This window comes from Myroides sp. N17-2, assembly GCF_002286775.1.
Taxonomy (GTDB): domain Bacteria; phylum Bacteroidota; class Bacteroidia; order Flavobacteriales; family Flavobacteriaceae; genus Flavobacterium.
This window is the reverse complement of sequence record NZ_NSGJ01000031.1, coordinates 1-56,965: the sequence shown is the minus strand read 5'-3', so window position 1 is coordinate 56,965 and position 56,965 is coordinate 1. Positions and strand designations below refer to the sequence as shown.

The window sequence follows — 56,965 nt, the reverse complement described above, 5'->3', positions numbered from 1 at the left end:
CAAAATGGCAAAATAGCATAGATACTAAATGACTCCAACTATCAAAGCCTTTATTGTATTTATCAGTCTGCTTATCTTTTACAAGTTTCTTGAATTTTGAGCGATCAAGTTTTGCTATTATTTGAGAAAACAATGTTATATTTGACATCAAGAGAGTCTTTTTTAGGTGTGCAACTCAAAGATAATTTGAGATCCTTAATTTACTCTCTTTTTTTGTGCCTTTTTTTAAACGTTTAGGACGCTATTGCTTTGAAATAAACTATATAGACGAAAAAAAAACTCCTACCCCAAAAGTAACAGCTTTTCCCTTATACTAAGGTAATCAAACAGTTATTTGCTTTTATCTTTTCATCCTCTATAATTCTCTTTATCTTGACAAAAGCGATGCCGCCTCACTATCCAAGATATATTCCACATGCCTCAACTTCTGCAAGAATGTCGCCGGAATATCCGTAGTAATCTCCCCCTCTAGCGCAAGCTTAATAATCTCCGCTTTACGCTGACTAAGCGCCATAAGGATAACCTCTTTTGCCTGAGTGATCGTCTGCACCCCCATAGTGATTGCCTGGGTAGGAACCTTTTCTTTACCACCAAAATCATCCTTTGCATCCTCACGAGTGATATCATTTAGGGTCACTAGACGCGTCTTAGACTCCAAAATAGCACCAGGCTCATTAAACCCGATATGCCCAGTACGACCAATCCCTAATAACTGAATATCTAGCCCACCGAAGTCTACTATCTTCTGCTCGTATAAATCACAGTACGCTTGTATACCCTCTAGAGACAAAGTCCCATCGGGAATATGCACATGGCAATGATCAATATCAATATGATTAAACAGATTACTCTTCATAAACGACATATAACTCTGGTCATCCACAGGAAGGATTGGATAATACTCATCCAAGTTAAACGTTACCACATTCTTAAAGCTCAGACCTTCATCCTTATGCATACGCACTAGCTCGCGATACACCCCCTTCGGAGTAGATCCAGTTGCTAGCCCTATGATAGCACGCTCCCCTATCTGTTGTTTATGCTTGATGATCTTCGCTATACGTTCAGCCACATAAGCTGAAGCCACATCCTTGTCAGAATACACCTTTATCGCATCCTCTCTTTTATATGTAATATCTTGTGTCTTAAATAAATCTTTCATCTGTTTTCTTTTTCTCAATATTTTACTCTTGCGAAAGGTTTTCTAGAAGATGAAGACAGAAGATAGTATCCGCTCCAAAATCCATTTTCTCATTAACCAAAAAACCCCTCTCTCTAAAGGGGTATTATGTTTTATATAAGATTCAGTTGTAAATGTAACAAAATTTAAAGCATGATACCTGCTACAATTGGCGAATATCTGTTTTTTTTGAGTAAAACGTATAATACTAACTAAAACACATTAGTAATATCCACGCATAAAACTTAAAAACAAGATTATTAAGTATCTTCAATACAACAACACCTCTAGAATATCTCTAAATACTACAATAAAAATTTAAGGGAAATCTTTAGTAGAATCCCTAATAAAATTCATTATCGTTAGGTTTATACTCCTCCTATTACCCTCTTATTAAAATTAAAGAAAGTAATAAATTTTAAACGAAAGACCCCAAGAAAGTTTAAGGTTTTCTTAGGGTTTGCATTAAGTACCTTTACTGTTTAATCTTATTTTCTTGATGTACTTTTGCCTAATCAATTGCCCAATACACTAAGTTTAATAAAACAAACACCTATATACTAAAAGTCTAAAATATGTTAAAACAAAACTAAAATATGATTCAATACAAGGTATCCTTATCTCTTACAACTACTTTAAGTAGCCTCTAGTTTTTTAAAATTACATAAAAAATTAGCTATAAAACCAATAATCTCTTATAGCAAATATTCTGAACTTCACAGTATATTAATCCCTAAGGGTTTCATAGATTTACACTATTCAGATATATTATGTTGTATTGTTGAGTGCTAACTAACTTACCTTTTTTCACAGTTATAAAATTTCTATATATAGGTTGGTTAGATTCAGCTTTGTACTTAATTATCTAAATAAGCATTTTTAAAAGCTGAAAACTAAATGCACTACAACACATAGTTTAAACGACAAATAAGACATACAATAGAAATAAGTAGTTTCTTTATTTCATTTAAATTATAAATAGAATGTGTGCCTTTTAGTATTATTGCATGAATTACTTTTTTTAAAGTAAGAAAACTAAATTTTTATAAAAAATGGACTTGATTTTAATGTATAAGTTCTTGAATGATTTTCTGATTTTCTATTTGTTGAGTTAGGACCTGATAAGTCACTAAATTTTGTAATTGCTTGCCCTATGTAAATACTATTTGTTGGTATTAAGAAAGGACCGTGAGTTATAGTTTCAGAATTATTGATGTGAGTAGTTACTTTTTCACCTCTTATAGATTCTTTTTTCTCGCTTTTATCTATAAAAAATTCAATATAATTTGAGGGGGTTGTCTTGATCGATTTCTCTCGATCCTCATAGAAGTCCAACCATATATTAGCACTATAATCATAATTATAGCCAGAAGAACTGTTTCTGATTTCTTCTACTCTTATATGCACAAATAAAGGTCTAATTTTAGTTGTTACTTCAAAATTAAATATTTTTGATTCTAAAGTGTTTACCTTATTGTATGTTGCTTTTATTGGTACGCCATAAGAGTATTCAGTGAATGTATCATTTGCCATCCATTGATAAAAAGCATCTAAGCCTGAAAAAGTATGAACTAAATCTCGTCCATCACCACCTATAACTAAAATTTTAAAGACAGACTCACTAAATATTTTTTCTTCATCTATTTCAAGCTTCTCTCTCTTTTTCTGAAGTATATTTTTCATAACTTTTTCTAGTACAGTATTTACTTTACTAGAAGAATAGTCCGTTTCTAGAGTTAGAATCCCCTTTCTACCATAACTAATAGAACTAATCATTAAAGGTTCGTTAGTTGTATTGCCTTTTATTGTAGTACTACTTACCTTGGCTAAATCCATAGAGACTGTAAAGGCAATATGGGTAAAATCAATAACGAAACCATTTTTTTTAGCAATACTCTTTGATCTTTCACTTATGTGTTCTGTATAAGATGAGAATAGCTTTTGGGTATTAATATTTGAGCCAAAGTTTCTTTTTAATTCATCATAAAAATTGAATTGCTTTATAGAATATTTAAAACTTTCACTTTGATCAAAAACAGCACCTCTTGTAACTTCGTTAATATATTGATCAAAAGCGCTTCTACTTGGATTATTAAGTGTTTTTGAAGATGTTTTAGGTTCATTATACAATATATTACTAGTAATTGTAATAGGCAATTTATTATTGACTGTTATAACTTGAAAATCTAGATCTTGAACTAAATCTCCTCCTTCAAAAACAATACCTGGATAAACAATAGTACTTAATGAATTTGGAATTGTTGGATTATCTGTTGAAATTATATATTTATTATCAAAAAAATCTAGATCACTTTGATTAAGAGCCAACGTGTTATAAGAGCTACTAGTTAAACTAGTAGCTCTATAGGTATTAAGTAATTGTTGAAATTCTTTATTACTAGGGTTTAAATATTCAGTGATTTTAATCACATTAGAATTACTCTCTGTCTGGATATCCTCTATTTTAGACTTTATTAAATTATTGTCATCAGTTTTACTGCACCCTAATAAAAGAATAGGTAATAAAAAAGCGAAGAGTCTCATATATCTATAATTTTAATTTTGATACATAACTTCTATTATCTTTAGCATAGGCAGCAGTAAATGAAATAGGAACTCCAAATTTAGTTTTAGTGAATTCACCACCTTCTACTAGAAAATCATTTAAAGCAGATAGATTTGCTGCTACTTTAGGAGCGTCTTTATGCCCTCCTATAATACATATAGTAATTTTGCTTTCTGATAAGATCTTTTTACTGTTTACATCTAATGATACAGACCCATCTACAACTTTAGCTGTAAAAGCAGCTCTAAAAGCAGCAGAAACTTCTTGATAAGAATAATTAGACTGCGCCATAATAACTCCTCTTCTCCCATAATCTACAGAGTTAATATAGATAGGATTTTTTGATGCATATTTATCTCGAACAGTATTGTCAATGAAAATATTTCCTGGATAATCCATAACAGCATTAAAATATACTTGATTAAAATCAACATACATCACAGTATTATAATTTAGATTAGTAGAATTAATATCAATATCTACAGAGAATAGTGTACCTACATTAACATTTGCTCCAAAAGCTAATTGTAATTCTTTATACTTACTAATTTGTTTAAAAGAATAAGTAAACGAGACGGATTGCTCTCCTGAGAAACCTTCATCTCTTAATGATTTTACAATTCCCGTCCATTGCCCACTATAGGTAGTATTAATTTCTACAGGCAGGACAGGCACAGATAAAGACATTGTAGTTTTCTGTAATCTTTCAAATACCTCTCCAACAGGGTTATATATCCCATTTTCAAAATCATTCCCATCATAGATTGCCCCAAGATAAGTATTAACAGTAGCCAATGGGGTTATGCTATAGAAATCATAAGTAGCCCCAGTACTGCGTATACCTTTCTCAAATGGGAGTTTTATTTTAGTTGATTCATATTGCTCTTTAGTAATATCATATTCAATCCCATCAACTATCTTATAAACCTTATCATACGCTACATTATTCCCCTTAATTAACTCATGATTTTGTTGTACTTTAATAGGTTCTTGGGATTCATTATCACTATTACAACTAGTAACAATAAACAAACTAAGCAAACTTGCTTTTAAAAGAACTGTTTTTTTCATAATTTAAATTTTAACTGTTTTTATCGTAGTTTAAAGAAATAATCATTATCCTTTAATCTGTAACTTTTCATGTGAATATCTTCTTTTGAGCCTCCTCCACCATTAGGAGAGGGTCTACCTAATTGTTGTATAGAGTATATTTCTTGACCAATATATTTACCATTAATTTCGAACTGATCATTTGTTAGTCTAATTGTTCCTGATTCGTTTAGGATTCTTTTTGTAACACCTAATCGTACTTGATCTTTTATTTCTGACCAATCTATTTCACACATAACATCTTTATGTGGCCTAATTCTCTTTGTTTTTTCCCTATCTAAATAAAAATCAATAGAATAATTATTTGTACGACGGAAGCTCTCAGATGAATGAGAATATTCTTGTATGTTATCTACTCTTTCCACAGCATATAGAGGTGTAACAAAATATGATATATCAAATTCAACTTCAACAAGTTTCATTGTATTAGCGGTGACAAATGTGCAAGAAATTGGTACTCCGAAGGACTTACTATCGAATTTTGAATTTTGGACCAGTTCATAAAACTCTTTTAAACCATTAATAGTTTTTGCAGAATCATATCCATTTACTCCTACCAAGTAAATCTTAATATCAGCAGTCTCCATTAGATTTAATTCTTCTGTACTAAGAACTACTTGTTTATTATATGCAACAGAATTCATGATTTTTTCAACTGTTTTTTTTGAGAATTCCATATCATAATCTGTTTCAAAAGTGAATATTCCCATTCTACCATATTGAACAGAATTGACAACAATTGGTTCAAATTGAGTGTTACCAACTATTGGGGAATCACTAACAGGTTGAATATCGCGATAAACTGAAAAAGCAACTTGGGAAAACTTAACAGCTAATGCCGTTTGTTTGTCAACTTTTTCAAAGTCTGAATCTTCACTTTCTCTTTTTCTAGAAAATAACTGAGTAGTATTTATATTGGAACCAAATAGACGTTTTATTTCACTGTAATTAGAGTAAAATATTTGTGAAAATCTGAAAGATTCAAACTCTTGAAACTCTCCTTTTTTAGTTATATCTACAATGTATTCTCTTGTTTGTGAATAGGAAGGCTTGCTTACAGTTTTAGAAATACTAGAATTACTATTATGTTTGATATTTGAAGAAAGAACTATTGGCTTGTATGCAGGGACATCTAAAAGCATAAAGTCTTGTCTTTTAATTGCATCTCCCTCTAATACAGCTCCAGGAAAAATCGAACCTTTTTGTGCGGGAGTTATAATAGGGTTTGTACTTTTTTCTATCATTTTTCTAGAAAAAAAAGGATCATCAGTAATGTTTCTTACACTAAGATTCATTCCTGTTTCATTTATTTTTTTAAGAGTGTTTTTATTGACAAGTTTCATCAAAGGAACAAACTCACTATTGTTTGCATTAACAATAGTATTAATCTCGATTGTATTTTTAAATATTTCGAGATTGTAGTTATTTTGCTCGTTACTTTTCTCCTTGTCATCAACTGAACAAGAGTATAGTAGAATACAGTTTGTTAAGACAAATAATCGTATTGTTTTTCTCATATTAAGTATTTATTTAGCTTAAAATTAAGTTAAATAAATACATTAAGAGATAGATCAAGTTCCTTATTAACAAACTATGCTATTGGTAAGCAATAAATCATAAAATATTGTTAATTAAACATTGCTAGACTTGGTACAATACTGAATGTATTTCCATTTAACTACATCCTACTATAATTACAGTCTAAATTCACCTCCACATATCAATCAGACATTGTGATAGTTAAAGGTTATTTTACTACTTGAACACTCCGTTATTTATTATAATTTAAGAGAATAAAAATCTGTAATGTCAAAAAAAATTACTCGCAATTACCACAAATTATACGACAATACCTTTAAACCCAGATTACGCATTAGGTAATTTTAAAGGTAGGTCTAAAGGATAATCCCATAAACCTACGAACCATTTTCGTCTCTTCTTGACCAGTGCTATTTTCAGTTTGATCGTGTCATTTGTTTTCTCGAAATAAGCTCCAATAGCAAAGGTTCTATATCTTAATGTAGAAAGTGATTTTTGTGTTTTTTCTTGTAAAACAAAGATTCTAAATAGCGCCATTAGATTATAAGCAATCATCACAAAGATTAGAGCAGCTTCGGTAGCATAGAAGTCTTTTAGATTAAATGACTCTAAAATCACATCCACATCATGTACCCTATTAGAATTTTGACAAGGAAGACTTTCACAGGAATTAATCTGAGATTTAAAGTCTATTTTATCTAACATTTGCTTTAAAAAGACCATTCCGCCCCATGGTGTAATCTCTTTGTTGGTAAAGGGTAGATCAAAATTCATAGGCTTAAATTTTCTAACGCTACGCGTTAGGAATTACACATAATAAATGTACATCTTTTTCTAATGCGGATTCTGGGTTAAAAATATTTAAAGCTGCTAGGATGGAAAGCTATTGGAAGGATTAATTATTATCAATGACAATTTTAAAATAATCCGAAAAATCGATAACATCATCTTATAAAGCAAAGCTTAACAGATTATTGAAACTTACTGTTTAAAATGAATATTGGATAATCCTATACAATAATTAAAGCAGATTATGTTTTCGAGCTATTACAATTAATTCTTGATAATCTTTTACCTCAAACTCATTTAGCATTTTACTAATTCTTTTTTGAATAGTACTTGTACTTAGCATTACGAAATTCTCTAACTGATTTAATTTAAAACCTTGAGATAAGTACATTATTATTTCTCGATTTTTTGAATCTAAAAGTGAGTTATGACTAATAATTTTTTTAATCGATTTTTCAGCGATAGGACTTAAATAAGGGAAATTATATTTATTAGATTTTAGAATATCAATAAATATTTTAGAGTCAAAATCAAACTTTACTATTAGTGCTTCAGGCCTAACTTTTCTATATATGTTATACAAGACTATAGCTTCTTCGTGAGCTGTAATTAAGACAACTACACATTTAGGGTGTAGTTTTTTAATATATGCACAACAGTCTGCCCCTGTATTAAGATTTTGATCTCTATAAGAAGGCATATTATAATCAATAATTGCAACATGGATTTTTTCTGAGGTGCTATTTAAACAATTATAAAATGCTTCACAAGATGATACAGTAATGCAATTGCTAACTATATCTGTTAGTATTAATTTGTATCCGTCTTGAACCATTTGATGGTCATCTGCAATTATAATATTCATTTTTTTTTACTAAGATAGCTAAACCAGTCTTTTAGAATTCAGTAAACAAGATTAATTTCAGTTTGTAATTATATCCTTTAACATATATGGTAGTTTAACTATACAAATTATTTAATATTTATTAATAATTATGCCTAGGGATAACTAATATTAATTTGAAACTATTTTAAAATCATCGCTCTTCTTACTTGATTTGATTATATCCATCAAAAAGAGGAAGTAATTACAATAAAATAGTTGATAATTAAAATCATTTTAATATGGTATTCTTATAAAGTATTTAGTTAAAATAGGGGCTTAAATTATTCTAAAATTTAGTAACATGAGAAATAGTATTTTAGTTAGTAGTATGGTAATTCTTTTTACAATGTTTGCATCGTGTAGTAATGATGACAATTTCAAAGAAGAAATTGAACATAAGAAGAAAGAAAAAGACGAGGATTTTCAAAAAAGTCTTCGTCATGGTGATGATGATCCAGATAAAGACAAGAGAACTGGAAAATAAGTGTGTAGATAAAAAGCAATTCTCATTTGAATTGCTTTTTTTTAATTATTTTTGATTAAATTCCTTAAAATAAATGATAAGATATTATTGTCTTTTTTTTTTATTAGCACTTTTAAGTTGTTCAAAGTCTAAAGTAATTCAAAATCAAAGTCTTTATGATTTTGCTAATTATGACCAAGTAATTGATAAAAGACGATTACTGGATAGTTTATCGACTGATTTAGAGTATTTACAAAATGATTCTTTAAAAAGAGAGATTTTATTTAAAATAGCAATCCGTTATGAATGGCTAAGTGAAGATAAACTATTTTTAAAAAGGCTAAATCAAGTTTATAATTTAGCTACTATACATAAAGATACATCTGACCAGGCTAAAGTTTTACTTTATAAAGGTGACCACTATGATAGTAAACAAGTTATTGATAGTGCCTTTTACTATTACTTAAAGTCCGAGAAATTATATTTTTCTATTAAAGACAGTGCTAACTTGGCTAAAGTTCTTCTATATAAAGCAGAAATTCTTTACAATAAAGGTATTTATACAGAGTGTGAAATTGCAACTATTCGTGCTTTTCAAAACCTTTCAAAACAAGATAATACAAGATTACTATATGAGGCAAACGTTCAAATGGCCTTAGTTCTAAAAGAATTAAAAGAGTATGATGCTGCATTACAGTATTTTTTAGAAATACCTGGATTACTTAAGAAGCTAAAACAAGAGGGATATAATGAGGAGCTTTTAGAAAAATCATGGATATCTTATTATAATAATTTAGGGGGGTATTACAATGAAACACATAATTTACAACAAGGAAAGTTTAATCTTGAAAAGGGACTAGAAAAAGCTGAGACAAGTAAGCATTTAAAATTAAAAGCAATGCTACTAAATAATTATGCATACAATCAAAGTCTTTTAAATGGAACAAAATCAGAAGTAGAATCTTTATACAATGCATCTTTAAAGATAAGAGAAAGTATTTACCACAAACAAGGTATTGCAAGAAGTAAACTTCAATTATCTAAGTTTAAATTAAAACAAAAAGACACTTTGTCTGCAATAGAAATTGCCAAAGAAACTTATAACCTTTCATTAGACAATGGATATGGAAATGAGTTTAAAGAGAGTTTGAAATTTTTATCAATTAATGATCTTAAAAATAAAGATAAATATATTTCTTTATATCTTAAAACTCAAGATAGTCTAAACCAAATTGATAAAAACACACGAAATAAGTTTGCTCGTATTGAGTTTGAAACCAGCAAAATAGAAAAAGCTAATGCTTTATTATCTAGAAACAATACAAACTTATTAGCAGTCATTGTGTTGCTTATAGTGTCTTTTCTCGCTGTATTATTAACTTACAAATTAAAGCTACAGAACAAACGCTTACTCTATGAAAAAAAGGAACAACAATCTATACAAGAAATTCAAAAACTTTTAAAGGAGCAAGAAACTATAACAAATGATGTAAGAGATTTAGAACGAAAAAAAATAGCTAATGATTTACATGACTATATAGTTAATAAAATCTTTGTTACTCGGATTACCTTGAAAGAATTAGTTTGCCTTGAAATTGATAAAAAAGAGAAAATTATAAAAGAATTACAATCAATAGAAAAAGATGTTAGGAGTATCTCTCATGATATTCACAATAATTTATTTGATCATAAACAGCTTTATCATGATATTTTAATTAATTTGATTAACTCTCAAAAGAATGATTTTAATACGCAGTTTACTTATACAATTGATAAGTACATTGACTGGAATCTTTTTAGTATTGAACAAAAAACGCATTTATATCTTATTTTACAAGAGTTATTACAAAATGTAAACAAGCATTCCGAGGCTACAAATTGTTATATTTTTATCATTAGATATAATCAACAAATACAATTACGTGTTATTGATAATGGCGTGGGATTTGAATTAGATAAAGTAAAAAAAGGTGTGGGATATAAAAGTATTTATACGCGTTTAAATTGTTTTAATGCTTCTTTAAATGTTGAAATAATAAACGATTTGAGTACAGTTACTATCTTTTTTAATTTATAAAATTAGTAGTGGATGGATATTAGATTCTATTAGTTCCAGTGATTTTGCAGTACTTGTGCCACCTATTTTGGTTAAATTTTGTTTTAATTTTTATCGTGTACTTAGATAAATTCTATTTTTACGATGTTATATAACTGCTAAAATTATTATATATTTGCTTAATATTAATTTAATCTTATTTAAAATAATGAAAAAATCATTAATAATATTAGCCAGTTTACTTTCATGTATATCTTGTTCTTCAGATGAAATAAATCAAGATAAAGAACAAAACATTCAAACAAATAAAGAAAAACTAGATGTTAAAATAAATAAAGTTAAAGACTTACTCAAAAAATATAGTTGGGAAGAGTCTTATCCGTTAGAGAAACAAGATATTGAAGAAATCAAGAATTTAGATATTTCAGAATTAGAAAATTTTTTAAAAAGTGTAAAAAAAGGTAACCTTTTAGACGAATCTAATTTATTAAATGAAGAAATTAAAACTAATGATTTTACAGATAATGACTTAAAAAAACAAGTCAAAGCTTTTATTGTTTATGGAAAACACTCTACTCCTTTTAGTAAAACAATTTCCAAAATCTATTATAGTGGCACTACAGATGACTCTGAAGTCACAGATTCTCAAGCTAATATACAATCTTCAGTAGTAACAGTTAAATATCAACATAAATATGGAAGCAAACATCCTCTTATAGAAAACGGTAATACTAAAATACTTGAAGCATCAGGTTATTTAAGAGTTTTAGGAAGCAATAGACCTATGTTGATGTCTGGATCAGTAAATAGAGTTGGTCATGGACAAATAGACAGCTTTGAAGAAGTTGCTAAGTTAAATACATTCGGTAGATAAAAGCCAATCTTTATTGGGGGTATTGAATAAGTAAGGTTTTTTGAATTCAAATACCTATAAGACAAGCAAAAGACACTTAAAAAAGTTAGTTATAACTAGTCTTTTTTAAAGCGTCTTTTGTTTACGATTATTTTTAAAGTAATACCTAGTCCTTAATAGTTCTTTTTTCTATTTCTGAGAGTACACAATCCTACTTTACTATTCTTACTACATTAATCCCAGATTAGATTAGGTATATTTAAAGAGTAATCCCATAAACCTATGAATCGTTTTCGTCATTTCTTGACTAGTGCTAATTTAAGCTTGATTGTGTCATTTGATTTCTCAAAATAAGCTCCATTAGCAAAGGCTCATAACTTAATGTAGAAAGTGGTTTTTGTGTTTTCTCTTGTAAAAAAACATTCTACAAAGTGCCATTAGATTGTAGGTAATCATAACAAAAATTCGGGCAGCTTCGGTAGCATAGAAGTTTTTTAGATTAAATGATTCTATTCCAAAATCTTGTTTTAGACTTTATGTATTAAACACCAATTGATAGTCCTTTGACTATGTTACCGTTTAATTTTAGTTTTTTATTAATTACTCTACTTTGTGTTGGGTGATCTCCTTTAAATCAAAAAACTTTAGCGTTTTCATTTTTTGTACAAGCATCTCCACTCCCATGCTGTCTATGATATATAATAGGTCTATTTAACTCATCATAAAAACTCACAAGTGTATTATTCCTTAGATCAATAGATGATATTTTTGATAATTGTGTGAAAATCTCTTTTAAAGGTCTCCTGATGATTTTTGTCAATAATAATTAATTGAGTTTGAGTGCTACTTTTTAGCGATTCCAAATTTTGTAGAGCTAAAATTGGAGATGATAAATTACTATGGGGCATCTGAAAATGTTTCCCAAAAGCTTGTCTTATCTTCGTTCTTTCAATATTAGTTTCAGCATTGCTATAAATAGAAACTCGATTCAAAAGGATACTATAATCTGTTGGTGAGATAGAGTTCTTTCGCAAATTCATTGATATATTCATTATTATACCAATCCGTTGTAAGTAAGCTTCCACTGATGTTTTTATGAACCCAACCATTTCCTATTGCTGTAGCTAAGGCTTCATCAAAAAAGTTATATGCATACTGTTTATATAAATAGGTATTCTCTTCAAACCACTGATCGATTTGCTGTTGAAATTCTGGAGTTTGCTCATTAAATAATACATGACACATTTCGTAAAAAACACCCCCATCCGTTCAACACCTCGTGTATCATTAGTCAAAACACCAATACAAAGACTATTGGCATATGGCGTAACTGTTGAAACTCCCTTTTATCCAGGAATCGGATAAATACTGACAAGAAAAGGAATATCAGCAGTCCAAGTGGAACGATAAAAATGTCGAATCTTATCAAATATTTTTGATACTTGGGGGATGTAAGTTTCTAATTTTTTTCGTTGTTCATTTATTATTACCTCGTAATCATTCCAGATTAAAACATCGTAATACTTTTCTGCTTGTTCAAGAAGAGTCACTAATTTGTGCTGTTCACTATGAGGTAAAATTCCTATCGACCTCTGTTTAAATTCTTCTATCGTACTTGCGTTTACTAAAGTGATAATAACCAAATCCTGCGTTGAACGCTAAGATTTTCTATTTGCTGGATACCCGTCTAATTGATAGTAATAATTCAGTTTTAAATTTTGAAAATCACTACAAATCACTCGAAAAGCGCTATCCTTTCTGGCCTTTGGTACAATATATTCTCTCAAGGTAGAGGAAACTCCTTGCTGAGAAGTCATTGTTTCCATAAAATTAAAAATACAATAGGTTTTACTTACTTTAAACTGCATGATTTCTTGTGCAATTGAAAGTTGTGCAAAAGTCAATAGGCAAAGTAAGAATAATAGTTTTCTCATATATTCTTTATTTTAGAGACATTTATGGATGTAAATCGGAAAGTTTCAGTGTTTCAACTATAGAAGAAAATCCAAAGCATGGATTAAATATAGGAAAAAGTAATAGAAAGTACAAGTAACTACATCTTCTAAGGGTTAAACATTATGCTATAACACCTGTGATTAGTTTCCTTTGCTTATAAGCATATCAATCTACATTATTTTGAGCACTGATATCTTCCTTCCTCCTACAACATATTTAGCAACTAAAAAGCCACTCAAGGCAAGAAAACAGCAAACTAACCAGATGATTCCAGTCCAAACTAAATAAACTAAGCAATACTGATAAATAGCTCTTTCTCTAAGGAGATTTTTATGTGCATTTCTTATTTATCTAAAATTCTTGCTTATAATGTTTAATAATTATTCGTAGCTAAAAGCAGTATTTTAAGACCAATGCCAACACTAATGTTGTTAGCGTGAGCTTCATTTAGTTGAGCTTTATGAAATGTCCCATTTGCCTTGTATAATGTATCTGTGCCTTTCCCAACTGTTAGTTGTGTATAGTTGATTGATATAAAAGGCTCAATTTGCTTTCCAAATTGATATCCAATACACAATCCTGTATTCCATTGCACTGCTTTAGATTTGTGTTCAAAGCTAATAGGCTGTCTAAGTTCTTCTCGAAGATTCCAATTTGCTTTAGCAGAATAGTGAGGTAAATAAGCACCATTAATATCAAGACTAACATCCCATCTTTTATTTCTATAATTTGTCTCAACACCAAAAATCACCCCATGCCATTGAGGCTTATATGTACTCTTTAGTTCCTTATTTGCAATAAGTGGAATATCGCCATCGAGCATGTACAGCGTCTGATAACTACCATAGTATCCTAAATGAGGGCTAAAAGAGAACCCTTGGCTAGACCAAAGAAGATAAGATAATTCTAGGCGAGTTTGGATTGTATAACCATTATTGGCTTGCAAATTAAGTTCAGAAGTTTTAACAAATCTATTATCACCTGCATAATCTGTATCACTTACTTTCCCTGCTGTTATGCTTTTATAACTGAGGTCTAATTTTAACTGAAATTTTGATAGAATTGATATAACAGATTTTATTCCCATTTTAGGTCCGCGAAGATCCTTCCATTGTAACTCTGATAATATATTTGGATATTGTCCATTTTCATTACCAGCTATATTCCAATCAAATTTTTCTTGACTCCAATCTAAATATGGAATAATGTAAGATTGTTGTTCTCTTTCTTGTGCATTTATTAACAAGGAAAAAAAGCTAAAAAATAGAAGGTGAAACCATTTATTCATAATCATATATAAGTAAAATCTACCTTGAATTATACAAGGTAGATTTTTATTTAACTAGATGTACTTTTATAATCTTGGATAAACCGTTGCAATAAATTGTTTATCTGTTGCAGATAAAACAGTATTATTACCTACACTAAATCCGTTTGTTGTAAGATTACTACTAATGCTATAATGCATAATTGATTGTGTATCGTAGGCACTATATTGCGTTTGAGTCGTTGAATATTTTGCAAATAGATTATTATCTACATCTTTCTTACTCCAATAATTTGGATAACCTGCATAATAAGTATATACCTTATTTTTATCCCAAGGGATAGTAGTTAAAGGGTGTTGGTGTTCATGAATCATACCTAAAGCATGTCCAAATTCATGAATAACTGTTCTACTGAATTCAGCATCACTTGTAGAATCATCAAACCAACCAAAATTCATTGTTTCTTCATTAGAAGGAATACTAAGAGCTTGTGTTCCTAAATATGAATAAGATCCCGCTCCTTGTGTAAAAGTAACTCGAATCTGTGGAGTTCCTGTATTAACGAAGTTAAAAGTAATATTAGCATGATTAGACCACTCCTGGGCATACTGCATTACTTTATTGCGAACTTTCGTTGTACCTCCGTATAAACCTACAGTGATAACACTACCATTAGGCCATTTTGTACTGGTAACAACAGCTCCTCTTGGATCAGTTCCAGAAGGATAAACATCTTTACAAACTTGCACACCTTCAAAACCTGAAGGAATATCTGCTTTTGGAACAACTCTCAATTCTTTAAGCCCTTGAGAATTATTCTCCCCCACTGCTTCATTATCGCTAGTATTACATGATACTAATGCAACCGAAATAAATGATCCTAGTAGAATCTTTTGGTGTAATTTCATAATATTGATATTTAATTTGGTTTATATTAATATAAACTTAACAACAATATTTTAGTATAAAAAAACACAACCTAACTATTAACTATAAAGGGAGTTAAGACACACAATGTGTTAAAAAACACTGCTTTTAAAATTCAACACAGCGATAAAATACGTTCTTCAGATAGAGATTTTAAGAAATACAACTACGTCAAAAAGTAACTATAGTAATTTGACTTATTTTTCAATTACATTATATTGGAAGAAAGTGTTTTTTTATAATATATATATTGACAATCCTTTTTTTATAACAAGCATGAAAACTCCGCGATCTTTTTAGTTATATTTCAAAAAGGTTCTATTAAGTAGATTATAATAATTGGTTTCTTTTTATTACTTGTATTAAATCTTGATAAGCAGCTACATTAAATTCATATAGCATTTTACTAATTCTCTTTTGTATTGCACTAATACTTAAAAAACTAAAACTTTCATTTGACATACAAGTACATATCATCGTAGAAGAATATAAAGACAAAGACTTTACATCAAAAAATTACTGTATGGATAATATTACAGTTCGATTAGTGTCTGTGATTTCGGAGTACTAGTTTAAAGAATACCCAAATCACATCTTCATGACATCACTACATAATTTAAGTCATCGTCCTAAGGTTAACACCTTAATCAATTAAATCAAATGTCTTTTGATCTTTTGTCAATGCCATACCATGTATTAACATAGAGAGCAGAAATATAAATATAACATACCACCATCCTCCTACTTCTATTTCTAATACTTTAAAAGGAAATAGATAACCAATCCCTAGTGATAATCCCACTACATAAATCCATCGAACTGAATAGGATTGTAACAATGAGAAGACACCTACACACAATATAAATATCCCCCACCATGCCCAGTTTGTACTAGAAGTATAATATAAAATTAACGCCAAGCTCTCTAACTTTATTAATTGAAGTATTACTCTTCTGTAAGTATCTTCTTCTTCCTTAGTTAAAAACATTGTCAACACACGATCTCTCTCTGAGCTACTTAATTTATTACTCACCACTGCGACAATTTCCCCACAGTTATTACACTTAATACTTATTCTATTCATATCGTTTTATTTACTTTTAAATGATACTAAAAACCTCCCTTGTATAAATTCTAAAACTATTTAGTAAAATAAAAAAAGCCATTGTCCTAAGACAACAGCTTTTCCTTATATCAATATATCTATTCTTCTGCACGCTCACGCAGGACAGAGCGTTAAGAAAACATCTTGTAGATGTTTTTAGTGAATGGGACAGGTGGCGCGTCGAACAATCCGTGTGAAGCATCACAAAAAAACAGAATCACCTATTTAAGCAAAAAACGCTCTTACAGCAACAGCAATACGCTCTCTTTCTTCATCCGTCATATTACTACCAGAAGGTAAGCACAATCCACAGTCAAATAACTGTTCTGCTACTTTACCACCATAGTAAGGCGCATTCTCAAATACAGGCTGCATATGCATAGGCTTCCATAATGGACGAGTCTCGATATTATCTTCTAACAACGCTAAGCGCAATTGCTCTCTATTCTTACCACATACAGACGCATCCACAGTGATACAACTTAACCAATGGTTAGAGAAGAACTCTTCTGTAGGCTCTACAAATACAGTTACTCCAGCGATATCTTTAAACAACTCTTGGTAGAAAGCATTATTAGCACGACGAGCAGCGATACGATCATTTAAGACCTCCATCTGACCACGTCCTATACCCGCTACTATATTACTCATACGGTAGTTATATCCGATGTGAGAGTGTTGATAGTGAGGAGCATCATCACGAGCCTGAGTAGATAAGAATACTGTTTTATCTTTACTTTCTTTCGTTTGACATACTAGCGCACCACCACCTGAAGTAGTGATAATCTTATTTCCATTAAAACTCAACGCAGACATCTCTCCGAATGTACCACACTGACGACCTTTATACGTACTACCAAGTCCTTCAGCTGCATCCTCTAATACAGGAATCTCATATTTATTAGCCACAGCCATAATCTCATCCATCTTCGCAGGCATACCATACAAGTGTACAGGTAGAATAGCCTTAGGTTTTTTACCAGTAGCTATCGCTCTACTTTTAATAGCCTCTTCTAATGCCACAGGACACATATTCCACGTATCTGTTTCACTATCTACGAATACCGGTTTAGCCCCTAAGTAAGCGATTGGGTTAGCAGATGCCGAGAACGTCATCGTCTGACAAATCACTTCATCTCCAGCCTCTACACCTAAGTTAATTAACCCCATGTGTAGAGCCGCTGTACCTGCACTAAGTGCCGCTACTTGTACTCCTTCTCCTAAGAAAGTCTCTAAGTCTTCTTCGAATCCGTTCACATTAGGTCCTAGTGGAGCCACCCAATTCGTATCAAAAGCTTCGTGTATATACTTTAGCTCTTGTCCCCCCATATGAGGAGATGATAACCAAATTTTTGATTTCATTATATAGTATATTTTATTTCTTTTATCAGTTGTTAAAGATAATAATTTATAAAATACAATATCTATTTAATGGGTGAGATTAATTGTATTTTGAGGGAAATAATAGAATACAAAAAAACCACTCTTTATGGAGTGGCTTATTCTCTATTGTATTTTATAATCTTGCCTGGATTACCCACTACTACAGCATAATCAGGTATATCTTTTATAACCACAGTGCCTGCACCAATGGTACACCATTCGCCTATTTTCACACCTTGTATAACAGCTGCTCCAATACCTATATGGGTACCCTCTCCTACTTCTACATTCCCTGCTAACCCTACATTTGGGGATATATGCACATAGTCTTTTATCACACAGTCGTGATCTACAGAAGCATTTGTGTTAATAATACAGTGTTTTCCAATCTTCACTTCACTATTAACCGTTGCTCCCATCATCACTACAGTCCCTTCGTCAATCAAAACACGACAACTTATATTGGCTTTTGGAGAAAATAGTGTTATATAATTTAAGTGATTATCACGATTAGCAATTAACTTTCTAATCTTATTATTACCAATACTAATAACAGCCTTCCCTTCTAATCCTAATGCATCACTAGCAATAACTTTATAATCAAGGACGCTAGTAATAGCTGAATTTCCATCAATAAATCCATCAATAGATATATTGAGTTGTTCTGCTATCTCTGCGATTACTTTGCCGTGTCCACTTGCTCCATATAGATACATATTAATCCTACTTATTAATTGTTTCCATTAAATGCTTCTGCTGTAGCTTGTCCTTCTTGTGAAATTCCTTCTCTAACAAAGACTTTCTTAATCGTTAAAAAGAATATCTTCACATCTAGAGAAAAACTTAGATGATCTACATAATACACATCTAATTCAAACTTCTTTTTCCAAGATATAGCATTACGCCCATTGACTTGAGCCCATCCAGTAATACCTGGTTTCACCTCATGTCTTCTCTTCTGTTCATTATTATATAATGGCAAATACTGCGGTAATAACGGTCTAGGTCCAATCAAACTCATATCTCCCTTCAGTACATTGATTAACTGTGGTATCTCATCTAATGATGTCTTACGCACAAAAGCACCAATAGATGTCAAGCGTTCAGCATCAGATAGTAAATTCCCATTACTATCTTTCTTATCGTTCATCGTTTTAAACTTCACTATCTTAAAGATATTTCCATCTTTCCCTGGACGTGCCTGAAAAAAGAAAGGTTTACCTTCATTGGCAAAATACAAACCTATAACTACAACAATAAATATTGGGCTTAAAAGCAGTAATCCTAATATAGCAGCTATAAAATCAAATAACCTTTTTAAAAATTGTCTATACATTACTTCTTACCATTATATTTTACTATTAGCCTATTATACTCTTCTAACAATGCATTCCAAACCACACTCTGTTCATAGCGTTCATTGATCATTCTTCTACTATTCTCTTTTAATAAACAATAGTATTTCTCATTATCTACTAACTTCAATATACTCTCCTTAATAGCTTCAGTATTCTTAACTGGAATAATCATTCCGTTTACGCCATCTACTATAATTTCATTGCATCCATTAATATCTGACACAATACAAGGTAATTCCATAGCACCTGCTTGCATCACCACATTAGGGAATCCCTCTCTATAACTAGGAAAAACTAACGCGTTTGATATGGCATAGTATGGCCGTACATCTTTTTGAAATCCAACAGGAATAATACTTTTATTCTTCTTAATAATCTCAAGTGTTGAATTATGTAAAGGATCTAATTTTTCCTCTAAAGGCCCCACTAATAACAGCTTTATCGACTTATTTTCACTTATCTCTTCAAAAGCATGCACTAATTCATTTATTCCTTTATCACCAACTAAACGTCCAACAAATACAAACACAAAATCTGATTCTTTTACTCCCAAATCTAGTTTTAAATCTATCAAAGATTGTTTGTCCAACGCAACAGGATTAAAGTATGCTAAATCCATCCCGTTAACGTTTCCATTAGCCAAAACTTCTAAAGGCTTCTTTGTAATATTAAACTTTAACAAATCTTGTTTTACCCCTTGTCCTTCTGGATAAATATTAGTGGCAGACCAACAAAGTAATTGATCCATCTTAATTAACAATTTTTGCATAATACCTGTACGTGTTGGAAATATCAATCCAGTAAATGTATGCATACGAATAGGTACTCCAGCCAACTTTCCTGCAAGCATAGTCAACAATCCTGCTTTAGGAGTAATTGAATGTACTATTGAAGGTTTTTCCTCCTTTAGTACACAATACAATTTTATTAAAGAAACAAAGTCCTTAATTGGAGAAATTCCTCTTTCCATCTCTATAGCGATCGTCTTGATTCCTTCTCTATCACTTACTTCATTTAAATCGTCTCCTTTAGAAGATACACCTACTATTTCAAATTTCTTATTTAAATAAGCTAACTGACCTTTAAGAAGAATATTTAAAGATAGAGGTATAGTGGAAGTACGTATTATTTTATACTGCTTCATAGATTTCTATCAATTTATCAACCATCACATTTAAATCATACTGTTTTGACTTCTCTAGACAACTATCACTTACTTGATTATATACTTCTCCAACTTCCAATATTTGTATTTTCTCCTTTAAATCTTTCACGTCGCCTTTTTCAAATAACAAACCTCCACCTTCAACTACTTGTGCTAATCCTTCTACATTAGAAGCAATTAGCGGAATACCGCTAGCCATTGCCTCCACTGCTACCAAACCAAATCCTTCCCAATGTGAACTTAATATCACTATATCACACATCTTCATTAAACTATACACATCACTACGAATGCCCAAGAACGAAACTCTTTCAGTTAAGCTTAAATCGTTAACTAATGATGTTAATACGTTTCTTCTCTCTCCATCACCTACCAATAACAATTTATACTCACTAGGCAAATGCTTTAATGTTCTTATAATAGTATCCTGATCCTTTTGTTGTCTAAATCCTGCTACCATAATGAGCAATCTATCCTCATCGCTAAAACCTAAATCTTTACGAATAGTAGGTATGCTACTTTCAATACTTACCAAATTAACACCATTTTCAACAACCAAAAGCTTCTTATCTGGCAAATTTAATTTGTTACTCAAAGTAGACATAACTTCTTTGGTAATACAAATAACTTTCCCATAACAAGCATATATCATACGTTCTATCAAACGATATTTTCTGTTTTCTAAACGCGTGTTAGAGGTATTGTGTTCTGTAAATAACAATTTCACTTTCATAAAACAAAATAACCTAGCAATAGCCGCAAAATATTGAGCAGGAAATAAATGAACATGAACTACATCATATTTATAAAAATAAGGAATTATCTTAAAAATATAAATTGGATTATAATACGATTTTCCTAAACTATAAATATTACAACACTGTAAATCGTACAATTTTTCGTATAAGTGTGTTTTCTCACCATTTAACAGAACTACATCAACAACATATCCTCTGCTTACTAGCAATGGAACAACGTCAACAATTAATTTCTCAGCCCCACCTACACCTAAACTATCAATAATATGAACAATCTTCATAATATACCCTTTTACAAAATTTCTAAGACACTATTCAATACTTTTTGATTATCACAATCATTATAAAACCGTGTAGCATTACTTTTATAGTCCTGATAATTTACTTCTATTTTACATACAGCATCTTGAATAGATAATTCATTTGTAATATCAACAATTACACCCATCTTATAAGTATTAATAGGATAACTTAATCCAGGGATATCATTCCCTATAAGAGGTATTCCAAAATACGAATATTCATATAACTTATTAGGAGCACAATATACTGTATTAATATTATCAGGTTCATAAGTCACTATTCCAATATCACCATATTTCGTTACTATAAAATAATCTGGATATGGTAGATAGTCAAAATGAATTAAAGTAGGTATAATTTGCTTATACTCATCTAAAACACCATAATCTTTACCTATTAACACTATATTGTAAGTAGAATTATCTGCGAATGCTCTTAAAAAAGGTTTTAGATCTCTTTCTTTACAAAGAAGACCTTGATATATAATATTCTTCTTTTCCTTAAGGAGTTTTACTTTCTCACTGTGCTTTCTTTCTAAATCTGAAAACTCATCACCCGAAGGCATCAAATAGGCCTTATTAGGCATAATTAACGGTAATTTATCTAATTCAAACTTAATTTTATACAACCAAGCTCTGTTATATTCAGGCATATAAATCAATTTCGCATTTTGTAGTATACGCTTAAGATTTACAAATGGTAATTTATGTCTTTCAAAGTCGTTTTCTTGTATTTGCAAAACGTACTCAAACTTTGTAAAAATATCAAATAAAGAAGTAATTGTATAATTACCCTCAACCCAAAGCATAACTTCATTTCTATTATACGACTTTAAAACTTTCTGAATATCTTTACGATAATTAAAGGTGTTCCTTATTAATTCAAAAGGTGATTTATGCATCACATAATCCACACAAATTACTTCGCCTCCTTTAGACACAACTTTGTTCTGTAGCTCTTCAGTAATACCAGTAGTAACAAGAACTACTTCACATCCAATATCTAATAAATTAAGCACGCAGCTAATTACAGGAGGGCGCTTCTCAAAATTCGCCCTATGTATATATACTATTTTTCTCATTTCTTATCCTCATTCTTGTCCGCAGGACTATATTTATAATTATAATTAAGCCTGTATTCATAACTAGGCTTATCCTCATACATATATTCCAAATAGTTTGAATATGGTAAATACACATATTTATTCATAATCATTGTATGCGTATTAATAATTATCATTAGTACAAAAACAATGTAATAATTCAAACGCGTTGAAGGCTTAAATAAACTTGAATGCTTAACTAAGATAACACTACCAAATACACAAAAGTAAAATGTAAATCTATCAAAAATAGGCACAAAAAGTGTAACAATAAAAAGCAAACAGTACATCAAAAAGAGTTTATATAAAAAACTTTGATCTTGCTTTTTTGAGTACTTCTGATTTAAAATAATTAAAGCAAATAACCCAACGAACAGAATAGATTTCATATTTAAAGTACTTCTAAATATAAATTCATTATCTTCTTCTAAATAAGCATCGTTAAATTTATTGAAAAAAGGAATAGAGTCAACTATGCTAGAAAAAATAGTAGCAAATAAACCACTAGCACCTAATGCAATAAAAATCAAACTAATACCTAAGAATACCCTATATAATTTTTTAAATGGTAAATTCAACAAGGGCATTATCAGAAATATCAACAAAGCACTTTTATGAAATGAAACTGATACTATACCTAGTAAAATATAATATTTGTATTTTTTTTCTTCAAAATATTTGACAGCAATAAGAAACACAACGATAGCTAATAGATTTCTCAGAGGATTATCAATAAATAAAAATAGTCCGAACATTGAAATAAAAAAACTAAATGCAAGTAAAAAATATTCTCTACCATATCTTCTAAGCATTCTTACAATAATAAAATAGCAACATAGTTTAGTTATAATCAGAAATGTAAAAAAATTAAAGTCTAATAAATAACCGATATTCATTATTAACACAAAAGCCGGCTCATAAAATGCATGCCATGAAGGGTTTTCATAAACAAGTTCATAGGTTGACCAATCGGAACCTGTCATATAACCAAAACATAAAAAAACACCAATTAAAAAGACAAGAAGAGAACTTATTTTTTTTTCTATTAATGGATTTACATTTAAAAAATACAACAATGCAGGTGACAAAGCTACAATATGATACAAATAGTAATCAAACATAATATATTAATCTATATAATTATTCTGAAACGACTTCTTTCAGTAAATACTCTATTTTTTTATGAATTCGCTCTCTACCAAATACACGATATGCGTTATGATAGTTTTCTAATAATTTGATTGAATCAAATACTTCCAATTCCTCCATATTTTCTCCAAACTCTTTAATATAAAATCCCTCAGAGAATAAAAAATTGAAAACTGTTGTCTCTTTTCGCAAATATAATGTTTTACCTGTTAATAACCCCATAATAATATTACCTACTGCTTGTTGACGACAATGATTCATTACAATAATTGAAGTAGAATCCATTACTGCAATGTACTCCTTAAAGTCTAAAAAATCACTTAATACACGGACTTTTTCTCCTAATCTACTTTTAGCATAATTACTAACTCGACTAGCATAACTTTTATCTCCATAATTCAACGGTATTATGATTTCCCTAGTAGAATTACAAGCTTTTAATACATCAATAGCTTCTATATGATTATTGGTATAGCTAGCAGAATTACCTAATAGTATACTTCTGCCATTACTAAATCTAGGCATTTCCTCTTCTTCATTATCAAAGAAAAAAGGTGTCAAATAATTAACATGAATTAATCTATTTTCAAAACCATAATCACTCTTTAACATTTCAAAATCAAGTGGCATAACAGGAACCACAACATCTATCTTTTTTATAGCAGAAGACATAATATGTATTGTCTTACTTTTATCAATGATAAATGGAAATAGCGTTTTAGTAAAACACTTAATACCTGAAAAGACAGAAGTAGTGAACTCATTAAGTATCCTAATCCTTTTCGTTTTAGAAAGTAAAAATTTATTATAGTATTCTCCAAAACAGAAACCATCTGCTCCCCAAAAAAACCAAATATATTTAATATTTAATGTGCATTTTGATATAAAATATGCGTCTTCTAATGACAAATAATGAAACACAACAATATGTATGCTATTATCAATAATGTATACATCTGATACTTTGTTCTTATTCAAATAGTAATTATCTATTCCATCAACAGCAAAAGTAGCCTTACAGCTATTTATAAACTTCTCATCATCAATTACATGTAATACATTCATACTTAATATTGTTTTATTATTCTTGCAGGAATCCCTACTGCAACACAGTTATCTGGCAAATCTCTAGAAACTACAGCTCCAGCCCCTACTACAACATTCTTTCCAATTTTTAAACCAGGCAAAATAGTCGCATTTGCTCCTATTTGAGTAAAATCACCAATTTCTACATTTCCCAATAAGGTAGCACCAGGTGACAATTCCACATAATCACCTACCAAGCAATCATGTGTAATCACTGCTTTATAATACATTAATAAACCCTTTCCTATTTGTGCACTATTAGAAATGGTCGCATTTGCTAAAATTGTAGCCCCGATTCCTAATATTATATGATCGCCTACATATGCTTTAGAACTAATAACCGAAACCATATTACCCCCTAACGAAAGGAATTTATCAGCTAATTTCATTCGAGTTTTCCCATTACCAATACCTAAAACAAAATCTTTAATATTGTTAGAAAATACCTCCTTACATTCTTCAAAATTTTTTAAAACTTTATACTTTGAAAAAACTTCTAAAACATCAGCATTGATATTATCAAATAAAACTATAGTATTATCGATTTTATCTTCTTCAAGAACCTGCAAAAGTTCCTTAGCAAAACCACCTGCACCAATTATCAACATAATTAAACACTTCTTAAAATGTCACAAATACGCTTAACATCACTAACTTCCAAGTCATAATAAAAAGGCAAACATATAGCACGTTTTGCAACATCTTCTGTAATTTCTAATAACTGCTTAGGTAGATAGGGTAATGAAGATGCTAATGAAGGATAAAAATAACGACGTAAATGTATATCTTCTTTAGCTAAAGCTTCTCTAACCTTAAATAACAGCTCTTCACTTTCTAACACTAATGGGAAATAAGGATAATTCATCGTAGCCTCAGCTCTCCATACAGGTTGTACAGCTGCGAATCCCTTTAAACCTTCAGTATATACTTCATACAATTCTTCGCGCTTAGAATGAATAGCATCGATATATTTTAGATTCACAACTCCCATAGCCGCATGCAACTCGGAATTTTTTCCATTTAATCCTAAATCAGAAAAAGTATCAAATCCTGAAATCCCAAAATTTCGAATACGTTGAAGCTTAATATCTAAATCTGCATCTTTAGTTACTATAAAACCACCTTCTGTAGTATGATATAATTTAGTAGCATGTAGCGAACAAGTAGAAATATCCCCGTATTCAAAAATTGACTTCCCTTTATACTCTACCCCAAAAGCGTGTGCTCCATCGTAAATTACTTTTAGATTATGCTTCTTCGCTATTAATTCTATAGCCTCCACATCACATGGATTACCATATACGTGCGTTGCCATAATCGCCACTGTATCTTTCGTTATAGCAGCTTCTATCTTAGATGCATCGATAGTTAAAGTATCTTTATCTATATCAACAAATATAGGAGTACAGCCTTCCCATACAACTATACTAGTAGTCGCTACAAATGAAAAAGGAGTGGTAATAATCTCTCCCTTAAGATCCAGAGCTTTAATAGCCATCTGTAAGGCTACAGTACCATTAGTAACGAATAGTAAATTACTAACCTTCAAATGTTTTTGCAATTCACTTTCTAATTTTGTTGCCAACGGTCCCATATTGGTTAACCACTGACGTTCCCATATCCCTTCTAACAACACTTGATATTCTTCTATTGGAGGAAGAAAAGGTTTTACAACTGGAATCATATCTACTTTATTTTTTCTTTTATTAAACTAATACTATACATTAATGGCTCGCTTTTAATCAGATAGTTTAACACCAAATATGTTACTCCACCTAAGATACTACCTAAAATAACTTGAACGATATTTAAATTGAACTGAACATATTCATTAAAAAGAAATACTCCCCCTGAACTTATTAATGCAAAAACAAGAATAGGTAACATATCATTAAACTGCTGCTTCTGTGAATAATTAATCATATCTGCACTGTAGTGTGTGTTGATAATTAATGATATATATGAGGTCACAACGCTCCCCCATAATAATCCATATATCCCAAAATAAAAACCAATTACTATCGATCCTATAATAACAATTTTCTTTATAACTTCTAATTTTAAGAATAAATCACTCCTACCATAGACCATGAAAACATTCAAATTAAATGCATGAATTGGAAAGAACATTGTGCTTAAACATATTATCTGAAAAAAAGGTACTGCCGGTAGCCATGCATCGCCTAGCATTAGTTGAAATAAAGGTTCTGCTATAGCTGCTGCTATTGTCATTAATGGAGCTACTATAAAAAATGTTAATCGTAAAATCTTTCTATAAACTATACCTAACTGTAATTTATCGTCCTGAATACTTGACAGTAAAGGATAAGTAACTTTAGACATTACTGAAGTGATCATAGATATTGGAAAATTATTAAATGAATGAGATCTCTCGTAATAGCCTAGAACCTTTACAGAATAAACCCTCCCTATAATAATATCATAAATATTCTGAAATACAATACCTATCACATTAGACAACATCAGCTTATACCCAAACTTGTAATGATACTCAGCTCTATCTTTTGAAAAAGAAAAAACAGGCCTCCAATTACTCATCATCCACAGCATAAAAGACTGTATAATTTGGATACTTAAATACATATAGACAACTGCATATGCCCCATAGTTATAATAACCCAATACTAATCCTATTGATGTACCTATAATTGTGCCTGGTACATTTAATTTAGCTATTTTCTTAAACTCAAGGTTCGCTGTGAGCTTGGCTAACTGAACTGCAGAAAAAGCAGAAATTATAAAACCAAGTGTATATATTCTAATCAATCCAACTAAAACTTCCTGCTTAAAAAAAAGAGCTATATATGGCGCACTAAAAAATAAAACTATATAAATGAATAGACTCATCCCCAAGTTTAACCAAAAAACGGTTGTATAATCACGTTGATCTCGCTCTTTCGTACGTATTAAGGAAGCTGTTAGTCCACTATCTGTTAAAGTTGTTCCTAAGGCGATAAAGACTGTCATCATCCCTACTAAACCAAACTCACTAGGACCTAACCATCGTGCTAATATAATACTAGCAATAAAAGTCATTCCTCTTAAAACAAAAGCATCTGCAACTGTCCAAAATACTCCTCCAATGGCTTGTCCTCTTAATGACATCTATAGTGAAAATCTCTTTTTAATATAATCGTAATAATCTCCTTTTAATCCCTTAACCCTGTCTTTCATTTCTTCTTTAGATATCCATTGATACGTTAAAGCGATTTCTTCTAAACAAGCAATCTTAAGAGAAGTACGTTTCTCTACAGCCTTCACAAACTCCGTTGCCTCTGTTAATGATTCATGTGTACCTGTATCTAACCAAGCAAAGCCACGACTCATTGTCTGTAATTTCAATTGATCATCCGCTAAATAAGCCTGATTGACAGACGTAATCTCTAACTCTCCTCGATGTGATGGTTTTACATCCTTAGCTATTTGTACTACAGAATTAGGATAGAAATACAATCCAACTACTGCATAATTAGATTTAGGTTCAGCAGGTTTCTCCTCTAAACTTAATACATTTCCAGCTTCATCAAACTCTGCTACTCCATAGCGTTCAGGATCTTCTACATAATAGCCAAATACAACTGCTTTCTTTTCTTCCTCTACTGTTTGAATAGATGCTTTTAGTAGTTTTTGCATTCCAGCACCATAGAAGATATTATCTCCTAATACTAAACACACATCATCATTTCCTATAAACTCTTCTCCTATAATAAAAGCTTGTGCTAATCCATCAGGACTTGGTTGTTCCGCATAACTTAATTGAATCCCAAACTGACTCCCATCCCCAAATAACTTCTTGAAGTTAGGCAAATCATGAGGAGTTGATATAATCAATATCTCTCTAATACCCGCCAACATCAATACTGATAAGGGGTAGTAAATCATTGGTTTATCGTATATCGGTAACAATTGCTTTGATACCGCTAAAGTTAAGGGGTGTAAACGTGTACCTGACCCACCTGCTAATATTATTCCTTTCATTTTTTTTTGTGTGATATAGTTATAAAGTGATGGGGTTATAAAGACTTGTAAAAGTAAATTTACTTAAGTTCCTAACTCCATCATTTCTAATCTAATTGTTAAAATGGTTATAAAGTTACACAGTTATAAAGTGATGTAGACTTGTAAAAGAGCATTTACTTCACATCATCACTCCCTAACCTCTTCACCTTCTAACCTATTTTTGGTACGTATTTTTAAAGTGATGCGGTTACGTAGACTTGTAAAAGTGAATTAAACTTTACATCATAACTTCCTAACCTCTTCACCTTCTAACCCATTTCTCTATTCTTTTTCTTTTAAACTAATAATTAACTTAGAGAGCATATTTCTAATAAACTTAATTTGCTCAAATAATGTATTGTCCTTATTCATAAACTGCAAACGTATTCCAAGCTCTAGTTGTGTCTCCAACTCACTTAACGAGCCTAAAGCAATATACAAAAAACGAATCCATTCCACATTACTCTTCCTCCCTGCACCTTCAGCTATATTAGAAGGTACAGAAACAGCTGAACGCTTAATTTGACTAGTTAATCCATACAATTCTTCTTTAGGAAATTCTCTTACAATAATGTAGACTCTTTCCACTAAGTTCATACTTTCTTGCCAAACTCTTAAGTCTCTGTGTGATTCTATTTTCATAGTTTTTGTTATATGGTTATAAAGTTAGATGGTTATGTAGACTTGCAAAAGTAAATTTAACTTACCTTCATCACTTTCTAACTACTTTTGTTAAACGGTTATAAAGTTACAAGGTTATACAGACTTATAAAAGCAGATTTCCTTTCACATCATCACTCCATCACTTTTTAACCCCCTAACCTAATTTGTTAGGTGGTTATGTAACCTTGCAAAAGCAAATTTAACTTATCATCATCACTTCCTAACCTCTTCACCTTCTAACCTAATTACTTATACTGCTCCACATAATAATCAGCATACGCTCCACTCGTCACATTATCTAGCCACTCTTGATTCTCCATAAACCATTCAATAGTCTTAGCTAATCCTTCAGGGAAAGTCACTGATGGTGCCCATCCTAATTCTTTATTTATTTTAGTAGCATCGATAGCGTAACGCAAATCATGTCCTGGTCTATCTTTCACGAAAGTGATTAATTGCTCACTTGTACCCTCTTCACGACCTAAGACTCCGTCCATCTGTTTGCACAGCTCTTTAACCAAGTCGATATTCTGCCATTCATTGAATCCACCGATGTTATACGTCTCGGCATTTACTCCCTTATGGAATACATCATCTATAGCTCTTGCGTGGTCAATAACGAATAACCAATCACGTGTATATTTTCCATTTCCATAAATAGGTAATGGCTTATTATTTATAATATTGTGAATACACAACGGTATTAACTTCTCTGGAAAGTGATTAGGTCCATAATTATTAGAACAGTTACTTACTACATAAGGCATTCCATACGTCTCTCCATACGCACGTACGAAGTGATCTGAACTAGCTTTAGACGCTGAGTAAGGCGAATTAGGATCATACGAAGTTGTCTCTGTAAATAACCCTACTTCTCCTAATGTTCCATATACTTCATCTGTACTTACGTGATAAAAACGCTTTCCTTCCCAATTCCCTTGCCACAATCCTTTAAAGGCTTGTAATAAATTTACTGTTCCAATAACATTTGTTTTCACGAATGCCAATGGATCTGTAATTGAACGATCCACATGCGACTCAGCTGCTAAATGAATCACTGCATCAAATTGTTCTTTTTGGAACAACTCATTGATAAACGTTTCATCTGTAATATCTCCTTTAACAAAAGTATAGTTAGAAGCACTTTCTAAATCTCTTAGATTCTCTAGATTACCTGCATACGTTAATGCATCTAGATTATAGATGTAGTACGCTGGATACTTATTTACAAACTGTCTAACAACGTGAGAACCGATAAATCCCGCTCCCCCTGTGATTACTATTTTTTTCATAAACTAAAAATACTGTTTTAATGTAGTTAATAAAGTTATCACTTGCATTTTGTCTCCAACATTACCATTTTTAAACAAAATCTCCACATCACTCTTTAAAATATCATCTGTAACTAGATTAATATTCTCATCATAATAGTTGTCAATTTTGCTTCTAAGAGAACTATTTTCAAGATACCATCGATCCATCGGATTCATCCCTGTTAAAGCAAGACCTTTACTGCTATTAAAAAAAGTATTTTTAGCAGTACGTATTATTTTTTCTGGTAACTCACCTAATGTACTACTCTTTCCCATGAAAGTAATCTCTTTCCCACCAATCTTTCTACCATTATGCGAATACTTTGTAGATTCAGGATATTTATTAATCATCCAATCATCGTATAATTTCAACCCTTTACGAATGTCATAAGGAACTGTAAAACAATAATTCATTAAATCAATATCAGTAAAAGGAGAAAATGTTTCTGTAAACTGATAAATGAATTGCGCTGATCCTAATGTTACACCAATACCACGATTAACATGTACAAACTCCTCATCACTCTTATAATCACTTAAAGAAACAATATTTCTTTCTATCACTCTATTCATTAACATCTTACTCTGTACATATGGTATTTGCATTAAAGAATTACTAACACTTACATTACCATAATAGTTTATTACACCATCACCAACCTGTCCAGAATGAATCATTCCATAATTACTAAAGTTGAAATTTTTCAAAAAAGAATATCCATGTAATACATTTTGAAGACTTAATTCTCCACACAGCACCTCATTCACTTTCTCAAAAAATTTAAAACAGTTTCCATTATCTAAAGCCTTAAATACCCATTCAATATTTAAATCTCTCGCTATTTGCTTAGGTACCATTTCATCTAACTGATCACTTTCCGAAAACGTAAAACTCATCACATCTTGGTTATACCCCATCTTGTTAGAAACCCAAGTAGTCATTCTACTATCTCTTCCCGCGCTAAGACCAACAAGGTGATTATAGCCATACTCCACATCCTTTGAAAACTGTCTGTCAATAGCTTGTCGAAACAACTTATCAATTTGCTCTATATGTTCTAAATTACTCTTTTTATTACTTCCACTATAATCAATATCTATTTTATAATATGATTCTATAGTTAAGGTACTGTCTAAAACCTGCAAAGATGATCCATAAGGTAACTTTCTAATACTACTGAACAATGTTCTTTCTTCTAATGTCGCACCAAATGTTAACAACAAATATGCTGCATCAATATCTAAAACATACTTCCCTTTTTCTACTTCAACTAATTTTGCTATATCTGTACTAAAGTAAAAATGTTCTTCATCTTTAGAATAATAAATATCTTTCGTTCTTAATTGATCTACAAACAAAACTAAATGATTTGTATTTAAATCATATACTAAACCACAAAACGAACCTCTAAATTCATTAAAAAAAGACTTTTTATTACTTTGGAATGAAGCATAAAAAACTTCCTCCCAATTAGAACATTGATACTTTTTAATTAACTCACTAGTATTAGTTATAACTCCTTCAATTAAAAAAAGAAAACCTTCACGTTCAAAAAACACCTTATCCTTTAAAAACTTACCATTAGAAGTTCTTGTAATTTCAATATTAACATTCTTAAAAGTAGAAACGGAGAATTCCTCATTCTCAACTACTGAATGAACTAATTTAATTTTACCTGTAAATCCTATCATTTGATTACTTTTTTATACCACAAAAGTCCAATACTACTTTATTTACTGGAATATCAAGGTTTTTAAACTCTTTATGTGCTACTAAGAAAACAACGATATCTGCTTTCTCTACTGCTACTTTATAATCTGTTAGTTTAAATATCTTATGGTCTTCTACGTTTGGCTCTACAATAAACATATCTGCATCTCCTGAATCTTGTAAAATACGCTCCGCAATATAAATAGCAGGTGATTCTCTTAAATCATCAATATTCGGTTTAAATGCCAGCCCCATCACTGCAATAGCTGGTTGACGACCTTGTTTTAATTCAAACTCTAAACGTGCTGATTTTACTTTCTCAGCACACCAGAATGACTTATAATTATTAATTTCTCTCGCTTGTGCTATAATTCTTGATTCCATTGGAAATTCCGAAACAATAAAGTACGGATCTACAGCAATACAATGTCCTCCTACTCCACAACCAGGGTGTAAAATATTCACACGAGGGTGCTTATTTGCTAAGTCAATTAGTTCCCATACATTAATACCAGCTTTATCACAGATTAATGACAACTCATTAGCAAATGCAATCTGAACATCGCGAGAAGAGTTTTCTGTCAACTTACACATCTCAGCAGTTCTAGCATTTGTTGGGTGTAAAGTTCCTTGTACAAATTGACTATAAAAAGCAATCGCTTTTTGAGTGGAAGCTTCATCAACACCACCAATCACTCGATCATTGTGTACTAATTCATACATCACATTACCAGGTAATACTCTCTCTGGGCAATATGCCAAGAATATCTTACCAACTAATTCAGGGCGTTCTGTAAAGATATATTCCATCATCTTTTCTGTTGTTCCAACTGGAGAAGTAGACTCAATAATATACAAATCCTCTTCTTTTAACAAAGGAAGAATAGCGGTAGTAGCAGCTTTTACATAAGATATATCTGGTTCGTGATTTCCTTTAAAAGGAGTCGGGACAACTACTAAATATGTATTTGCAACTATAGGTGTTGTAGCAGCCTTTAAATAACCTGCGGCTACTGCCTCAGCAACTGCCTTATCTAAATCTGGTTCTACAATATGAATCTTACCTGCATTAATCGTATCTACTACATGTTGTGAAATATCAACCCCATGTACTCCAATCTTATTTTGGGCAATTAATGCAGATGTTGGTAATCCTATATACCCTAACCCTATAGTTACTACTTGTGTATTCATTTTCTTTTGTTTTTTTGTGATTTTGTGATTTGCTCGCGCGGATTTGTAATCCGTGTGAAGCAATTCTTAATTCTTTATTAGACGTAAAGTATTATGTATCTACTGTAATTTGCTGATAAATTCTACAATGCGTTCACATGCCTTACCATCTCCATAAGGATTGTGTAAAGCAGACATCTGTGCATATCGTGTTGTATCTGTTAATAGACTATTTGCTTCACTAACTATCTTCTCTTTATCAGTACCTACTAAAATTACTGTTCCTGCAGCTACTGCCTCTGGACGTTCTGTAGTATCACGCATTACTAATACGGGTTTACCTAAACTAGGTGCTTCTTCTTGTACCCCTCCACTATCCGTCACAATCATATAACTTTTATTCATCAACCAAACAAATGAAGGATAAGCTAAAGGAGCTATCAAATGGATATTATTTATCCCTGACAGAATTTCATATACAGGTCCTTTTACATTTGGATTCAAATGTACTGGATATATAATCTGTACATCCTTGTTTGTAGTAGCAATTTCTTTTAATGCCTCACAGATACGAATAAAACCATCTCCATGATTCTCACGTCTATGCCCTGTCACTAAGACTAATTTCTTAGTAGTATCAACAATCGTCTTTAATTGATCTATTTCAGTATTTTGCAAATCTTCTACTCTTTCAACACTTTCTAATAAAGCATCAATTACTGTATTTCCTGTAATTAAGATATCTTTAGATGCAATATTCTCTCTTAACAAATTCGCTTCAGAAGCTGTTGTTGGTGCAAAATGGTAATCTGTTACCCTACCTGTAATCTGTCTATTAATTTCCTCTGGAAAAGGCGCACGTTTATCATGAGTACGCAATCCTGCTTCCACATGACACACCTTTGCACCACTATAAAACGCCGCTATACTAGCTGACATTGTAGTCGTGGTATCTCCATGCACATACACATAATCTGGCTGAAACTCTTCTAAAATAGGTTTTAAACCTACAATAATATCTCCAGTCAAGGAGTACAAATTTTGATTAGGTTTCATCAAATTCAAATCGTATTCAGGTACGATATCAAAAAAAGCTAATACTTGGTCAAGCATCTCTCTATGCTGTGCAGTTACACATACGCGAGTATCAAATTGATCATTATGCTTTTTAAACTCTTTCACCAATGGCGCCATTTTTATTGCCTCTGGTCTTGTACCGAATACTATTAAATTCTTTTTCATCACTGATTAATATTATTACAATCTACTTATCAATTATTTCTAAATGCCTTTTAGCATTCTCGACTCGCGAAGATACTCATTTCCGACTAATACTTATACGGAAATCCTCATTCGCCCTATTAATTCTTACAATCTTGCATCTACTATTCCACGATCCAATACTGCTTTCGCATCATAGATAATCCCAGGTTCATTAATTAGTTCCCTAACATCTATCTCCTTAAACTCCTTATGTGCTGTCATTAGTAAAACAGCATTATATGGACTAGGCATTAAGCCATAGCGGTGATCTGTTCTTAAGTAGCGGTGTTCTCTCAGCTCTTCCTCCGTAGTCATCACTTCAATCCCATACTCCCTATTCACTTCCACAGGATTTACCCACGGATCATATACATCCACTTCGATACCATAAGACACTAGCTCTTCGTATATCTTCGCTACCTTCGTATTACGCGTATCAGGACAATTCTCCTTAAAGGCTATCCCTAACAGCAATACCCTAGAGCGACTTACATCGATACCTTTTTGGATCATTAGTTTCACTACTTTACTAGCGATAAACACAGGAATCTCGTCATTCACACGACGTCCCGATAGAATCACATCAGGGTAATACCCTACTTGGATGGCTTTATGCGCTAGGTAATACGGATCCACTGAGATACAGTGTCCCCCTACTAATCCTGGTTTATACTTAAGGAAATTGAACTTCGTGCCTGCGGCTTCTAATACATCCTGTGTATCGATGCCCAGCCTATCAAAGATAAGCGCCAACTCATTCACGAAAGAGATATTGACATCTCGCTGTGCATTCTCGATTACTTTCGCCGCTTCTGCTACCTTCAGTGAAGGCGCCTTATGCGTACCCGCCTTGATAATCGTGCGGTATAATTCATCTATCTCATCCGCTACGGCAGGTGTACTACCTGAAGTAACTTTGACGATATTCTCTAATGTATTGATTTTATCCCCTGGGTTAATGCGCTCTGGTGAATACCCCACATAAAAGTTGCGGTTAAACACTAGCTTTGAAGTCTCTTCTAATACAGGGATGCATTCTTCTTCTGTACATCCTGGATATACTGTAGATTCATAGATCACAATATCTCCTTGCTTTAGAACCGAACCAACTAATTTAGACGAAGATTTAAGGGGTGATAGGTCAGGTGCATTAAATTGGTTAATCGGCGTCGGTACCGTAATGATATAGATATTCGCATCAGCGATATCACTTATACTTGTACTTGGCTTATACCCTTTAATCCCACCTGAGTTCGTATAGGTAAACATAGAAACTTTCAGTTGACTCTCATCCACTTCTTTCGTAAGGTCAACTCCTTGCTGTAACTCAGCTACACGGCTTTCCTTAATATCGAATCCCACTACAGGGAAATGTTGTGCGAAGGCTAACGCCAATGGTAGCCCCACATAGCCCTGCCCTATTACAGCGATTTTAACTTCTTTTTCCATAGTTTTTTTCATTATTGTTATCTCTCAAATATACTTTGATGTCAGTAATTGTCGATATTTTTTAACAATAAGTTACAAATGTACACTTTTATAATATTGGGGTGCAACAAAAAGTTTACTTTTTGTGTGGAGTAGCTGTTTTTACTAGTGAAGTATAAGAAAACTAAATTTTAAAAAGATAAGAACACAAACACATTAGTTAATCTATTCACAACACAAACATAATAGATACGAATATTTTAAAAATACAATCCAAATATTAATAAAAAACAAATAAAAAACAGCTCATGCGGTCTAACTTAAAAAGTAACTCTCACAACTCAAACTAAAACATAACTTCTCATCCCACTTCTAACTACTCTAAATACTAGCAGTTAATTCTGATTAAAAGACCCTATTAGTTAGAAAGATCTTCCTTTTTTCTTTCGTTTTAGTTTCTTTTCTAACTCTAACTCGTTGTCATCTGTTTCTAGATTATTAGAAAACAAATTAAAGAACGAAACAAAATCACTTCTAGTTAAACTATTTAAATCAGAATTCAAATAGTCAAATATTGGATGTAACTCAAGAACTTCTTTTGATTCAGCCTCTTTGTTACTTAATCCTTTTTTTGGTTTTGCTTGTTCTACATTAATTGCTTCATTTGAAACGCTCCAGTTCTTGTTCAATATATTAGTAGGCAAGCTTTGACTTAACTCAGAATCTTTATACACTGCTTTTGAATTATGATCAATAAGGCTAGCTCCATAGACGCGATTATCATTGTTTTTAAAAATAACAATATTTATTCCCTTATCTATAAGTGTATTTATAAAACTTTCTAATGAGTTTGCTTTATCTAAGATTATTTCAACTACCTCTTTTAATTCAGTTTTTGATTTTTGTAAGACGTCTTTAGACTTTTCAAACTGCGCTACTAAGGAATGATAGCCTGCACTTTTACCAAACAAAGACGCCTTTAGAGGATTGCTTGCAATCTTACCAAGGTTATCTAACGCAAAATAAACAAGTCCTAATTTTAATTGACTATAGTAAGGCACTTCCACCTTTTTAGCAGTTATATTAAACAACGATAGCAAAGCATTGTAGTTTTCCAAGCTATCATAATTATAGTACTTAGGTAAATGTCGTATTACTGAAGCTATTTGAGTTTTTATACTGTCTTTAGTATAATCAACTGGTCTGAACTGAATCTGATTTGACTCTATGTCTATCCGCTTTATAGCAGGAGTAAGATTAAACTGCTTTTCAATTTCATGACATACTTTTACAGATCTGAAGTAATCGTAAGAATCATTTATTTGCTTTCCTTGTAAATCTGTACAAACTGTTACGATGTGAATATGTTCTCTTTCAATATCGCTGTGCTTATATACAATATAAGGTTGATTATCATACCCCATTTCTTTCATATATTGTTTTGCTATTTCAGATAAAATATCATCACTAATTTTATCAACAGGATTAGGATTCAAAGAAATGTGCCTTACAATCTTCTCTGTTTTATAGTTTAGAAGTAAGTAGGGCTCGAAATGCTTATATAGTAAGGCTACAAAATTAGATGCATTATAATATGGCTCTGGTAAGTTATTTGTAAACAAAACAGAACCCTTGTTATTATCTACCTTTACCTGATTATAGGATAGTGTCTTTAATAAGTCTTTTCCTTTACCAATCTTAACTATCATAACTTATGGATTAGAGTTAAGATGTTTGTCTTCAAACTCCTTAGTAAGTTTGATTATGTAGTAACAAAGCTTTGATAGGTTTTTGGTATTCTCTTCAAGCCTTGATATATAATGTTTAGCCCTTTCGTATGTAAAGTGCTTATTGTATATTTTTACAATCTGATTGTAATTTATTCCTATTGCCCTAAACTCCCTAATAACTTTAGTTAGAGTCGCATGATACTGTAAAGCAGCAACATCTACCCTTATGGTCTTTACTTCTCTATCTAAAAGCATAGATATCAGAAATTTTGATTTGCTTGTTAGCCCTGATGACTTAAACAAAGTAAGTAATTTGGCATTTTCAGACTCTGTAAGTTTAAAATAATGTGAATGTATTCTAGGGTTTGATTTTGGTTTTCTTACCGCTTTATTTTTTGTAGTATTTTCCATAGTAACAAGTATTGATTTATGGCAAAATACAAGTTACTATTAGGAGGTTGACTCAAATGTCTCTTTGAGGTATTATTTGGCAGTAGATATTACAAATTACAATTTTTTACTATGTTTTTTAGTCTCTATATAGGCCTGTCATCCGTAGAAAGGAATTACATTTTTATAAATTCATAAATGATAAAAATATATCCTTTCTATAATAATGATTTGATAATGCCTTATTTCTTTAGAACCTTCTTTAGTTCTTCTTCTTTCATCTTATTATAAGTCTCATAAAAATCTTTATGAATAAAAACCAAAGAATTTCCCATCTTAATATCAAGCGCATATATAACCTTATTTCTAGGGCTTTTTCGTAATAAATTTGTTACCTCAGTACTTTTATTCCCAACTGTAGTAACTTTCATTTTTGCAAAAGCTTGACTCGCCAATATTGGTATATCAAAATTTCTCTTATCTATTAAAACATCCAATTTTTTGGATAAATTATTTGTCAAATCACGTTTATACTTACCATTCTCTCTCCTTTTTGCAATCACTTCACGAGTTTTTTGACCCAAGAGGTTATAATCTAAAAACTCAACTTTAGGGTTTCCGAACTCATAATATTGCAATCCAAAAACTTTACTTATTGCAATCATTTTCTCATACGCAACCCCTGCTTTCCCATTAAGCATAGCGTTTATGTTGCTTGAACTCGCTCCAATCAACAAAGCTAGATCACTCGGTTCTATTTTATAATAATCTAATGCTTGTCTTATTCTTTCGTAAAAAGTTGTCTTTTTAATCATAATAGATTAATTAATTTTGTTTTATCTATTTTATTGTTTACTTTTGATATTAAATACAATCGATCTACAACAAGAAGAACTTGTTGATAAGATGTCTACTCGTTCTAAATTCGCCAGATTGCCACGAGTTGACTATAGATCGCCTTACATTTGATTTTTATATATTTGTACATAAATCTATGTAGGGCGTATCTTGTTAACTATTGGGGCAAGCTTGTTTCAGTCTCTGAACAAGTGGGTTTCTGGCGAAACCATGAACAATTGTTTTCAGTGCGCCCTATTTTAGGCCTTCACAGTAGACATCGTTCATATAATTTATGTGAGCGATTTTTTATTTTAATACCTCATAGCCCCCTTCTTTAAAAAAGAAAAGTCGCTAGTTGTTATTTAAATTTTAAATCTGCTTGCATTTAAATAGTGTGATCAAACAAAAGGGATTTATTCCTAAGTTTTTCACATTTCATCTTTACTCAAACACTAGTGGTTTAAGTAAGATTGGTTTTTTCTTTTTTGATTTTGCACTCTAAAAGTAATTCCTTTCTTATAGTTTTCCAAAAAGAAAACTCCACCTTAGCTACTATTTTAAGTAAAAGGTGACAAAATGTGGGTAGTTCAGTACTTAGTACTGGACTATCCAAGACAAAAAAAGCACTGGAATTAATAGTTTTTCATGACTGATTCTATGGCTTAAACATACTACAAACCTTTAGTTTCTAGCCGTCTCCCAAGTAGGCTATAAAGGTTAAAAACAACAAGGAACATTGTGTTATACTGTAACGCAACACCCTCTCCTTAATGGACTTATCGAATAATTCTATTCGAGATTTTTTCAATTATTTATTATTTATTACAAACAACCAAGTATTAACCAAACTCAACTATTTACGCCTATGACTGACTTTCTTGTTAGGTTGACTTTTTAATTGCTTCTACTTATTTGACTTCATTTACATTGAATTAGTTACTCATTTAGTAGAACAAACCTTCAAACAAGCCCTTATTTAATACTTTTTGCGCTAGGTCTAGAATATATTCTAGATGCGCACAGGATACTATTGCTCTAAAGTGAAGCACACAATTCACTTTAGAGCGCACAATTAATTTATCAAAGAATTTATTTTCAAAAGAATTTTATTAACCAAACTAAAACCAAAACTATAAACTATGAAAAACACGCATTAGCTACTAGCTTTCTATTACATGTTAGTAAGGTGGGTTATACTCTATAAACTGATCAATTATAAAGTAGATCTTTATTCTAGCTAGTAGAAGTGCACAAAAAACTATCACAGTACACTTATTCAAAGGGATTTTGAAGGTGTACAATAAAGTCCATTTACTACCTCTGTTCTCTTATTGCATTTTGGGAGACGTGCTTTTGAGTCTAGAGGTAGTTTTCAACCAATTAACTAACTAAAAGATACAATACCTGTTTAAGTACTATGGCAATAAGAATCTTAACGATTTAAAGGTGTCTTGTATCTAAATATCCTTTAACATTATGAAAAATAAAAACTTAGCTTTAAAAAGCTACAGGATAGCTATGCTTCTAACTCTAGCTATTACCTATCCTACTCTTGCCGTATCAAACAATAATCTAATTGAATTAGATTATCAAGACCAAACTAAAGAAAAAGATAGACTCAAAGAAAAAGTCAAGGTCAAGGTAACTGGTAAGGTCAGTGATGCTATCTCAGGACTTCCAGGGGTATATATTACAATAAAAGACTCAAGTGTTGCAACCGTAACAGATTTAGAAGGAAACTTTACAATTGAAGTAATCAAAGGACAAACTCTAGTTTTTTCAATGATGGGTTTTAGATCTAAATCTATTATCTATACCTATCAGACCAAACTAAACATAGAACTAAAACAAGAAACAAGTACTCTTGATGAAGTAGTTATTAACGCAGGTTACTACTCTGTAAAAGATAGAGAGCGTACCGGAAGTATATCACGGGTAACAGCTAAAGACATAGAGATTCAACCAATCAACAATCCCTTACAAGCTCTTCAAGGAAGAACTCCAGGAGTAAACATAACGGATCTAACTGGAATACCAGGAGGTGGAGTTGATATTGAGATAAGGGGACAGAACTTTATGGGGACTAAGACCACAGGTAGAAATAACCCTTTTTATGTTGTTGATGGAGTTCCGTTTATATCTGGTGCTCTAGGTCTAAACAATGGTAATTTATCAAGTACCCTTTTTAATAATAACATAAGTCCATTAAACGCTATTAATCCCAATGATATAGAAAGCATTGAAATACTAAAAGATGCTGATGCTACGGCTATATACGGATCACGTGGAGCCAATGGCGTAGTTCTTATTACAACCAAAAAAGGATATCAATCTAAAACAAGTTTTACTGTGGGTTCTTCTACTAGTTTTAGTAAAGTTCCTAAATTTTTAGATATGTTAAGTACCCAGCAGTATATCAAGATGCGTGAAGAAGCGTATTCTAATGCTAATAGACCAATACCTGCTAATGCATTTGATATAAATGGAGCTTGGGACAAAAATAGATATACCAACTGGCAAAAAGAATTAATTGGGGATACAGCATTGGCCCAAGAGTTCTCCTTTGGAGTTAGAGGAGGTAATGAGTTCTCAAATTTCAATATCAATTACTCTCATAATGAAAACACCACCGTTTTTCCAACTGATAAAGGATATAAAAGAAACTCAGCTCTTTTAAGTTATAATTACAAAAGTAAAGATAGAAAACTATCCATTAACTCTTCTACAACTTATTCTAACCAAAGCAATAATCTTCCTACATCAGATCTAACAAAACAGGCTCTTACTTTAGCTCCAAATGCTCCTGCACTTTACAATGAAGATGGAAACATAAATTGGCAAGATGGTACTTGGATGAACCCAATGGCAGAACTAAATAGTTCTTATCAGAATAAGACTTCAACCATTATATTAAACTCTAATATATCTTATGAGATATTAAAGAATTTATATACAAAAGTAAATGTAGGTTATACAACAAATCAATTCGAGGAAAGAAGGATTATACCGCATACTATTTTTAATCCTGCATCTAATCCAACAAGTGAATCTTCAGAGTCATACTTGTCTAATGAAAACCACAATAGTTTTATTATAGAACCTCAATTAACCTATATTATATCTAAAGATAAACATCTTATAAACTCTCTTATTGGTTTTTCTTATCAACAAACAGACGTAGAGACGCTAAGATTTACTGCTAAAAATTTCACATCCAATGCTTTTATTAAAAACATGGGGGCTGCTAAAGAGAAAACAGTGTATCCAAATGCAAAAAATCAATATAAATATGCTTCTATTTTTGCTAGATTAAACTACTCTTATAATTCTAAATACTTTTTAAACCTAACAGCTCGTCGTGATGGATCAAGTAGGTTTGGTGATGATTATAAATTTGGAAACTTTGGAGCCTTAGGAGCAGCATGGATATTTTCTAAAGAAGATTTTGCAAAGAATATTTCTTGGCTTTCATTTGGGAAACTTCGAATGAGTTATGGTCTAGCAGGTAGTGACAATATTGGTGACTATGCTTATTTAGACACCTATTTAGTGGGAGCTGTATACAATAACATACCTACATTAAAACCAACGGCCTTGTTTAACCCTAAATACAAATGGGAAAAAACTAAAAAATTTGAAGTAGCTACTGAACTTAGCTTTTTAAAAGATCGTTTAAACACAACTATAGCCTTCTATAACAATAGATCTTCTGATCAATTAGTTGGACTCACCTTACCAACTACTACTGGTTTTAACTCAATTACTGCAAATTCACCTGCTGTTGTAGAAAACCAAGGTTGGGAGTTTTCATTATTTAGTCAGAATATCAGAAATAGAGACTTCTCTTGGAGTACTAATTTTAATATATCCTTTCCTAAAAACAGACTTGTTTCTTATCCAGGGCTAGAAGAAGGGACACAGAGTAGCTTTTATGTTATAGGACAGCCTCTGAACATAATAAAGCTTTATAAGTACGAAGGCTTAAACCCTGAAACAGGAGATTTTATTTTTAAAGATTATAACCAGGATGGCAAAATAACCTCAAACGATAAAAAACATATCACGAGTCTTGCTCCAAAGTTTTTTGGAGGTATACAAAATACAATTACTTACAAAAACCTTAGTCTTGATTTCTTATTCTATTTCGTTAAGAAAGACAACTATAACATCAATATGTACTATAGCAATCCTGGTGCAGGTATTTTAAATCTACCATCTGTTATGAATGATTATCATTCAAGCACAAATCCAAATGCTACATATATGCCTGCCAATATTGCTAATCCTAGTAATACTCTTTTAAAACCTTATATGGAGAGTACAGCAACCATATCAGATGCCTCATATATAAGACTCAAAAATGTAGCCCTATCCTACAACTTGAAAGTGCCAAAACTTAAAATGGAATCTGTAAAACTATATCTGCAAGGACAGAACCTTTGGACAATTACTTCTTATAAAGCAATGGATCCAGAATTTGTTTCTTTTGGAGGAGTACCGCCACTGAGAACAATTTCTTTTGGCGCACAATTAACTTTTTAATATTTAAGACATGAGAAATCACATAACCCAATATAGAAAATCAATTTATCCTTTTTTGCTAGGATTACTATTATTATCGATCTCTTGTACAAATCAAATCGAAGTGGATATGCCTAATGACAGAATAGATCATTCTGAAGTATATAAGGATATTGCTACTACTAAAGCAGCATTAAACAATCTTTACTTAGATTTTGCTACATCTGCAATCTTTAATAAATCAAATACTGGAGCAAGTTTTAATTTAAGTCTTTTTACTGATGAACTTGATTATTATGGCACTAATACAAGTGGCAAAGATATGCATGAAAATAACATATCAGATATTCATTCTAATACAACTGCATGGTGGAATAACTCTTATCAAAACATATATGTTATAAATGCTTTTATTCAAGGGGTAGAAAGTTCTGCTTATTTAGAAGCAAATTTAAAAAAACAACTCCTTGGAGAAGCCTACACATTAAGAGCATTATATTACCACTATCTAACAATACTATATGGAGATGTTCCCCATACAACATCTACAGACTACAATTTTAATAAATCTTTAAAAAGGCTTTCTCACCAAGAAGTACTTCTTAAGATAGAAGAAAATCTTACCACTGCCATAGACCTCCTGGATTATTCATATAGAGATCCGAATAAATTTTACATAAATAAATCTATAGCATTAGTGGTGCTTCTGGAGAATTATATTGCGCAAAAAAAATATACTAAAGCCGAAAATGTAGCGCGATTAATACTAGATCAAAAGCTATATAGTATAGAAGATAATCTTTCTAAAACATTTAAAAAAGATTCTAAAAGTACTATTTGGCAGATTGCACCTCGCTTTGCTACAGATATTACATCAGAAGCGTCACTTTATCTATTTTCTAATTTCACAGTAAATAGTTCAACACTTACTAATAACCTAATGATTTTGTTTGAAGATAAAGATAAAAGAAAAGAACAATGGCTTAGAAAAATTAAAATAAACAACCAAGAATTTTATCAAGTGTATAAATACCAAAATCAGACAAACAACACGGATGAATATTCTATTTTCTATCGAATAGAGCAAGTATACTTTCAGTTAGCTTATTCTTTATATATGCAAGATGACATAAAACAAGCTACTGAAACTTTAAATATTGTAAGGCAAAAAAGAGGTTTAGATGATTTGCCTCTTGCTTTTAGTAAAGAAGAGTTTTTAACTAACTACTTAAACGAAAGTCAAAAAGAATTCTTTACAGAAAATGCAAGACGTTTTATTGATTTAAAGACCACTAATAAGTTAGATGATTTAAAAATGATAAAGCCAAACTTTAAGCCTTATCATAACCTACTCCCTATTCCTTATAGGCAACTAGAAATAAATAAAAATTTACTACCAAATAATCCAGGATACTAATTTAAAGCGATATGAATACAAAAACACTATTAACTATATGTCTAATTACTTTATTTTTTCTTTTCTCTTGCAAAGATAAAACACAAAGTATTGCCCTTGAACCAAAACAAACCACTGATTTAGAAAACATTGATGGTAGTATTACCATACAAGGTAGGGTAACAATTAAAGGTACCAACAAATCACCTTTAGGTATTACTACGATGAACAATAAAAATCAATGGTTTTTTACAAAAGACCTTACAAAACCCTCAGCTACAAAAAAGAAGATAGCATTAGGAGAGAACCAAAGGGTCTTTGTGAATAAAGAAGGTTACTATAGAATAACAATAAACAAAAACGATACTTTGGCACTTATACCTGCCCCGTATTTATATAAACAACCAAAATTAATTACAGGCCTTACTAAAAGTAAAGTTGTCAATATAGTACTAGAAGCACTACCCTTAGAAGTGGTTAGGGATTTTGAGAAAAAGTCCCCACTAGGCTACAATGCTTTTGTTAATCAATTAAAAGATATCGATACAGATACATTAGTTACTGTATCTGGAACCATTTATAACAAAGATTCATCAAGCCCTTTGAAAAACATACCTGTAACTACAAGTTTTGTATCAAATACTGATGGAGTAAGTACTTTTCACTTAACTGATAAGTATGGACAATTCACTATAAAAGTCCCTAAAAACAGTCATATTGTAATTAATGGAATGGCAAAAAACTATAATGACTTTGTGGTTAAAAATGATACAATTATTAATCTTAATATGTAAAGAACATGAAGGTAAAACTAATAATTTGTGCAGTAATTTTACTTAGCTCTCTATTTACAACTATAGTATTAGCTCAAGAAAACAAAGAAGATTTCTTTAGAGATCCCACATGGAGTGTCTTAGCCCCATTAGCATTATCTCCAGATGGAGAGTGGGCAGTTGTTGGGAAAAACTACAATAAAAGTCCGAAAGTAAATAAAATCTACTTTGTAAACACCAAAACCAAAGAAAAAAAAGATTTTACACATTTCTCAAATTTTTATAGGTCTATACTTAACAATGGGCTTGTTGTAGGAAACGTAAAAAAAGATCTTATCATTTATTCTCTTAATCAAAATGATTCATTAATACTCAATGAGAGTACAAAATTTGACGTAAACCAAAACCTTAATCTACTATTCTATTTAGATAGTAAACGTGATTTCACAATAATAAAGCTCAATGAGAATCTCTATAAGAACAAAACAAAACTATCACTTAAGGATATCGACAAATACTACTTATCTCCTGATTCAAATAATATTGTGGTTTTAAACAAACAAAAGGAATTGATACATGTAAATCTAAGTACTTTTCAATTACATAAAGTGCTAAAAGTAGATAGTGATATATCACTTTTAAAATGGAATATTAACCAAGATGGTTTTGCTATAAGGTCTGACAATACACTTAGCCTAATGAACCTTAATTCTTATAAGGTAAAGAGTATTGATATAACGGAGGTTAAAGACATCGAAAACTTAAAACTAAGCTTTTTTTTAAACAATGATTTATACTTTTCTTACCAATTTAACTCTAATGAGGCTATACCTGAGAGTGAGTATTTAGATATTTGGCAAGCAAACTCAAAGCTTCTGCTACCAAGTGACTTTAAGAGCAAGTATAAAAAACAGTATAAGGCCTTTGTATATAAATACAAACAAGATACTTTAATCTCTTTAGAAAGGAAAATTGATCAGGACTATTTAAATATTGGTATTCCAGGTTATTTATTATCTTATAACTACTTTAAAGATATAGATTTCACAGGGTACTTTCCACCTATTGAATATTCATTATATGATATAGATAAAAAGTTAACTATCCACACTTTTGCTTTAGTTTCACAAAATCCTTTTAAACCATCTATAGACTCAAAACATATCCTTTACCCAATAAACACCACAAAAGATAAATGGGAGATACTAAATATGTCAACATTAAAAAAACATTCTTTTAGTATTGATCAACCAGGCTTTAAAGGCACCTCACCATTATGGTCAAATGACTCTAAAAAAATATTCTATCCTTTAGAGGGTAATTTATATTCTTATGATTTAGAGAATAAAAAAACTAAGAAACTAACACAGTTTAGTAAAAAAGATAATACTAAAATCGGTAAAATAATCAATAGTGAATCAATAGATTCATATACTACGTACGTCAATACAGATAAGCCTTTTTATTTCACTGTTTTTCAAGATCAAAAAAAAACCATATACATTCACGAAAAACAACAAGTCAAACCAATCTATAGTACAAATAAACAATTATCATTTTCACAAACATTGAACAAGACATCGAGTACCGATTTAAATACTGTTCTTTTTACTATAGAAGATTACAATCTTCCCACAAAAGTATTAAGCATTCAAGATAAGAAAATTCATACTTTAATAGAATCTGATATTGATAAAGATCTTTATCTATGGAGAAAAAGAGTTGATTTTAGTTATACAGACAAGTACAATACTAAACTTAAGGGTTATCTATTCTATCCTAAAAATTATAATCCATCCAAGAAGTACCCTATGATCGTTCAAATATATGATCTAGGATTATTAACTCCTATTACAGAGTTCTCTATCCCTGTACATGTAGCTTCTGAAAATGGATTTAATAGTTCATTACTAACTGAAAATAATTACTTTGTTTTAAGGGCTCAAACATACGTAACTGATGAAGGTCCTGGTATAAGTGCTGTTGATTGTGTAACTAATGCTGTTGAAAAGGCTATAGAAATAGAACCAACTATTGATAGGGAGAATTTAGGTTTAATTGGACACTCGTTTGGAGGTTATAAAACTGGAGCTGTATCTGTACTTTCTGATATGTTTAAAGCATCTGTTCCAGGAGCAGGAGCTCAAGATTTTATAAGTGGTCTTATGTTTAGATACAGTTACTACAGAAGAATGCCTGATTGGTTTATGGCTGAAAATGCCCAGCCATATATGAATACAAAATTCTCGGAAAATCCTGAAAAATATTATAATAACACCCCAATACTAAATGCTTACAAAACTAAAACTGCAATGTTACTTTTCACGGGGCTACGAGATGAGAACGTAAACTGGGAAAACACCCGAAAAATGTTCATCGCTCTTAAAAGAGAACAAAAACCAGTTGTGGCTCTTTTTTACAAAAATATCATTCATGGTATTGGTCCTTCTGATCCAATCGAAAACAATGATTTAAGCATTAGAGTTCTAGATTGGTTTGACTACCATCTGAAAAATAAAAAAAATATACCTTGGATTAAAGACGGCCTAGATTATAATAAATACTCAATGAGTCCACTATAAATAAGAAAAGGAGGCTTTAAGTAAGCCTCCTTTAAATTTCAAGTCTACAAATTGTTATAGATCTTGTTCTTGATAAAGTTCAGAGTAATTTCCAAATTGATCCTGTCCCCATAGTTCATGGTTCATTCCTTCAACAATTGTTGTACATCTTTTTGGAGTAGTGTCTAAAGTACACTCCCCTTCCTCAATATCACCAACTTTTGTATAAATATAATTAGATGACCCAGGATCTAGAGTTCTAATATAGATATATCCAGCATAAGGATTCTCCGCCTTTACAGGTTCTACCTTTTCTATTTCAACAGCATTACCTGTTTTTTCACTAGCATTCATTGTGAACACACCTACTGTTAGCATTGCTACAACGGCAAATGGCATAAATAGGTTTTGTATGAGTTTTTTCATAATTTCAATATTGTTTAGTTTAGCAACAAACCTCGTGTTTGTTGCTTTTTTTTGATTGTGGGGTAAACCAAAGATTTGCTTTAATGGTTAATAGGATATTCTTTTTTAGTTGATCTATATAGCTAATTAAATCAATCCATATTCTATACATTGTAACTCGCGATTATACAATGATAAGGGAGCTATTAAATACTAGAAAATAAAAGACGAAGTATCAATTATATTTTACTCCTTGATTATTTGCTAATAACTTACAAAGCAAAATTCAAGATTATAAATCACATAAATGAGACACAAAAAGGTAATCTTAGGATAAAAAAAGGCAATCTTAGGACATAAAAAGGTAAAATAGTTATTTAAGGATATCGGTTTGATTTATTAACAAATAAACTATACTGGTGTACTTTGATGGAATAAGTGGTGTACTTTAGGGATCTTCCCCACTTTTGGTGGTTAATCTGGTGAAAGTACCAATCTTTTTTCTAACAAATCAATTGAACATCTGCCATACATTTGTCTCTTTAGAGTCTTAAGTTTATTTACATTACCTTCAACAGGACCATTACTCCATGGTAAATCTATTGCATTTCTAATTGCGTTAGTATCTTTTAAAAGTCCTTTAGAAAAACTCTGAAACTCTGGGATACCACTGAGGTTTAATTTGTCAATCCAAGTATGAAAAGAATCACTACATTTTTGTTCAAAAATCATATATCGAAACTCTCTGACTAACTCCAATGTAATACGTAAGGTAGGTGATAACTCACAAAACTGGTCTAATATTTGCCTCTGTACCTTATTGATTCTCTCCTTTTTAGTCACAAACAATATCATTGTGCGTGAAGGGCGCCAAAATACTAAGTTTGATGGTAAAATCACCTTATTTCTAGCAGCTTTTCCAATTGAAATTTGAAATCGTTTAAGTGAATCTGATAATGTATTATAGGCTCCTCTATATCCTCGATTTTTCAATTCAGAATGTAACGTTTTAAGTAGAATTGTCGGTTGTTGAATAATTCGTGATTCGATGTATTCGAGATGTTTTTCTATACCTGTTGAGCTTTGACAATGTATCGCAGGTAACTTATCATACAGTTCGTATTTTTTTACTGTAACACGACTCATATGAAGCAATTTACTTATTTCTCTATGACTCTTACTTTGAGCTAATAGCTCTTTGACTTGGGTAAAACGTTGCAATTGATGATTTGACGTTTTGGTCTTTCGCCTTTTGTTTTCTGGTTGTACAGTCATGGTATTTTTTTCTCTCATTTTTTGAATAACCACATATTCTCTATCTAAAATCTTTCGAACAGTTTCTCCTAAGTTCTTTAGCAAATGCCAACGATCAGCAACTTGTAAAGCCTGAGGTGCTCCTTGTGTAGAAGCTCTTTGATAATTGATAAATCTGTCTCTTGAAATTAACTGTATTTGTTTATTTTGAGTAAGCCAATTAGAAAATGTATTTTCTTCCCTATCTTTTAACAAACCAATTGGTTTATTGGTATTTAGATCTATAAGAATACTTCCATAGCGTTCTCTTTTTCGAATAGCCCAATCATCTACACCTAAATGTGTAACATGAGCAGTTGTTGGAAGCTCTTGTTTTGCTATAATTCGAAGTAAAGAAGTATCGCTAACAGTAACAGAAAATTCTGCACATATTTTCTCAGAAGGCCTACCTCCTGTTAGAATAACTAAATTCAATAACTTTTTAGTTAACCTATCACTTCTTCTTTGATAAGAAGAAAAGATCGATTTAAATCGCTCTGTAAAGATTTTCAAAGGACATTCTAATGTAGAACAATAGAATTTTCGAGCTTTCAATTTTATCAGTGTTTGTTTACCAAAAATAGGAAGATCAACTATTTTTCTAATATAGTAACTATGTGATTTTGAAGATGGTAGTTCACATTTAGGGCAAGTGCTTTGTTTTGATTTACTAACTAGTGAGATTCTTATTTTATCTAGCTCATTTACTAATGAGATAACCTTAAAAATTCTTGTATTATTAAAAAGTAATTTACTAATTGACATAAGCTATTGATTTATAATGCAAATTACTGTGGTTTTAGCTAGAATTACCACCAAAAGTGGGGAAGATCCACTTTAGAGTGGAATACCCAGTTTGTGGCAGTGCTTTTAACTCATACTATCATACTGCCTGAAATATAGGTATACTACTTCCCTATTGCAGTATAGTAATCAATTGAATCTTACACACTACAGCATAGTCTCCTACACATTATGGTATACTCTTCCTTGCTACAGTATAGTCTTATTCAAATAACGATTTATTCTTTTTGAAGTGATTTATACTCAAGTGGAGTATAGCCTTGATTCTTTGTAAAGGCTCTTAGAAAAGTTCTATAATTATCATAACCGCATTTAAAAGCAATTTCCGTCACAGAAAGACTGCTAAACATAAGTAAGAATACCGCCTCTAATAGTCTATCTTGAATATGATAATCGTAAAAAGTAGTTCCTATGTACTTTTTAAAATTCTGTTGAAAAGCTTTTGTTTGAAATTGTAAACTAAGAATGTATTGCTTGATTGATAAATCTGAGTTCACTAGCTTTCTTTGATCTAGATAACCTTGGTAGTAATTCTTGTACATCAAACGCTGGTCATTCCAAACCACTATATTATCAACCTTATTTGCTTTGGTTGTAAATTCTTGTGCCCAAATATAAAATGTCTGATTTTGTTTGTCCTGATTTAAAACAATACCAGAAAAAAATACACTTAAGCTACCAACATCAATGATAAAGCTTACAACTTGTTTTGAAGATATTTTAGTTTGTTTATACCTAGTTTTTAGGTTAGATACTAGTAAAGAGAGTTTCACCTTTAAAACAGTGTCTAAATGAGTTGATGGATGAGTTTCCCACAACTTATTATTTTGAGTAATAATCACAAAGGCCCGATTACTAGCACAATTATAAATTCCTTTTTTAAGTCCAAAGAAATTCTTACTACAACAAAAATACAGCAGCTTATCAATCATTCCAGTACCTTGAACAAAAATTACCTGTTCTAACTGACCGTTGACACTACCACTAAGCTCTACTATGAACTTAGTTAAAAACTGCTCTACAACAGTTTTAAAATCTTTGAGTAAATCTAATCTCATCACTCATATTAATTAAGCTAAAGAATAGAATCTGGGGAGACTTTTCTTATAATGTTATACAAAAAATTCATTTACTTCATTTACAAACCATTACAAATTAAGCCTTATTATAATAATAATCGCACTAAGCGAATAATTTAACACTTACTAATCTAAAGACTAGCTACCTATATTAAGCAAAGGTTAAAAAAGGATAACGTGCTTTATTATACAGAAAAAGCGCATGACCTCCAGTTAATTCATGCGGTTTTTATTGCTATTGTTACTCTAATTTTTTTATATCATATACCCCCTTAATCTATAAAAGAATATCAAGGAAGATTAGTAAAAATCAATACTTGCTATATTTCTCATAATACCCAGAACCTGCAAATACCTACCTCTAGTTTTATTAGTTACATAGAGCTTGATAACCTGTTGATCTACTTTAACGCATACTTTTATTTTAGACAACTCTTGTTTTAGTACTTTTACTTTATCACTTTGATTATACTCTTCAAAACCTTTAAAAAATAGATGTAAATCACTTCCACGACCAAATTTTTCGCTAGAGCATATCACTGAAAATTGTTGATTATTATTCATTGCATTAATAGAACCGAATGTTTGAAATATTTGATAATCTACACCTTTGTAATTTATCCAAACAGCAATCTCTTTTTTTTAGAGGTATCACTTTGCTTTATATGACTACTTAAAAAAACTGAATCTAGTGGTTTATTTACAACCTCTATCGACTGAAAGTCCATAGTTTGTTAAAGCAGACTAAAGTCTGCCTGGGTGGAAGTACAGAACTTAATATCACCTAAAACAGTTACAACACTAATAGCACAGCTGAACACTGAACTTTCATTATAGAACTTTGTTTGTCATTCTTACAAAGCTATCAAAGTCGAAAGGTTTTTAGAAGCTAAATGCACTAAAGTACGTAGTTTTAACTACCTATAGTCTGCGACCAATAAAAACAATTTGATTAAAATGTAAATGGCCAACTGAGTGGCTAGCTCCCGCATAAGTAAAGATAAAAATTAAATATGATGTTTAATGAACTACCCCGAGGCAGAGTCTCGAGGTATTATAATATTCAAAAGATAACCGTACTGATTTAAGTTAAACGATTTGTAAACAGTCTTTTTTATTTGATTTTAAATGTAATTCTGAATCACATCCTCATTATCATACTCGTCGATTTTACTTACATAATGTCTACTCATACAAAACACACTAATCCTTACATATGAGCCTCGAGGAGTTCTTTTGATATAAATATAGTATTCTGTGATATCAGTAACATTTCCTTAATAAAAAAACATTTAATATGGTTTTTTACATCAATTTACATTAAATTATATAAAATTCAATAATTACAATCACACAATACTAAAATATTAACATTAATTGTTTTTTTTTATATATATTTGATATTATAATAATCGTGTATTTAGTAGTTACGTGTAAAGTATTAATATGAGAATATCTTTGTTTTTTATAGTTTCTTTTATATCTATTAGTTATGGACAAGTAGGTATTAATGTGCCATTGCCTTTACAATTGTTTCATGTAGATGCAGGTAAAAATAATCCTATAGGTACAGCGCCAAATATAGAACAAGAAAAAGATGATTTTGTTGTTACAAAAGAAGGAAATATAGGTGTTGGTTTATTTACTCCACAAAGCAAATTGGATGTTAATGGACAAGTAAAGATAATGGATGGAAGTCAAGGTAATAATAAGATTTTTATGTCAGATAGCTCTGGAAACATGAAATGGAGTACTGTTCCGTATATTGTACCTACTATTACAGGAGCCTTTGAGAGTACAGTACAAGTTACGTTTAATGGTACAGAAGATACTAAAAGTTATACCTATAGTCGTGGATACATTATCTTGCCAAAAGGTAGGTGGATAGTTAACTGTGGATTAACGATACATTCAAATAATAATAGATGGATGCATGCTGTACTTTCAACTGTAAAGACAGGGAGGCAACAGACAGGTTTTACTTATTTAGGACCAGCTAAGAATAATACATCGTACGCTTCTCGTATAGCTGGTGGTTCAGAGTTTGCTTTATTGTTTGGTAGTTCAGTTATAGATGTCACGGCTGATACTGTTACTATTTATGTATTGATTGAGAATGTTAATGCTTGGACATTTTCACCTTCATCATGGGAGAATTATTTTTATGCTATACCCGTAGTGTAGTTATGAACTTGAAATATTAAGTTAGATTATTATTATATGAAGAATTCTAAATTTTATTTGATTATTATACTATTACCTTTTTTAGGGTATTCTCAAGTAGGGATAGGTACAGCATTGCCACTACATCTGGTACATATAGATGCTAAGGGTAATAATCCTATAGATAAATTACCCAGTATAGATGAAGCTAAAGATGATTTTGTTGTTACAAAAGAAGGGAATGTTGGAATAGGAGTTGTTAACCCTGTAAATAAACTAGAAATAAATGGTGCTATCCGTATAAAGAATGGAACTGAAGGGATGGGAAAGATATTGATTTCTGATAAAGATGGAATTGGGAAATGGGAAAAGGTAGCTTATGATATCCCAACTTTAGTCGGCCAGTTAGAAGGGAAATCAATTGTTACTTCAAGCGCTGGCGCAGCTAACCAAAGTCATATATTTTCATATTATTATGTTATATTGACTAAAGGAAGATGGCTTGTTAATAGTGGTATTAATCTTAAAATGAGTACATCAATGTGGATACATTCTGTATTGTCCACTTTAAAAACCGCAAAAGAACAAAATGGATTTAAGTTTACTACTTTGGCAAATGCAAGCACGGCTAACGCTGCAAGATTAAAGGTAGGAAATGGAATGTTAATGGGAAGTTCAGTTATAGAGGTAACTGCAGAGAATATTACTTTGTATTTATTGATTGAAAAAAATGGAAATTGGTCATTTGATCCTGAAGCAGCTCAAAACTATTTTTATGCTAGCCCTATTTTATAGTTTGTTTAAAATTAATGTAGTTATAATGAAAATAAAAATAATAGTCTTACTCATAACTCTATACAGTGCTTGTAGTATAGCTCAGGTAGGAGTAAATAATAAATTACCTTTACATCCTTTTCATCTTGATGGAAAAGGTAATAACCTTTCTACCGCTAATCCTACTCCGGACGAAGCTAACGACGACTTTGTAATCACTAAAGATGGAAATATTGGTATAGGAGTTTTTAATCCCTCAGTTAGATTAGAAGTGAATGGTAATGTGAGGATAACAGATGGAAATCAAGGTCTAGGTAAAGTACTTACATCTAATGAAGATGGAGTTGGTACAATTAAACTATTACCAGAAGCAATACCTGCAGTAGTAGGTGTTTTTGCAGGTGAAAATGTTGTGAATACAGCTAATGGTACAGGACATATTTATGCTAATACAAGTATAAAATTAAGAAAAGGAAAGTGGATTGTTACTTGGGGGCTAACTATCGATAATAAAGGGTCTAATAATGTATGGTTAGAGTCTTGTTTATCTTCATCCACTGCAGCTAGAGCAGAAATTGGTTTTACTTTTATAGGTGGAACGGTAACTAATAAACCTTCTATTGGAGCTAATTTACAAGGAAATTCTGATGTTAGTAAAGCAAACTTTGATATGGTTATAGGGAGTACTCTAATAAATGTTACAAATGATTCTATAGAAGTCTTTGTGTTAATTAAGAAAGATGGTAATTGGAGTTTCTCTCCAAGTTCTTGGGAAAACTATATGTACGCCTTACCAATTAAATAAACTTAACATCTACAAGTACACTCTCAGTGTGTTTTCTTTTTATTTATTTCAGTATATTTTTCTGAAGCAACTATTTTAGGGGCTCTAGTGGTCTTTTTTATGTGTTTCCGCTTGATGTAGTAAGTAGGGAGTAATTCTTAATTACTCCCTTAAATTAGATCCCCCCCCCTTAAAAGAGCTATATCTAACACTTATATTCTCATAAAAACTATTACTTTACTCTACGAAAATCCAAATATAATACTAGACTGTAATTCATTCCTTTTTTGATCTTTTCACTATTTTGTATCATTTTCTGTTGGTACAAAGAGTTCTTCCCTTAATAAATATTGTTATTTACCAACTAAAATAGAAATGATCTCCAATTGATATTTTGATTTTCTAAAAATCTATAGTAATAGTCTTTAACACATGTAACTACATTTACTTTTTGCTAATAAAAAGCACCTTAATCACTTGAATTACAACAATATAAAACACAAATAATCTAGTTATTAATTATTTAAATGAATATTTAGCTTTTTTACACCAACTAAATTGGTTTTTTATTTTACTATTTAGATATTCCTGCAATAGCGTCCTAAATAAATTTAGAGCATAGAATATCCTCCGACTTTAGTAGGATACGATGCTATATTTGCTAAATTTTAAAAAAGACCCCCTTGCATTAGTTTAGGAGGTGGTTTTTCTACCTCATTTAGTGGATTATCCAGCCATCTTTGTAGTTCAATCTTGACAAAAAGAGGTTAAGTCTTATAAAAGCGACTAAATTTGATAGGTGCCACTTGAATTTTGACTGTGCTCTAAGAGCTTTTAGTATTAAAATGGTAATTAACGCTGTCCAAATTTGTATCATCA

Annotated in this window: 47 protein-coding genes; 10 read left to right on the top strand and 37 right to left on the bottom strand. The window is 31.1% G+C overall.

The window, feature by feature from the left end; translation table 11 throughout:
- The 7 genes from CF599_RS13040 to CF599_RS13010 form a co-directional block, all read right to left on the bottom strand.
- On the bottom strand, nucleotides 1-148 hold a 148-nt coding region (locus tag CF599_RS13040), incomplete at its 3' end, for a DUF4372 domain-containing protein (protein ID WP_121966456.1).
- A gap of 219 nt (nucleotides 149-367) precedes the next feature.
- Nucleotides 368-1,162, bottom strand: coding sequence for a glucosamine-6-phosphate deaminase (gene nagB, locus CF599_RS13035; protein WP_121966455.1), 795 nt, complete (start codon nucleotides 1,160-1,162; stop codon nucleotides 368-370).
- Between the two features lie 1,053 nt (nucleotides 1,163-2,215).
- A complete protein-coding gene (locus tag CF599_RS13030; RefSeq protein ID WP_121966454.1) occupies nucleotides 2,216-3,724 on the bottom strand; it encodes a thiol-activated cytolysin family protein in 1,509 nt (502 codons plus the stop codon).
- 4 nt (nucleotides 3,725-3,728) lie between these two features.
- A complete protein-coding gene (locus CF599_RS13025) occupies nucleotides 3,729-4,817 on the bottom strand; it encodes a thiol-activated cytolysin family protein (RefSeq protein ID WP_121966453.1) in 1,089 nt (362 codons plus the stop codon).
- A gap of 20 nt (nucleotides 4,818-4,837) precedes the next feature.
- The gene (locus CF599_RS13020; protein WP_121966452.1) at nucleotides 4,838-6,373 is read right to left on the bottom strand and encodes a hypothetical protein; all 1,536 of its coding nucleotides are present in this window, start codon (nucleotides 6,371-6,373) and stop codon (nucleotides 4,838-4,840) included.
- A gap of 349 nt (nucleotides 6,374-6,722) precedes the next feature.
- The gene (locus CF599_RS13015) at nucleotides 6,723-7,169 is read right to left on the bottom strand and encodes a transposase (protein WP_121966451.1); all 447 of its coding nucleotides are present in this window, start codon (nucleotides 7,167-7,169) and stop codon (nucleotides 6,723-6,725) included.
- 247 nt (nucleotides 7,170-7,416) lie between these two features.
- Nucleotides 7,417-8,049: a response regulator gene (locus CF599_RS13010; RefSeq protein WP_121966450.1), complete on the bottom strand. Its 633-nt coding sequence runs from the start codon at nucleotides 8,047-8,049 to the stop codon at nucleotides 7,417-7,419.
- Between the two features lie 322 nt (nucleotides 8,050-8,371).
- On the opposite strand from CF599_RS13010, the gene CF599_RS19540 reads away from it, so the two are divergent.
- The 3 genes from CF599_RS19540 to CF599_RS12995 all read left to right on the top strand — a co-directional run bounded on the left by CF599_RS19540 (nucleotide 8,372) and on the right by CF599_RS12995 (nucleotide 11,463).
- Nucleotides 8,372-8,554, top strand: coding sequence for a hypothetical protein (locus CF599_RS19540; protein ID WP_121966449.1), 183 nt, complete (start codon nucleotides 8,372-8,374; stop codon nucleotides 8,552-8,554).
- A gap of 73 nt (nucleotides 8,555-8,627) precedes the next feature.
- Nucleotides 8,628-10,610 (top strand): sensor histidine kinase, encoded by a 1,983-nt coding sequence (locus CF599_RS13000; RefSeq protein WP_121966448.1) that lies wholly within the window; start codon nucleotides 8,628-8,630, stop codon nucleotides 10,608-10,610.
- A 187-nt stretch (nucleotides 10,611-10,797) separates the two neighbouring features.
- Nucleotides 10,798-11,463, top strand: a complete 666-nt coding sequence (locus CF599_RS12995; protein ID WP_121966447.1) for a hypothetical protein — start codon at nucleotides 10,798-10,800, stop codon at nucleotides 11,461-11,463.
- A 978-nt stretch (nucleotides 11,464-12,441) separates the two neighbouring features.
- Here CF599_RS12995 and CF599_RS19875 read toward each other — a convergent pair.
- The 26 genes from CF599_RS19875 to CF599_RS12860 form a co-directional block, all read right to left on the bottom strand.
- Entirely contained in the window at nucleotides 12,442-12,687 is a 246-nt protein-coding gene (locus CF599_RS19875) for a hypothetical protein (RefSeq protein ID WP_254050305.1), read from the bottom strand.
- Between the two features lie 413 nt (nucleotides 12,688-13,100).
- A complete protein-coding gene (locus tag CF599_RS19870; protein WP_254050304.1) occupies nucleotides 13,101-13,376 on the bottom strand; it encodes a hypothetical protein in 276 nt (91 codons plus the stop codon).
- 395 nt (nucleotides 13,377-13,771) lie between these two features.
- Nucleotides 13,772-14,644 carry a hypothetical protein gene (locus CF599_RS12980; protein WP_254050303.1) on the bottom strand — a complete coding sequence of 291 codons (873 nt, stop codon included), beginning with the start codon at nucleotides 14,642-14,644 and terminating at the stop codon, nucleotides 13,772-13,774.
- Between the two features lie 108 nt (nucleotides 14,645-14,752).
- Nucleotides 14,753-15,574: a M12 family metallopeptidase gene (locus CF599_RS12975; protein WP_121966445.1), complete on the bottom strand. Its 822-nt coding sequence runs from the start codon at nucleotides 15,572-15,574 to the stop codon at nucleotides 14,753-14,755.
- Nucleotides 15,575-16,236: 662 nt separating this feature from the next.
- Nucleotides 16,237-16,677, bottom strand: coding sequence for a hypothetical protein (locus CF599_RS12965; RefSeq protein ID WP_121966444.1), 441 nt, complete (start codon nucleotides 16,675-16,677; stop codon nucleotides 16,237-16,239).
- A gap of 246 nt (nucleotides 16,678-16,923) precedes the next feature.
- Complete coding sequence (locus tag CF599_RS12960; RefSeq protein WP_121966443.1) at nucleotides 16,924-18,060, bottom strand: DegT/DnrJ/EryC1/StrS aminotransferase family protein; 1,137 nt, start codon at nucleotides 18,058-18,060, stop codon at nucleotides 16,924-16,926.
- A 137-nt stretch (nucleotides 18,061-18,197) separates the two neighbouring features.
- Nucleotides 18,198-18,797: an acetyltransferase gene (locus CF599_RS12955; protein ID WP_121966442.1), complete on the bottom strand. Its 600-nt coding sequence runs from the start codon at nucleotides 18,795-18,797 to the stop codon at nucleotides 18,198-18,200.
- Nucleotides 18,798-18,811: 14 nt separating this feature from the next.
- Nucleotides 18,812-19,417 carry a sugar transferase gene (locus CF599_RS12950; protein WP_121966441.1) on the bottom strand — a complete coding sequence of 202 codons (606 nt, stop codon included), beginning with the start codon at nucleotides 19,415-19,417 and terminating at the stop codon, nucleotides 18,812-18,814.
- Nucleotides 19,417-20,583: a glycosyltransferase family 4 protein gene (locus tag CF599_RS12945; protein ID WP_121966440.1), complete on the bottom strand. Its 1,167-nt coding sequence runs from the start codon at nucleotides 20,581-20,583 to the stop codon at nucleotides 19,417-19,419. The genes CF599_RS12950 and CF599_RS12945 overlap by 1 nt, the downstream gene beginning before the upstream one ends.
- Nucleotides 20,570-21,643 carry a glycosyltransferase gene (locus CF599_RS12940; protein ID WP_121966439.1) on the bottom strand — a complete coding sequence of 358 codons (1,074 nt, stop codon included), beginning with the start codon at nucleotides 21,641-21,643 and terminating at the stop codon, nucleotides 20,570-20,572. The genes CF599_RS12945 and CF599_RS12940 overlap by 14 nt, the downstream gene beginning before the upstream one ends.
- A gap of 11 nt (nucleotides 21,644-21,654) precedes the next feature.
- Entirely contained in the window at nucleotides 21,655-22,746 is a 1,092-nt protein-coding gene (locus CF599_RS12935) for a glycosyltransferase family 1 protein (RefSeq protein WP_121966438.1), read from the bottom strand.
- Entirely contained in the window at nucleotides 22,743-23,888 is a 1,146-nt protein-coding gene (locus CF599_RS12930) for an EpsG family protein (protein ID WP_121966437.1), read from the bottom strand. Before CF599_RS12930 ends, CF599_RS12935 begins: the two co-directional genes overlap by 4 nt.
- A gap of 19 nt (nucleotides 23,889-23,907) precedes the next feature.
- A complete protein-coding gene (locus CF599_RS12925) occupies nucleotides 23,908-24,981 on the bottom strand; it encodes a TDP-N-acetylfucosamine:lipid II N-acetylfucosaminyltransferase (RefSeq protein WP_121966436.1) in 1,074 nt (357 codons plus the stop codon).
- 2 nt (nucleotides 24,982-24,983) lie between these two features.
- The gene (locus CF599_RS12920) at nucleotides 24,984-25,610 is read right to left on the bottom strand and encodes an acetyltransferase (RefSeq protein ID WP_121966435.1); all 627 of its coding nucleotides are present in this window, start codon (nucleotides 25,608-25,610) and stop codon (nucleotides 24,984-24,986) included.
- 2 nt (nucleotides 25,611-25,612) lie between these two features.
- Nucleotides 25,613-26,686: a DegT/DnrJ/EryC1/StrS aminotransferase family protein gene (locus tag CF599_RS12915; RefSeq protein WP_121966434.1), complete on the bottom strand. Its 1,074-nt coding sequence runs from the start codon at nucleotides 26,684-26,686 to the stop codon at nucleotides 25,613-25,615.
- Nucleotides 26,687-26,688: 2 nt separating this feature from the next.
- On the bottom strand, nucleotides 26,689-28,128 hold the full coding sequence (locus CF599_RS12910; RefSeq protein ID WP_121966433.1) for a lipopolysaccharide biosynthesis protein: 1,440 nt from the start codon (nucleotides 28,126-28,128) through the stop codon (nucleotides 26,689-26,691).
- Complete coding sequence (rfbA, locus tag CF599_RS12905; protein WP_121966432.1) at nucleotides 28,129-29,001, bottom strand: glucose-1-phosphate thymidylyltransferase RfbA; 873 nt, start codon at nucleotides 28,999-29,001, stop codon at nucleotides 28,129-28,131.
- Nucleotides 29,002-29,304: 303 nt separating this feature from the next.
- Nucleotides 29,305-29,664: a four helix bundle protein gene (locus tag CF599_RS12900; RefSeq protein ID WP_121966431.1), complete on the bottom strand. Its 360-nt coding sequence runs from the start codon at nucleotides 29,662-29,664 to the stop codon at nucleotides 29,305-29,307.
- 266 nt (nucleotides 29,665-29,930) lie between these two features.
- A complete protein-coding gene (gene rfbB / locus CF599_RS12895; RefSeq protein WP_121966430.1) occupies nucleotides 29,931-30,977 on the bottom strand; it encodes a dTDP-glucose 4,6-dehydratase in 1,047 nt (348 codons plus the stop codon).
- A gap of 3 nt (nucleotides 30,978-30,980) precedes the next feature.
- On the bottom strand, nucleotides 30,981-32,690 hold the full coding sequence (locus CF599_RS12890; RefSeq protein ID WP_121966429.1) for a hypothetical protein: 1,710 nt from the start codon (nucleotides 32,688-32,690) through the stop codon (nucleotides 30,981-30,983).
- Nucleotides 32,691-32,694: 4 nt separating this feature from the next.
- On the bottom strand, nucleotides 32,695-33,903 hold the full coding sequence (gene wecC, locus CF599_RS12885; RefSeq protein WP_121966428.1) for a UDP-N-acetyl-D-mannosamine dehydrogenase: 1,209 nt from the start codon (nucleotides 33,901-33,903) through the stop codon (nucleotides 32,695-32,697).
- Between the two features lie 99 nt (nucleotides 33,904-34,002).
- Nucleotides 34,003-35,124, bottom strand: a complete 1,122-nt coding sequence (wecB, locus tag CF599_RS12880) for a non-hydrolyzing UDP-N-acetylglucosamine 2-epimerase (protein WP_121966427.1) — start codon at nucleotides 35,122-35,124, stop codon at nucleotides 34,003-34,005.
- Between the two features lie 126 nt (nucleotides 35,125-35,250).
- Nucleotides 35,251-36,594: a nucleotide sugar dehydrogenase gene (locus CF599_RS12875; protein WP_121966426.1), complete on the bottom strand. Its 1,344-nt coding sequence runs from the start codon at nucleotides 36,592-36,594 to the stop codon at nucleotides 35,251-35,253.
- 401 nt (nucleotides 36,595-36,995) lie between these two features.
- Nucleotides 36,996-38,282, bottom strand: a complete 1,287-nt coding sequence (gene mobB / locus CF599_RS12870; RefSeq protein WP_121966425.1) for a conjugal transfer protein MobB — start codon at nucleotides 38,280-38,282, stop codon at nucleotides 36,996-36,998.
- Between the two features lie 3 nt (nucleotides 38,283-38,285).
- Entirely contained in the window at nucleotides 38,286-38,714 is a 429-nt protein-coding gene (locus CF599_RS12865) for a hypothetical protein (protein WP_121966424.1), read from the bottom strand.
- Between the two features lie 221 nt (nucleotides 38,715-38,935).
- Nucleotides 38,936-39,508 carry a helix-turn-helix transcriptional regulator gene (locus tag CF599_RS12860; RefSeq protein ID WP_121966423.1) on the bottom strand — a complete coding sequence of 191 codons (573 nt, stop codon included), beginning with the start codon at nucleotides 39,506-39,508 and terminating at the stop codon, nucleotides 38,936-38,938.
- A 1,543-nt stretch (nucleotides 39,509-41,051) separates the two neighbouring features.
- Between CF599_RS12860 and CF599_RS12855 the strand changes: the two genes are divergently transcribed.
- The 4 genes from CF599_RS12855 to CF599_RS12840 are packed head-to-tail and all read left to right on the top strand — an operon-like array spanning nucleotide 41,052 to nucleotide 48,805.
- Entirely contained in the window at nucleotides 41,052-44,075 is a 3,024-nt protein-coding gene (locus CF599_RS12855; RefSeq protein ID WP_254050306.1) for a SusC/RagA family TonB-linked outer membrane protein, read from the top strand.
- Between the two features lie 10 nt (nucleotides 44,076-44,085).
- Nucleotides 44,086-45,471 carry a RagB/SusD family nutrient uptake outer membrane protein gene (locus tag CF599_RS12850; RefSeq protein ID WP_121966421.1) on the top strand — a complete coding sequence of 462 codons (1,386 nt, stop codon included), beginning with the start codon at nucleotides 44,086-44,088 and terminating at the stop codon, nucleotides 45,469-45,471.
- Nucleotides 45,472-45,482: 11 nt separating this feature from the next.
- Nucleotides 45,483-46,244, top strand: coding sequence for a hypothetical protein (locus CF599_RS12845; protein ID WP_121966420.1), 762 nt, complete (start codon nucleotides 45,483-45,485; stop codon nucleotides 46,242-46,244).
- Between the two features lie 5 nt (nucleotides 46,245-46,249).
- Nucleotides 46,250-48,805 (top strand): S9 family peptidase, encoded by a 2,556-nt coding sequence (locus CF599_RS12840; protein WP_121966419.1) that lies wholly within the window; start codon nucleotides 46,250-46,252, stop codon nucleotides 48,803-48,805.
- A 54-nt stretch (nucleotides 48,806-48,859) separates the two neighbouring features.
- Here the strand turns inward: CF599_RS12840 and CF599_RS12835 are convergent, their stop codons facing one another.
- The 4 genes from CF599_RS12835 to CF599_RS12820 all read right to left on the bottom strand — a co-directional run bounded on the left by CF599_RS12835 (nucleotide 48,860) and on the right by CF599_RS12820 (nucleotide 52,929).
- Entirely contained in the window at nucleotides 48,860-49,210 is a 351-nt protein-coding gene (locus tag CF599_RS12835; protein WP_121966418.1) for a hypothetical protein, read from the bottom strand.
- A 453-nt stretch (nucleotides 49,211-49,663) separates the two neighbouring features.
- Complete coding sequence (locus tag CF599_RS12830) at nucleotides 49,664-51,247, bottom strand: ISL3 family transposase (protein ID WP_121966417.1); 1,584 nt, start codon at nucleotides 51,245-51,247, stop codon at nucleotides 49,664-49,666.
- Between the two features lie 257 nt (nucleotides 51,248-51,504).
- Entirely contained in the window at nucleotides 51,505-52,344 is an 840-nt protein-coding gene (locus CF599_RS12825) for an AraC family transcriptional regulator (RefSeq protein WP_121966416.1), read from the bottom strand.
- A gap of 321 nt (nucleotides 52,345-52,665) precedes the next feature.
- Nucleotides 52,666-52,929 carry a hypothetical protein gene (locus CF599_RS12820; protein ID WP_121966415.1) on the bottom strand — a complete coding sequence of 88 codons (264 nt, stop codon included), beginning with the start codon at nucleotides 52,927-52,929 and terminating at the stop codon, nucleotides 52,666-52,668.
- An 882-nt stretch (nucleotides 52,930-53,811) separates the two neighbouring features.
- Between CF599_RS12820 and CF599_RS12815 the strand changes: the two genes are divergently transcribed.
- From CF599_RS12815 to CF599_RS12805, 3 genes are read left to right on the top strand one after another with little or no spacing between them, the layout of a single operon-like run.
- The gene (locus tag CF599_RS12815; RefSeq protein ID WP_121966414.1) at nucleotides 53,812-54,549 is read left to right on the top strand and encodes a hypothetical protein; all 738 of its coding nucleotides are present in this window, start codon (nucleotides 53,812-53,814) and stop codon (nucleotides 54,547-54,549) included.
- A gap of 36 nt (nucleotides 54,550-54,585) precedes the next feature.
- Nucleotides 54,586-55,323 carry a hypothetical protein gene (locus CF599_RS12810; RefSeq protein ID WP_121966413.1) on the top strand — a complete coding sequence of 246 codons (738 nt, stop codon included), beginning with the start codon at nucleotides 54,586-54,588 and terminating at the stop codon, nucleotides 55,321-55,323.
- A gap of 25 nt (nucleotides 55,324-55,348) precedes the next feature.
- A complete protein-coding gene (locus CF599_RS12805) occupies nucleotides 55,349-56,107 on the top strand; it encodes a hypothetical protein (RefSeq protein WP_121966412.1) in 759 nt (252 codons plus the stop codon).
- Nucleotides 56,108-56,965: the final 858 nt, after the last annotated feature.

Bases quoted from the DNA above. Each gene is read 5' to 3' on its own strand.
- CF599_RS12940 (WP_121966439.1), bottom strand. From the start codon at position 21,643: ATGAAGATTGTTCATATTATTGATAGTTTAGGTGTAGGTGGGGCTGAG.
- CF599_RS13010 (WP_121966450.1), bottom strand. From the start codon at position 8,049: ATGAATATTATAATTGCAGATGACCATCAAATGGTTCAAGACGGATAC.
- CF599_RS12955 (WP_121966442.1), bottom strand. From the start codon at position 18,797: ATGTATCTATATGGAGCAAGTGGACACGGCAAAGTAATCGCAGAGATA.
- CF599_RS13020 (WP_121966452.1), bottom strand. From the start codon at position 6,373: ATGAGAAAAACAATACGATTATTTGTCTTAACAAACTGTATTCTACTA.
- CF599_RS13015 (WP_121966451.1), bottom strand. From the start codon at position 7,169: ATGAATTTTGATCTACCCTTTACCAACAAAGAGATTACACCATGGGGC.
- CF599_RS12920 (WP_121966435.1), bottom strand. From the start codon at position 25,610: ATGTTGATAATTGGTGCAGGTGGTTTTGCTAAGGAACTTTTGCAGGTT.
- CF599_RS12865 (WP_121966424.1), bottom strand. From the start codon at position 38,714: ATGGAAAATACTACAAAAAATAAAGCGGTAAGAAAACCAAAATCAAAC.
- CF599_RS19870 (WP_254050304.1), bottom strand. From the start codon at position 13,376: ATGAGAAAACTATTATTCTTACTTTGCCTATTGACTTTTGCACAACTT.
- nagB (WP_121966455.1), bottom strand. From the start codon at position 1,162: ATGAAAGATTTATTTAAGACACAAGATATTACATATAAAAGAGAGGAT.
- CF599_RS12945 (WP_121966440.1), bottom strand. From the start codon at position 20,583: ATGAAGCAGTATAAAATAATACGTACTTCCACTATACCTCTATCTTTA.
- CF599_RS12850 (WP_121966421.1), top strand. From the start codon at position 44,086: ATGAGAAATCACATAACCCAATATAGAAAATCAATTTATCCTTTTTTG.
- CF599_RS12995 (WP_121966447.1), top strand. From the start codon at position 10,798: ATGAAAAAATCATTAATAATATTAGCCAGTTTACTTTCATGTATATCT.
- CF599_RS13000 (WP_121966448.1), top strand. From the start codon at position 8,628: ATGATAAGATATTATTGTCTTTTTTTTTTATTAGCACTTTTAAGTTGT.
- CF599_RS12900 (WP_121966431.1), bottom strand. From the start codon at position 29,664: ATGAAAATAGAATCACACAGAGACTTAAGAGTTTGGCAAGAAAGTATG.
- CF599_RS12960 (WP_121966443.1), bottom strand. From the start codon at position 18,060: ATGAAATCAAAAATTTGGTTATCATCTCCTCATATGGGGGGACAAGAG.
- mobB (WP_121966425.1), bottom strand. From the start codon at position 38,282: ATGATAGTTAAGATTGGTAAAGGAAAAGACTTATTAAAGACACTATCC.
- CF599_RS12815 (WP_121966414.1), top strand. From the start codon at position 53,812: ATGAGAATATCTTTGTTTTTTATAGTTTCTTTTATATCTATTAGTTAT.
- CF599_RS12860 (WP_121966423.1), bottom strand. From the start codon at position 39,508: ATGATTAAAAAGACAACTTTTTACGAAAGAATAAGACAAGCATTAGAT.
- CF599_RS12935 (WP_121966438.1), bottom strand. From the start codon at position 22,746: ATGAGAAAAATAGTATATATACATAGGGCGAATTTTGAGAAGCGCCCT.
- CF599_RS12855 (WP_254050306.1), top strand. From the start codon at position 41,052: ATGCTTCTAACTCTAGCTATTACCTATCCTACTCTTGCCGTATCAAAC.
- CF599_RS19875 (WP_254050305.1), bottom strand. From the start codon at position 12,687: ATGTGTCATGTATTATTTAATGAGCAAACTCCAGAATTTCAACAGCAA.
- CF599_RS12975 (WP_121966445.1), bottom strand. From the start codon at position 15,574: ATGAAATTACACCAAAAGATTCTACTAGGATCATTTATTTCGGTTGCA.
- CF599_RS12810 (WP_121966413.1), top strand. From the start codon at position 54,586: ATGAAGAATTCTAAATTTTATTTGATTATTATACTATTACCTTTTTTA.
- CF599_RS12910 (WP_121966433.1), bottom strand. From the start codon at position 28,128: ATGTCATTAAGAGGACAAGCCATTGGAGGAGTATTTTGGACAGTTGCA.
- CF599_RS12805 (WP_121966412.1), top strand. From the start codon at position 55,349: ATGAAAATAAAAATAATAGTCTTACTCATAACTCTATACAGTGCTTGT.
- wecB (WP_121966427.1), bottom strand. From the start codon at position 35,124: ATGAAAAAGAATTTAATAGTATTCGGTACAAGACCAGAGGCAATAAAA.
- rfbA (WP_121966432.1), bottom strand. From the start codon at position 29,001: ATGAAAGGAATAATATTAGCAGGTGGGTCAGGTACACGTTTACACCCC.
- CF599_RS19540 (WP_121966449.1), top strand. From the start codon at position 8,372: ATGAGAAATAGTATTTTAGTTAGTAGTATGGTAATTCTTTTTACAATG.
- CF599_RS12915 (WP_121966434.1), bottom strand. From the start codon at position 26,686: ATGATTCCAGTTGTAAAACCTTTTCTTCCTCCAATAGAAGAATATCAA.
- CF599_RS12830 (WP_121966417.1), bottom strand. From the start codon at position 51,247: ATGTCAATTAGTAAATTACTTTTTAATAATACAAGAATTTTTAAGGTT.
- wecC (WP_121966428.1), bottom strand. From the start codon at position 33,903: ATGAATACACAAGTAGTAACTATAGGGTTAGGGTATATAGGATTACCA.
- CF599_RS12845 (WP_121966420.1), top strand. From the start codon at position 45,483: ATGAATACAAAAACACTATTAACTATATGTCTAATTACTTTATTTTTT.
- CF599_RS13030 (WP_121966454.1), bottom strand. From the start codon at position 3,724: ATGAGACTCTTCGCTTTTTTATTACCTATTCTTTTATTAGGGTGCAGT.
- CF599_RS12875 (WP_121966426.1), bottom strand. From the start codon at position 36,594: ATGGAAAAAGAAGTTAAAATCGCTGTAATAGGGCAGGGCTATGTGGGG.
- CF599_RS12950 (WP_121966441.1), bottom strand. From the start codon at position 19,417: ATGTATAGACAATTTTTAAAAAGGTTATTTGATTTTATAGCTGCTATA.
- CF599_RS12840 (WP_121966419.1), top strand. From the start codon at position 46,250: ATGAAGGTAAAACTAATAATTTGTGCAGTAATTTTACTTAGCTCTCTA.
- CF599_RS12835 (WP_121966418.1), bottom strand. From the start codon at position 49,210: ATGAAAAAACTCATACAAAACCTATTTATGCCATTTGCCGTTGTAGCA.
- CF599_RS12930 (WP_121966437.1), bottom strand. From the start codon at position 23,888: ATGTTTGATTACTATTTGTATCATATTGTAGCTTTGTCACCTGCATTG.
- CF599_RS12820 (WP_121966415.1), bottom strand. From the start codon at position 52,929: ATGAATAATAATCAACAATTTTCAGTGATATGCTCTAGCGAAAAATTT.
- rfbB (WP_121966430.1), bottom strand. From the start codon at position 30,977: ATGAAAAAAATAGTAATCACAGGGGGAGCGGGATTTATCGGTTCTCAC.
- CF599_RS12825 (WP_121966416.1), bottom strand. From the start codon at position 52,344: ATGAGATTAGATTTACTCAAAGATTTTAAAACTGTTGTAGAGCAGTTT.
- CF599_RS12890 (WP_121966429.1), bottom strand. From the start codon at position 32,690: ATGATAGGATTTACAGGTAAAATTAAATTAGTTCATTCAGTAGTTGAG.
- CF599_RS12925 (WP_121966436.1), bottom strand. From the start codon at position 24,981: ATGAATGTATTACATGTAATTGATGATGAGAAGTTTATAAATAGCTGT.
- CF599_RS12965 (WP_121966444.1), bottom strand. From the start codon at position 16,677: ATGAATAGAATAAGTATTAAGTGTAATAACTGTGGGGAAATTGTCGCA.
- CF599_RS13025 (WP_121966453.1), bottom strand. From the start codon at position 4,817: ATGAAAAAAACAGTTCTTTTAAAAGCAAGTTTGCTTAGTTTGTTTATT.